At 70.2% G+C, this 55415-nt stretch carries 57 protein-coding genes and 6 pseudogenes (2 of these 63 running past the window's edge); 36 read left to right on the forward strand and 27 right to left on the reverse strand.

Annotation, left to right across the window (positions count from 1 at the left end):
• On the reverse strand, positions 1-596 hold the 5' portion of the coding sequence (gene sigJ / locus KGS77_RS02260) for an RNA polymerase sigma factor SigJ (protein ID WP_242578434.1). It extends 340 nt beyond the left edge of the window; 596 of the gene's 936 nt are visible here — the first part of the coding sequence; it begins with the start codon at positions 594-596; its stop codon lies off the left edge, out of view.
• Positions 597-696: 100 nt separating this feature from the next.
• Here sigJ and KGS77_RS02265 point away from each other — a divergent pair, with 100 nt between their 5' ends.
• Together KGS77_RS02265 and KGS77_RS02270 are read left to right on the forward strand one after the other, a co-directional pair.
• Positions 697-1143: a hypothetical protein gene (locus KGS77_RS02265; protein ID WP_242578435.1), complete on the forward strand. Its 447-nt coding sequence runs from the start codon at positions 697-699 to the stop codon at positions 1141-1143.
• A 99-nt stretch (positions 1144-1242) separates the two neighbouring features.
• Positions 1243-2094, forward strand: a complete 852-nt coding sequence (locus KGS77_RS02270) for a YwqG family protein (RefSeq protein WP_242578436.1) — start codon at positions 1243-1245, stop codon at positions 2092-2094.
• A gap of 196 nt (positions 2095-2290) precedes the next feature.
• Here KGS77_RS02270 and KGS77_RS02275 read toward each other — a convergent pair whose 3' ends face one another.
• From KGS77_RS02275 to KGS77_RS02285, 3 genes are read right to left on the reverse strand one after another with little or no spacing between them, the layout of a single operon-like run.
• Positions 2291-2965, reverse strand: coding sequence for a hypothetical protein (locus tag KGS77_RS02275; RefSeq protein ID WP_242578437.1), 675 nt, complete (start codon positions 2963-2965; stop codon positions 2291-2293).
• The gene (locus tag KGS77_RS02280) at positions 2962-3918 is read right to left on the reverse strand and encodes a hypothetical protein (protein ID WP_242578438.1); all 957 of its coding nucleotides are present in this window, start codon (positions 3916-3918) and stop codon (positions 2962-2964) included. The genes KGS77_RS02275 and KGS77_RS02280 overlap by 4 nt, the downstream gene beginning before the upstream one ends.
• The gene (locus KGS77_RS02285; protein ID WP_242578439.1) at positions 3918-4229 is read right to left on the reverse strand and encodes a hypothetical protein; all 312 of its coding nucleotides are present in this window, start codon (positions 4227-4229) and stop codon (positions 3918-3920) included. Before KGS77_RS02285 ends, KGS77_RS02280 begins: the two co-directional genes overlap by 1 nt.
• A gap of 284 nt (positions 4230-4513) precedes the next feature.
• Here KGS77_RS02285 and KGS77_RS02290 point away from each other — a divergent pair, with 284 nt between their 5' ends.
• From KGS77_RS02290 to KGS77_RS02300, 3 genes and pseudogenes are all read left to right on the forward strand, one after another.
• The gene (locus KGS77_RS02290; protein WP_242578440.1) at positions 4514-5116 is read left to right on the forward strand and encodes a sigma-70 family RNA polymerase sigma factor; all 603 of its coding nucleotides are present in this window, start codon (positions 4514-4516) and stop codon (positions 5114-5116) included.
• On the forward strand, positions 5113-6285 hold the full coding sequence (locus tag KGS77_RS02295) for a maleylpyruvate isomerase family mycothiol-dependent enzyme (protein WP_242578441.1): 1173 nt from the start codon (positions 5113-5115) through the stop codon (positions 6283-6285). Before KGS77_RS02290 ends, KGS77_RS02295 begins: the two co-directional genes overlap by 4 nt.
• A gap of 351 nt (positions 6286-6636) precedes the next feature.
• Positions 6637-7509 (forward strand): annotated as a pseudogene (locus KGS77_RS02300) (MFS transporter); the annotation flags it as partial.
• A gap of 51 nt (positions 7510-7560) precedes the next feature.
• Here KGS77_RS02300 and KGS77_RS02305 read toward each other — a convergent pair.
• Entirely contained in the window at positions 7561-8097 is a 537-nt protein-coding gene (locus KGS77_RS02305) for an SUKH-4 family immunity protein (protein ID WP_242578442.1), read from the reverse strand.
• A gap of 217 nt (positions 8098-8314) precedes the next feature.
• On the opposite strand from KGS77_RS02305, the gene KGS77_RS02310 reads away from it, so the two are divergent.
• From KGS77_RS02310 to KGS77_RS02370, 13 genes are all read left to right on the forward strand, one after another.
• Entirely contained in the window at positions 8315-8509 is a 195-nt protein-coding gene (locus KGS77_RS02310) for a hypothetical protein (protein ID WP_242578443.1), read from the forward strand.
• A gap of 124 nt (positions 8510-8633) precedes the next feature.
• Positions 8634-9233, forward strand: a complete 600-nt coding sequence (locus tag KGS77_RS02315; RefSeq protein ID WP_242578444.1) for a carbohydrate-binding module family 14 protein — start codon at positions 8634-8636, stop codon at positions 9231-9233.
• A gap of 432 nt (positions 9234-9665) precedes the next feature.
• Positions 9666-9815, forward strand: a complete 150-nt coding sequence (locus KGS77_RS02320; RefSeq protein WP_242578445.1) for a keywimysin-related RiPP — start codon at positions 9666-9668, stop codon at positions 9813-9815.
• A gap of 171 nt (positions 9816-9986) precedes the next feature.
• Complete coding sequence (locus KGS77_RS02325; RefSeq protein ID WP_242578446.1) at positions 9987-10436, forward strand: hypothetical protein; 450 nt, start codon at positions 9987-9989, stop codon at positions 10434-10436.
• Positions 10397-11857, forward strand: a complete 1461-nt coding sequence (locus tag KGS77_RS02330) for an asparagine synthase-related protein (protein ID WP_242578447.1) — start codon at positions 10397-10399, stop codon at positions 11855-11857. The genes KGS77_RS02325 and KGS77_RS02330 overlap by 40 nt, the downstream gene beginning before the upstream one ends.
• A gap of 44 nt (positions 11858-11901) precedes the next feature.
• Positions 11902-12159 (forward strand): lasso peptide biosynthesis PqqD family chaperone, encoded by a 258-nt coding sequence (locus KGS77_RS02335; RefSeq protein ID WP_242578448.1) that lies wholly within the window; start codon positions 11902-11904, stop codon positions 12157-12159.
• On the forward strand, positions 12156-12632 hold the full coding sequence (locus tag KGS77_RS02340; RefSeq protein ID WP_242578449.1) for a lasso peptide biosynthesis B2 protein: 477 nt from the start codon (positions 12156-12158) through the stop codon (positions 12630-12632). Before KGS77_RS02335 ends, KGS77_RS02340 begins: the two co-directional genes overlap by 4 nt.
• 81 nt (positions 12633-12713) lie before the next feature.
• Positions 12714-12941, forward strand: a complete 228-nt coding sequence (locus KGS77_RS02345; RefSeq protein WP_242578450.1) for a hypothetical protein — start codon at positions 12714-12716, stop codon at positions 12939-12941.
• A gap of 196 nt (positions 12942-13137) precedes the next feature.
• Entirely contained in the window at positions 13138-13320 is a 183-nt protein-coding gene (locus tag KGS77_RS02350; protein WP_242578451.1) for a hypothetical protein, read from the forward strand.
• Between the two features lie 340 nt (positions 13321-13660).
• On the forward strand, positions 13661-14257 hold the full coding sequence (locus KGS77_RS02355; protein ID WP_242578452.1) for a methylated-DNA--[protein]-cysteine S-methyltransferase: 597 nt from the start codon (positions 13661-13663) through the stop codon (positions 14255-14257).
• Complete coding sequence (locus KGS77_RS02360) at positions 14254-15057, forward strand: 2OG-Fe(II) oxygenase (protein WP_242578453.1); 804 nt, start codon at positions 14254-14256, stop codon at positions 15055-15057. The genes KGS77_RS02355 and KGS77_RS02360 overlap by 4 nt, the downstream gene beginning before the upstream one ends.
• 258 nt (positions 15058-15315) lie before the next feature.
• Positions 15316-15984 carry an alpha-ketoglutarate-dependent dioxygenase AlkB gene (locus tag KGS77_RS02365; protein WP_347404425.1) on the forward strand — a complete coding sequence of 223 codons (669 nt, stop codon included), beginning with the start codon at positions 15316-15318 and terminating at the stop codon, positions 15982-15984.
• Between the two features lie 90 nt (positions 15985-16074).
• Positions 16075-16293 carry a DUF2277 domain-containing protein gene (locus KGS77_RS02370; protein ID WP_242578455.1) on the forward strand — a complete coding sequence of 73 codons (219 nt, stop codon included), beginning with the start codon at positions 16075-16077 and terminating at the stop codon, positions 16291-16293.
• A gap of 76 nt (positions 16294-16369) precedes the next feature.
• On the opposite strand, the pseudogene KGS77_RS02375 reads toward KGS77_RS02370, so the two are convergent.
• A pseudogene (locus tag KGS77_RS02375) lies at positions 16370-17232 on the reverse strand (endonuclease/exonuclease/phosphatase family protein).
• 179 nt (positions 17233-17411) lie between these two features.
• Positions 17412-18028 (reverse strand): annotated as a pseudogene (locus KGS77_RS02380) (flavin reductase family protein).
• A gap of 387 nt (positions 18029-18415) precedes the next feature.
• Here KGS77_RS02380 and KGS77_RS02385 point away from each other — a divergent pair.
• Together KGS77_RS02385 and KGS77_RS02390 are read left to right on the forward strand one after the other, a co-directional pair.
• Positions 18416-18838 carry a hypothetical protein gene (locus KGS77_RS02385; RefSeq protein ID WP_242578456.1) on the forward strand — a complete coding sequence of 141 codons (423 nt, stop codon included), beginning with the start codon at positions 18416-18418 and terminating at the stop codon, positions 18836-18838.
• Complete coding sequence (locus KGS77_RS02390) at positions 18835-18990, forward strand: hypothetical protein (protein WP_242578457.1); 156 nt, start codon at positions 18835-18837, stop codon at positions 18988-18990. The genes KGS77_RS02385 and KGS77_RS02390 overlap by 4 nt, the downstream gene beginning before the upstream one ends.
• 76 nt (positions 18991-19066) lie before the next feature.
• On the opposite strand, the gene KGS77_RS02395 is transcribed toward KGS77_RS02390, so the two are convergent.
• Positions 19067-19645 carry a restriction endonuclease gene (locus tag KGS77_RS02395; protein ID WP_242578458.1) on the reverse strand — a complete coding sequence of 193 codons (579 nt, stop codon included), beginning with the start codon at positions 19643-19645 and terminating at the stop codon, positions 19067-19069.
• A gap of 410 nt (positions 19646-20055) precedes the next feature.
• Between KGS77_RS02395 and KGS77_RS02400 the strand changes: the two genes are divergently transcribed.
• Positions 20056-20550 (forward strand): glutathione peroxidase, encoded by a 495-nt coding sequence (locus KGS77_RS02400; protein ID WP_242578459.1) that lies wholly within the window; start codon positions 20056-20058, stop codon positions 20548-20550.
• 114 nt (positions 20551-20664) lie between these two features.
• On the opposite strand, the gene KGS77_RS02405 is transcribed toward KGS77_RS02400, so the two are convergent.
• Positions 20665-21060 carry an STAS domain-containing protein gene (locus tag KGS77_RS02405; RefSeq protein ID WP_242578460.1) on the reverse strand — a complete coding sequence of 132 codons (396 nt, stop codon included), beginning with the start codon at positions 21058-21060 and terminating at the stop codon, positions 20665-20667.
• Between the two features lie 730 nt (positions 21061-21790).
• On the opposite strand from KGS77_RS02405, the gene KGS77_RS02410 reads away from it, so the two are divergent.
• Complete coding sequence (locus KGS77_RS02410; RefSeq protein ID WP_242578461.1) at positions 21791-23146, forward strand: NAD(P)/FAD-dependent oxidoreductase; 1356 nt, start codon at positions 21791-21793, stop codon at positions 23144-23146.
• Between the two features lie 110 nt (positions 23147-23256).
• Here KGS77_RS02410 and KGS77_RS02415 read toward each other — a convergent pair.
• Positions 23257-23994: pseudogene (locus KGS77_RS02415) on the reverse strand (ATP-grasp domain-containing protein); the annotation flags it as partial.
• A gap of 221 nt (positions 23995-24215) precedes the next feature.
• Here KGS77_RS02415 and KGS77_RS02420 point away from each other — a divergent pair.
• From KGS77_RS02420 to lnt, 3 genes are all read left to right on the forward strand, one after another.
• A complete protein-coding gene (locus tag KGS77_RS02420) occupies positions 24216-26189 on the forward strand; it encodes an ABC transporter ATP-binding protein (protein ID WP_242587253.1) in 1974 nt (657 codons plus the stop codon).
• Positions 26190-26269: 80 nt separating this feature from the next.
• On the forward strand, positions 26270-26752 hold the full coding sequence (locus KGS77_RS02425; RefSeq protein ID WP_242578462.1) for a nuclear transport factor 2 family protein: 483 nt from the start codon (positions 26270-26272) through the stop codon (positions 26750-26752).
• Between the two features lie 170 nt (positions 26753-26922).
• The gene (gene lnt, locus KGS77_RS02430; RefSeq protein WP_242587254.1) at positions 26923-28515 is read left to right on the forward strand and encodes an apolipoprotein N-acyltransferase; all 1593 of its coding nucleotides are present in this window, start codon (positions 26923-26925) and stop codon (positions 28513-28515) included.
• Here the strand turns inward: lnt and KGS77_RS02435 are convergent.
• From KGS77_RS02435 to KGS77_RS02445, 3 genes are all read right to left on the reverse strand, one after another.
• Complete coding sequence (locus KGS77_RS02435; RefSeq protein WP_242578463.1) at positions 28493-28642, reverse strand: hypothetical protein; 150 nt, start codon at positions 28640-28642, stop codon at positions 28493-28495. The genes lnt and KGS77_RS02435 overlap by 23 nt on opposite strands.
• 164 nt (positions 28643-28806) lie before the next feature.
• Positions 28807-29727 (reverse strand): Gfo/Idh/MocA family oxidoreductase, encoded by a 921-nt coding sequence (locus tag KGS77_RS02440; RefSeq protein ID WP_242578464.1) that lies wholly within the window; start codon positions 29725-29727, stop codon positions 28807-28809.
• Positions 29724-31055 (reverse strand): FAD-dependent monooxygenase, encoded by a 1332-nt coding sequence (locus KGS77_RS02445; protein WP_242578465.1) that lies wholly within the window; start codon positions 31053-31055, stop codon positions 29724-29726. The genes KGS77_RS02440 and KGS77_RS02445 overlap by 4 nt, the downstream gene beginning before the upstream one ends.
• Positions 31056-31180: 125 nt before the next feature.
• Here KGS77_RS02445 and KGS77_RS02450 point away from each other — a divergent pair, with 125 nt between their 5' ends.
• From KGS77_RS02450 to KGS77_RS02460, 3 genes are all read left to right on the forward strand, one after another.
• The gene (locus tag KGS77_RS02450; protein WP_242578466.1) at positions 31181-31768 is read left to right on the forward strand and encodes a TetR/AcrR family transcriptional regulator; all 588 of its coding nucleotides are present in this window, start codon (positions 31181-31183) and stop codon (positions 31766-31768) included.
• A 232-nt stretch (positions 31769-32000) separates the two neighbouring features.
• Positions 32001-32459: a DinB family protein gene (locus KGS77_RS02455; protein WP_242587255.1), complete on the forward strand. Its 459-nt coding sequence runs from the start codon at positions 32001-32003 to the stop codon at positions 32457-32459.
• A gap of 176 nt (positions 32460-32635) precedes the next feature.
• Positions 32636-33154, forward strand: coding sequence for a hypothetical protein (locus KGS77_RS02460; RefSeq protein ID WP_242578467.1), 519 nt, complete (start codon positions 32636-32638; stop codon positions 33152-33154).
• Between the two features lie 10 nt (positions 33155-33164).
• Here the strand turns inward: KGS77_RS02460 and KGS77_RS02465 are convergent, their stop codons facing one another.
• The 11 genes and pseudogenes from KGS77_RS02465 to KGS77_RS02515 form a co-directional block, all read right to left on the reverse strand.
• On the reverse strand, positions 33165-33854 hold the full coding sequence (locus KGS77_RS02465; RefSeq protein WP_242578468.1) for a hypothetical protein: 690 nt from the start codon (positions 33852-33854) through the stop codon (positions 33165-33167).
• A gap of 235 nt (positions 33855-34089) precedes the next feature.
• Positions 34090-34767 (reverse strand): uracil-DNA glycosylase, encoded by a 678-nt coding sequence (locus KGS77_RS02470; protein WP_242578469.1) that lies wholly within the window; start codon positions 34765-34767, stop codon positions 34090-34092.
• Positions 34768-34937: 170 nt separating this feature from the next.
• Positions 34938-35735 (reverse strand): SDR family oxidoreductase, encoded by a 798-nt coding sequence (locus tag KGS77_RS02475; RefSeq protein WP_242578470.1) that lies wholly within the window; start codon positions 35733-35735, stop codon positions 34938-34940.
• 27 nt (positions 35736-35762) lie between these two features.
• Positions 35763-36542: a 3-oxoacyl-ACP reductase FabG gene (gene fabG / locus KGS77_RS02480; RefSeq protein WP_242578471.1), complete on the reverse strand. Its 780-nt coding sequence runs from the start codon at positions 36540-36542 to the stop codon at positions 35763-35765.
• A 284-nt stretch (positions 36543-36826) separates the two neighbouring features.
• Positions 36827-37222, reverse strand: a complete 396-nt coding sequence (locus KGS77_RS02485) for a DUF3037 domain-containing protein (RefSeq protein ID WP_242578472.1) — start codon at positions 37220-37222, stop codon at positions 36827-36829.
• On the reverse strand, positions 37219-38043 hold the full coding sequence (locus KGS77_RS02490) for a HipA family kinase (RefSeq protein ID WP_242578473.1): 825 nt from the start codon (positions 38041-38043) through the stop codon (positions 37219-37221). Before KGS77_RS02490 ends, KGS77_RS02485 begins: the two co-directional genes overlap by 4 nt.
• Positions 38044-38121: 78 nt before the next feature.
• Positions 38122-38387, reverse strand: a pseudogene (locus KGS77_RS02495) (site-specific integrase); the annotation flags it as partial.
• A gap of 208 nt (positions 38388-38595) precedes the next feature.
• Positions 38596-39129 (reverse strand): hypothetical protein, encoded by a 534-nt coding sequence (locus KGS77_RS02500; protein ID WP_242578474.1) that lies wholly within the window; start codon positions 39127-39129, stop codon positions 38596-38598.
• A 330-nt stretch (positions 39130-39459) separates the two neighbouring features.
• Positions 39460-39879: pseudogene (locus KGS77_RS02505) on the reverse strand (transposase family protein); the annotation flags it as partial.
• 131 nt (positions 39880-40010) lie between these two features.
• A complete protein-coding gene (locus KGS77_RS02510) occupies positions 40011-40784 on the reverse strand; it encodes a hypothetical protein (RefSeq protein ID WP_242578475.1) in 774 nt (257 codons plus the stop codon).
• 286 nt (positions 40785-41070) lie between these two features.
• A complete protein-coding gene (locus tag KGS77_RS02515) occupies positions 41071-42216 on the reverse strand; it encodes an acyltransferase (RefSeq protein WP_242578476.1) in 1146 nt (381 codons plus the stop codon).
• A gap of 889 nt (positions 42217-43105) precedes the next feature.
• Between KGS77_RS02515 and KGS77_RS02520 the strand changes: the two genes are divergently transcribed.
• From KGS77_RS02520 to KGS77_RS02545, 6 genes are all read left to right on the forward strand, one after another.
• Entirely contained in the window at positions 43106-45025 is a 1920-nt protein-coding gene (locus tag KGS77_RS02520; protein WP_242578477.1) for a PQQ-binding-like beta-propeller repeat protein, read from the forward strand.
• The gene (locus KGS77_RS02525; protein ID WP_242578478.1) at positions 45022-46344 is read left to right on the forward strand and encodes an MFS transporter; all 1323 of its coding nucleotides are present in this window, start codon (positions 45022-45024) and stop codon (positions 46342-46344) included. Before KGS77_RS02520 ends, KGS77_RS02525 begins: the two co-directional genes overlap by 4 nt.
• On the forward strand, positions 46341-47099 hold the full coding sequence (gene ribA / locus KGS77_RS02530) for a GTP cyclohydrolase II (RefSeq protein ID WP_242578479.1): 759 nt from the start codon (positions 46341-46343) through the stop codon (positions 47097-47099). The genes KGS77_RS02525 and ribA overlap by 4 nt, the downstream gene beginning before the upstream one ends.
• A 247-nt stretch (positions 47100-47346) precedes the next feature.
• The gene (locus tag KGS77_RS02535; RefSeq protein ID WP_242578480.1) at positions 47347-49062 is read left to right on the forward strand and encodes a WD40 repeat domain-containing protein; all 1716 of its coding nucleotides are present in this window, start codon (positions 47347-47349) and stop codon (positions 49060-49062) included.
• A complete protein-coding gene (locus tag KGS77_RS02540) occupies positions 49059-49913 on the forward strand; it encodes a flavin reductase family protein (protein ID WP_242578481.1) in 855 nt (284 codons plus the stop codon). The genes KGS77_RS02535 and KGS77_RS02540 overlap by 4 nt, the downstream gene beginning before the upstream one ends.
• 95 nt (positions 49914-50008) lie before the next feature.
• Positions 50009-50953 (forward strand): SUMF1/EgtB/PvdO family nonheme iron enzyme, encoded by a 945-nt coding sequence (locus KGS77_RS02545; RefSeq protein ID WP_242578482.1) that lies wholly within the window; start codon positions 50009-50011, stop codon positions 50951-50953.
• A gap of 6 nt (positions 50954-50959) precedes the next feature.
• Here KGS77_RS02545 and KGS77_RS02550 read toward each other — a convergent pair whose 3' ends face one another.
• The 3 genes from KGS77_RS02550 to KGS77_RS02560 all read right to left on the reverse strand — a co-directional run bounded on the left by KGS77_RS02550 (position 50960) and on the right by KGS77_RS02560 (position 53323).
• Complete coding sequence (locus tag KGS77_RS02550; RefSeq protein WP_242578483.1) at positions 50960-51685, reverse strand: hypothetical protein; 726 nt, start codon at positions 51683-51685, stop codon at positions 50960-50962.
• Between the two features lie 157 nt (positions 51686-51842).
• Positions 51843-52994 (reverse strand): WXG100 family type VII secretion target, encoded by a 1152-nt coding sequence (locus KGS77_RS02555; RefSeq protein WP_242578484.1) that lies wholly within the window; start codon positions 52992-52994, stop codon positions 51843-51845.
• Positions 52991-53323, reverse strand: coding sequence for a hypothetical protein (locus KGS77_RS02560; protein ID WP_242578485.1), 333 nt, complete (start codon positions 53321-53323; stop codon positions 52991-52993). Before KGS77_RS02560 ends, KGS77_RS02555 begins: the two co-directional genes overlap by 4 nt.
• Positions 53324-53551: 228 nt before the next feature.
• Between KGS77_RS02560 and KGS77_RS02565 the strand changes: the two genes are divergently transcribed.
• Both KGS77_RS02565 and KGS77_RS02570 read left to right on the forward strand, forming a co-directional pair.
• Complete coding sequence (locus KGS77_RS02565) at positions 53552-54433, forward strand: LysR substrate-binding domain-containing protein (protein WP_242578486.1); 882 nt, start codon at positions 53552-53554, stop codon at positions 54431-54433.
• 111 nt (positions 54434-54544) lie between these two features.
• On the forward strand, positions 54545-55415 hold the 5' portion of the coding sequence (locus tag KGS77_RS02570) for a tartrate dehydrogenase (RefSeq protein WP_242587256.1). The gene runs 185 nt beyond the window's last position; only the first 871 of its 1056 coding nucleotides appear in the window; the start codon lies at positions 54545-54547; its stop codon lies off the right edge, out of view.

Genomic DNA, 55415 nt, shown 5'->3' on the forward strand with positions numbered 1-55415 from the left:
CTCACCACGTCGGCCCGGCCGGTCGCCGGCACCGGAGCGCGCGCGACGTCCACCCGCCGCCGGGCGGAGGCCGCCAGTTGTTTGCAGGCCGCAGGGGTCCGGCCGAGGACGCCGGCGATCTCGGCGAACGGGTACCGGAAGACGTCATGCAGGATGAACGCCACCCGCTCGGCGGGCGTCATCGACTCCAGGACGACGAGGAAGGCCGTGGCCACCGACTCGTCAAGGACGATCTGGTCGGCGGGGTCCGGGGGGCCGGTGGGGGCGGTGCCGCCCGTGTGGTCCCCATAGCCCCCGTGGTCCCACTCGGTACGGTCGGGCAGCGGCTCGGGCAGCCATGCGCCGACATAGCGTTCACGGCGGGCCCGCGCCGAGCCGAGCAGGTCCAGGCAGATGCGGCTGGTCACCGTCGTCAGCCAGGCGCCGGGGGACAGGATCTCCGCCCGTCGGCTTCGCGGCAGCCCGTACCAGCGTGCGTAGGCTTCCTGTACGGCGTCCTCGGCCTCGGTCACCGAACCGAGCAACCGGTACGCGACGTTGATCAGTTGGCGTCGCTCGCCGGCTACCTCGTCCGCGCCGGCCCCCACACTCCCCATGCTTCCGGCCGCCCCTCGCCTTACCTTTCGCGGGCCCGTGTCGTCGGGCTGGTGAGACCTTATCGATCTGCTGCCCGAGGGCGGAAAAGGGGACCGTGACATGGCCACTGAGTCGACGGTGACGGCAAGGGCGCGGGCGAACGTACCGCGCGGCTCCACGCTCTTGCAGGTCGCGATCGGGTTGCAGACCCTGACCATCTTCCTTCAGGCGGTCTCCGCCGGACTGCTGCTGGCCTCGTCCTACGGGGAGACGCTGCACAGCGTGGGAGCCCGTGTGACGTACGGGGCGTCGATGCTGTACGTGCTCGCGGCGGTGCTGGCGTGGAAGCCGGGCGGCGGCTCGCCCCGGCCCATCTGGCATGCGTCCGGTTTCCTCGTACTGGCCTCGGCGCAGGTCGTGCTCGGCATCGCCCACGTCCCTTCGGTCCACCTCCCCCTGGGTGTCTTGATGTTCGGCCTGAGTGTGCTGGCACTGGCCCGGACCGTTGCTTCCACGCGTAGCCGGCACATCAGCGCACCAGCACATGAGCCCGGCGTCCGCGGGTAACCGTGCGGCACAGCGTGAGCACGGAGGGCCGGCCGGTGCGGGCGGTCCGGCCCATGCCCCGGGCGGCCCGTTGTCAGTGGTCCCGTGCATGATCGACCCATGACACAGAACACCGTCGATGCGCTGCACGCGCTCGCCCGCGAACATCTGCCCGCCGAGATCGCCGAGCGGTGGACCGGACTGCTACGGCCGGGTCTGGGCCTGGTGAACGCCGGGGACTCGGAATCGGACACGGTCGTCGGCCGGCTCGGCGGTCAGCCCGAGCTGCCCGCGTACGAGCAGTGGCCGGTGTGGGAGGGACACGGTCCGCTGTCCTTCATCGCTTCCCTGGACTGCGCCGCGCTCCCTTCCGCCGCCCTCGACATCCCCTTGCCGACGGAGGGCACCCTGGCCTTCTTCTACTTCGACGGGCAGTTGGACGACGGTGAGGCATTGGTCTTGCCCGATGACCCCGACAGTTGGGCGGGGGCGCGTGTACTGTACGTGCCCTCCGGCGTCCCCCTGGTGGAGCGGGCGGCGCCTGCGGGTATCGAGCCCTACCCGGAGATACGGCTGGCAGCCCATGTGGAGACCACGGCCCCCTACCTCTGGCATCCGGTGGTCGACCGGGAGTTCGCGGCGTTGCCCGACGATCATCCGCTGTGGAGCGATGACTTCCAGGAGGCCCTTTGGGACCTCCCGGGCGCCGGACACCGCGTAGGAGGCCACGCCGACCCGGTGCAGGACGATGTGGAGTCCGAGGTCGCCTGGGGCATCCTGGGCAGTCCGCCGAGCGGCGATCCGCGTATCCGTGAGGAGGCGCTGCGCTGGGTGCTGCTCGCCCAGTTCGACTCGGACGACGACGCCGGCATGATGTGGGGCGACTGCGGCACCCTGTACTGGCTCATGCGCCCCGAGGACCTGGCCGCACGCCGCTTCGACCGGGCGAAGTTCACCTGGCAGTGCGGCTGAGGCCGGTCGGGGTGTACCTGACCGGGAAGCCTCTGGTTGCGGGACCGGAGTCTCGCGAAGCGAGCTCTGACGAGCGCTTATGAGCTAGCCGGGTGCCCAGTCAGGGAGGCGGATGGCCAGGAAACCGGACGTTCCGGGCGTCGGACGTTCTGGGCGTCGGACGTTCCGGGTATCGGACGCTCAGCGAACCGGACGCTCAGGGAATCGGGTCGGTGTGCCGCAGTCGGTGCGGGAACGCCTCCACCAGCGTGCCCCAGCGGCCGAGAGGGAAGAACACCGTCACCCACGACCCGTCGGCGAAGCCGATCTCGTGCGTGCCGTGCCGTACGTCCTTGCGGTCCCGCAGCCAGGTGATGTCCTGGCGGGCGACGGCGTAGGCGTGCTCGACGGCGCCGGCCACCTTCTTGCGGTCGTGGGAGAGCTGGACGCGTATCACATGCATTTCGGTTCCGGTGAGCAGCAGCACCGACAGGTACTTCTCCTCGGTGCGCGGGCGCAGGGCCGCCGCCAGCCGCCCGGCCGCGCTCGGCCAGCCGCCGTACCACTGCGCGCTGCGGTCCTCGTTCCGCCGGTCCCAGGCGTCCATGGCCGCGTTGAAGGGGTTGAGCCGGTCCAGCACCAGATCGATACGGTTCACACCGTTGAACACCCGGTCGCCGACCGTGGGCCGTATGCCGAAGGCGTCCACCCGGTACGGTTTCGGCGGCTCCGGTACCCGTTCGCCCGGCTCGACGGTGTGCCCGTCCACCACCACCTCGCCGGGTGGCAGCAGCGCCGCCGCCCGCGCCTTGGCCTCGCGCAGGACCGCGTGCCGGTCGGGCGGCCTCACCCACTCCTTGAGACCCGACCAGAACGCTTCACCGATTGTCACCCGAACGCCTCCCGGACAGTCTTCCTGGCCTGGTCGGGGTTCTGCCCCATACGCTCGTCGAAGCTCCGCGACGGCGGGCGCTTGCCGTATTCGTACGCCTCCTCCGCGAGCCCGGGGCCGTTCTCCATGATCGAGCCGGTCACGGCGCCGCCCGGATCGGCACCGACTATCCCCTTGGCCAGCTTCTTGCCCTGCCTCCACGCCAGATACTGAGCGATATCGGTCATCTCGGGCCGCTGACCGCCCCGCACGCTCTCGAAGATCCGCCCCCTCGCGCCCTTCCACTCCTTGATCTGCGCGCGGTCCAGTCCGCGCAAGTAGCGGCGCAGCCGGGAGAGTTTGGCCAGGGCCTGGGTCCGGCGGGCGAGGTCGGCGAGCTTGTCGGCCAGCCTCGCCGCGATACGGGTCGCCTTGGCCGCCCGGTACGCCACGTTCGCCGCGCCCGCCAGCGGACCGATCGCCGCCGCCGCGCCCGCCGTCAGCAGCGAGAGGATCGCCGTGGTCGCGGCGGCGGCGATCACCGACTCGACGATCTCGACGAGCAGGTCCAGCATCGCCTGCTCGGCGATGGCGCAGGCCGCTCCGGCCATCTCCAGCAGCTCGGCGACGGTGTCCATGTCGTCGGCCTCGCCGAGCAGTGCCTGCTCGAAGTCGGTCATGGTCTTGCTGAAGCCTTCCGCGGCCTCGCTCTCCCACACCCGCTGGACGGACTTGCGCTCGGCGACCAGGTCCTCGACGACGCCCCGCAGGTCACGGGCCGCGCTTCGCCACTCCTCGGCCGTCTGCTCCAGCTTCTCGCTGTCGCCGGTGACCCAGTCGAACCAGTCGTCGACGCCGAACTGCTTGAGGACGCCCTTGATGACCTCGTCGAGGGTGGCCGCGAGGGGATTGCTCCAGTCCAGGACGTAATTGATGCGGTCCAGCGCACTGCCCGCGGCCTGTCCGGCACCCATCAGGCACCGCCCTTGAAGCCGCGCGCCGTGTCCTCTTCGTTGGCGTCGTAGTTGTCCGCGGACCCGCGTACGGCGTCGGCGATGGAGCGCAGCATCTCCGCGCTGTCCTCCAGGTCCGTACCCGACTGCTCCTTCTGGTCGATGTAGTCGGAGCGCAGATTGTTGGCCTCCGGCAACTGCCCGAAGACGCCGTCCGACAGATCCAGTGCGGCCGTACGACTGCGGATCTTCGCGATCCGGTCGGCCGCGCTTTCGGCGGCACGCGCGTACGCACGCAGCGCGTCGCTCTGAACGTTGGTGCCCTGACTCATGAGACCCCCGTTGCCATTCCTTTGCGAAATCATGACACACGATGCACCGGCGTACGTCAATGGAATCCCTGCACAGCAGGGGCTGTTGCCCCTTTTTGGCCGATGTGGAAGCAGCGGGCACAGCCGGCACCCTCGTACGTCAGAACGTCAGTGGCACCGTGGGTGACCGGGAGGATCGCGATCAGCGTGGTTCGTCGACATGTTGACCGGCCGGACGGGCGACGGCGTCGGACGGTGCCGGCCCAGGCGGTCCCGGAGCCCCGCTCTTACGGGATACTGCCCCTATGGCCGCCCGTGAGGCGCGGCCCGAGGACGTGCCGCAGGAGTCCGACGCCGGAAGCACCGAGGACCGGTTCGAGATCCAGGCCCGTCTGCTGGCCGCCGACGAGCAAGCGTTCCGCACGGTGTACGAGCAGTACGCGCCGCTGGTACGGGCCGTCGCGGCCCGGGTCACCCGGGACCACTGCGCCGTCGAGGACGTCGTCCAAGTGGTCTTCTCCCAACTATGGGAACGCCCGCTGTCCTTCGACCCCGCGCGCGGTTCGCTGCGGACATGGTGTGCGGTGGCCGCCCACCACCGGGCGGTCGACTGGCTGCGCAGGGAGCGGAAGCACCGTAAACCCAGCCCCCCGGACGACGGGCCCGCGCACCGGGACGAGACGGCCGACACAGTGATCGGAGGGCTGCTGACACTGCGGGTCAGGTCCGCGGTCGCCCAACTCCCGGACACCTTGCGCGTTCCGCTGCTGCTGGCCTACTACGGAGGACGGACCTACCGGCAGGTGGCCACCGAACTCGGCATTCCCGAAGGTACGGCCAAGTCGCGGCTGCGAACGGCCCTGCGCGCGCTGGCCAAAGAACTCGCGGAAGAAGGGGTTGAGCCATGAGCGAGGACGGCTTGGGCCCCGCCACGCCCGAGGGGCACGCACGGGCCCGGACGCTGCTGGCGGCGTGGGTGCTGCATGCCTGCTCCCCTACGGAGACGGCTGCCGTGACGACGCATCTACGGGCGTGCGAACAATGCACGGCGGAGGTACGGACGTTGGCCTCCGCCGTCGCGGAACTGGCCGGAGCGGAGCCGGCCGACGTCGGCATGACGGGAGTGCGACCAGCCGGACCGCAATCGGCCGAAGGACAATCGGCCGAAGCGCAATCGGCCGGCGCCGAACGTCGCAACACCGGAGCCCCCGCCGGCCCGGACTCCGAGACGTACCGGCGAACGGCCGCCGGCTCCTTCGCGCGCCGGCCGCCCGTGCCGCGCGAGCTGCCCGCGTACGTACGGCCCTATGCGGCGCAAGCGGCCACCCTGGACGCCGTACTGCGCGAACTGACCCCGGACGAATGGCGGCTTGAGACCGTCGAGGGCTGGAGCGTCGCCCAGTTGGTCGCGCACCTCGCGGCGACGGACGGCCTGCTGACCGAAGAGACCGGCGGCGAGGTGACCGGACCGGTACCGGTCGTACGCGGGGAAGGCGTCGCCATGCGCACCCGCACTTACACTTCCTGGGCCGCCGACGTGCCCCCCGGCGCCGTACACACCGCCTGGCGCACCCAGAGCGAAGCGCTGCGCTCAGCCCTGACGCATGACGGCCCGGGCCCCGGCCATCACCTCCTGACCCTAGGGGGCGGCGGCCTGCCGCTGCCGGTGGCCGACCATGCCGTCGGGCGGGCGTTCGAGACCTGGGTGCACACCCGGGACATCGGCCTGCGCACCGGACACCGGCTGCCGCCACCCACCCGCGCATCCCTCACCGCCATCGCCGACCTCGGCGTCCGCCTGCTGCCGCTCGCCCTACGGGCCCGGGGAACGCCGCTCGGCGACCGCGTACTGCGCGTGGAGCTGACCGGCCCGGGCGGCGGCACCTGGCTGCTGGAGGACTCCGGCCCCGCCACCGGCCGGCCGGACGCCGGATTCACCCTCGACACCCTGGAGTTCTGCCTCCTGGCCGGAGGCCGCCGCACCCCCGCTCACATCAGCGCCCACACCCACCTGACCGGCGATCATTCCCTGGCCCGGTCCGCCCTCGCCGCCGCCCCCACCTTCTCCGGCCCGTAACTCCACCGTTTTTCTGCCGCCGGTCTCTCGCCGTACGCGGCCATCGAGCCGCCTTCGCGAGCCGCGCCCTGTTCGCGACGGACTTCTGTCCCCGGCTTCGGGCACGTGGCCTTGCCCGAAGGCGAAGGCCGACCGTGTCGAAGACAGCCAGGCCGACGAACCGCGCGCTTGGCCCGGACCGGGAGCGGATGAGGAGAACCCGCAAGGAAACCGCGTTGCCGCGCTGTCCGCGTGGCGGGAATGCGACAGCACCCGTAGAGCGCGAGGATGCCGTCGCAGACCTGCCAGCCGGCCGGGGCTGGTGCCTGATGAGCTGATCGCGGAATGACTGTTCACGACAGGACGGAATTCATGTCCGCAACCACCAGCGCATCGGTCGACGGTGCGATTCCATCGGCTCGGCCTCCGCTGAAAGGCTGGCCGGCCGTGGTATCCGTGATGCTGGGGATCTTCGCCATCGTCACGACCGAGATCCTGCCCATCGGCCTACTGACCTCGATCGGCTCCGATTTCACCGTCTCGGACAGTGTGGCCGGACTGATGATGACGATGCCGGGAATTCTCGCGGCCATATCCGCTCCCCTGATCACCGTGGCCACGGCCCGCGTCGGCCGTCGCCTGATGCTGTGTGTCTTCATGCTCCTGCTGGCCCTGGCGAATTTGCTGGCCGCGGCGGCGTCCAGCTACTGGCTCGTGCTGGTTTCCAGGGTCGTGGTGGGAGTCACCATCGGCGGATTCTGGTCGATCGGGAGCGGGATCGCCGAGCGGTTGGTGCCGCCGGGTTCCGTCGGAAAGGCAACTGCCGTGATTTTCTCAGCCGTTCCGTTGGGCTCCGTTCTCGGGGTACCCGTCGGCACCTTCATCGGGGAGCCGGCCGGGTGGCGTACGGCATTCGTCGTCCTGGGCGCGCTGGCGATGGGGGTGCTGGCCTTGCTGCTGGGCAGCATGCCCCCGTTGTCTCCTGTTCAAGCCACCCGGCTGAGCGTCCTGAGAGGCATGCTGCGTGGCACCGACACCCGCTTCGCGCTGCTGCTGACGTTCCTGGCCGTGCTGGCTCACTTCGGAACCTATACCTATGTAACGCCGTTCCTGGAACAGGTCGCCCACGTCGGGGAGGGCCGTATCACCGGAGTTCTGCTGGTGTACGGAGCCGCAGGCATCCTCGGCAACTTCTTGGGCGGTGCTCGCGTGGCAACGTATCCGCGGACCGTCTTCGGGCTGGCGGCCCACTTAGCCGGGACCCGGCGGGATGAAAGCGGTCCGTTCTGAGGGGCGTCACGGTATCTCGGGCTCGACGATGTACTCCAGCACGTCGTGCCACCGCGAGTCGCTGAATTCCAGTGCCTTCGGGTCGACCTCTCTCATCTGGGCCTCGATGTGCCGCGCCGCTTCCTCCCAGTCCTCCTGTTCCTCATCCCGGTCGGCGTCGTAGTCCGGCTTGCCCTTCTCCAGCAGGTAGAGGAAATGGACGAAGGAGGGGAGGTCCTTGTTGAAGAGGTAGATCTCGGACCTGTCGTCGGGAAGGCAATAGACCGCTCCCGTGACGACGTCCAGTGCGAGGTCGTCATAGGGAATCATGCCGAAGACCACCCAGTTTCCCGCTTCTTCGGGGAGGTTCGTCCAGCGGATCCCCAGGTCCTTGTAGCATTCACCGAGTTTCTTGAGGCATCCGGGAGATCCGTCGGGCAGGTCGAACCAGGGGTTGTCGCGAAAAGGGATACCCACCTGGCGCAGGAAGTCCACGCTCTGTTCGTGTGCGATATCTGTCAGTTCTTCCGCCGGGAAGGTGATGAGTTCGTTTGGGCTGAACACGGTTTCCAGCGTTGCCCGGTCGATGGGGTTCGTCATGTGGGGGGCCTGTTCTTTCGTACGTCGACGTTCTGCGTGAGATGAACGATTCCGGTGGCGAAACAGTTCCGCGCGGGACCCGTGGGCCGGTCTCGGGGCGGTGCCTCCTCAGCAGACGTTGAGCAGGTGTTCATCGCCGCGTTTCAGGATGGGGGGACCAACTCGTGATTGAGGATGTGACATGAGCGCAGTTCGTGAGCATCTCCGTGCTCCTCATCTGTCGTTGCCCCGCCAACTGCCCGCGGGCAGCGCGCGGTCGCTGCCGATGCTGGACGCGGTGGTGGAGGTGTTGCGCGCCGCCGGAGAGGACGTGCATGTGGTGTACGCGGCGCACGGCGACGTGTTCAAGGTCGTACCGCGGCAGGAGGCCGACTGACGGCCGGTGGCGGGAACGAGCGGTCGGGATTCGGACGGAACGCGCCAAGTGGTGTAGGAGTGGCGCGCACGGAAGGCGTTGTCCGCGATGCTCATAACCTCGTCGACGGAAGGAACTCCTTCTGATGAAGACCGTGTTGCTCCGTTCAGCCGCGGCGTTCGTCGCCGCACTCGCTCTCCTTCTCACCGGATCCGCAGGGTCGCTCGCGGCGTCCGCCGCCCCCGCCGCACCGTCCGCCCCCGCCGATACGGTCTACGGCTGTCCTGCCTCGGGGGTGCGCTACCTCCCGTACCCGGACGACGCCCACAAGGTTGTGTACTGCGAGGCCGGCTACGCATATGTCACCACTTGTCCGGCGGACCTGATCTGGAACATCCGCTACGAGGCCTGTGACATCCCCTCCGACGCGCACAAGTACGCCACGTCGCTGGCCACCGGCACCGCACACCTGGTCCTCGCCCCGCTCCAGGTCAAGGGGCTCAACGCGCGGCTGACCTGGCGCGACGGCCGTCCGCTGGGCGGCGCCACGCTCACCTTCAGCACGACGACCGGTACGGCGCTGTGCACGGCCCGCACCGACCGCAACGGCTGGACCTCCTGCGACTCCGCACCCGGGCTCAACGTCCCGGTGGACACCCTGCGGGCCGGGTACCAGGTCACGTACAAGGGCATCGTGACCTTGGGCGCCTCGCAGGCGAGGGGCGCGGTCAGCACCACCTCCTGACATCTGCCTGCCGCCGGCGACCGGTCAGCCGGGATCGGTCCGGCCCGGGGCACGCCGTACGCATATCGGCGTACGGCGTGCCCCATTGTCATGCAGCAGAAGGAGCGACGGAACGGCGGAATAGCGACATGGCGGGGCGTCCGGGTTGCGGCCGGCCCCAACTTAACTGCCATCGACGCGATCTGACTGACCGTCAAGCGAAATGCCGCATTCCACTACGCCCCCGGATTCGGTCCTGAAAGGTCTTGATCTTCGCGATCGACCGTGGTTACTGTTTGGTTGGACGCCAGGGAATTTTTTCACGGTGACGGAATTCCGCGCTGTTTCTGCCGGCTACCGGCGGAGCAGTGTTTCCATTCCGTCTGAATTTCCCGTGCACAGAATTCGCTGCGTCTCGTAATTTCCATGTCAGGAGACGGAGGTGAATGCAGGATGAAGAACGACGAGCGCGTGGAGGACCGCGAACTCCAGGTCTACGAGGCCCCGGAGATGTTCGAGGTCGGCTCCTTCCAGGAGGACACCGGCTACATCGGCCGCAAGAAGACCGAGCCCATCGCCCAGATCCCTCGGAGCTTCTGGTAAATCGCGTCCGATGTGCACAGGTACTGACGTGCCGACGCACTGACGTGCTGACGTGCCGAGTCCGGTGAGGAGGAAGAAATGGTCGGTCCCGGGAAGCAATATTTCGTGGTTCTGCCGGACCACGAAACCGCGGCCACGGCCGCCGACCGGCTTCCGCCGGACAATGTTCGGATGCTGACGCACCGGTCCGGCCGGCCCTGGGTGGCCGGCCGGCTGGCCGACGGCCGCATCAGGTGCGCCGAGCACGGGGACACCCGGCTCGCCGTCATCGGCCAGTGCGCGGCGACGCCCGCCGAACTGGCGTCGGCAGCCGCGCGGATCACCGACGTGGCCCAGCTCGACGCGCTGGGCACGGCCTGGGCCGGCAGTTTCCACCTCATCGCCTCGGTCGGCGGCCGGCTGCGCGTCCAGGGCAGCGCCTCCGGACTGCGCCGGGTCTTCCACGGCCTGTTCGGCGGGGTGGTGATCGCCGCGGACCGGGCCGATGTGCTGGCCTCGTTGCTCGATGCCCCGCTGGACCGCTCGGCGCTGGCGCTGCGCCTGCTCGGTGACGTACCGCATCCGCTGGGCGACCGGCCACTGTGGAAAAACGTCACAGCAGTGCCCCGGGCTCGCGTCTGACGCTCTCCCCCGACGGGCGGCAGCACACGGTGAAGCGCTGGTGGCAGCCCCCGGAGCCGGTGCTGTCGCTGGAGGCGGGGGCGCGGGCGCTACGGCAGGCGCTGGAGGACGCCGTACGCGTACGGACCAGCGGCCCCGAACCGATCAGTACGGACCTGTCCGGTGGCCTGGACTCCACCACCCTGACCGCGCTGGCCGTACAGGACCGTGCCTCGCTGACCGCCTTCACCATGGAGAACGACGACGCGGCCGACGACGACGCCCACTGGGCCAAGATCGCCGCGGCCCATCTGCCGCACCTCGACCACGTCCTGTTCCCGGGCCATGAACTCCCCGGCTTCTACGAGGGGCTGACGGGCCTGGACGACGTACCCGACGAGCCGTCCATCGCGCTGCTGAGCGCTCCCCGGCTGCGGGCCGGCCGGGACCGGGCGACCGCCCACGGCTCGCGTCTGCATCTGGACGGCTTCGGGGGCGACCAGCTCCTGACGGGTCATCCGGCGCACTACCACGACCTGCTGCGCAGCCGTCCGCTGCTCGCGCTGCGGCGGCTGCGCACCCAGCACCTGCTCACCGGTACCGGCCACCCTGCCGGCAGTTCCGTACGGACCTTGCTCGACGGTGGTTCCTACCGCCGCTGGTTCACGGCCGGGACCGAGGCACTGGCCGGCGGCCGGCCCCGCCGCCCGCGCAACCCCCTCTTCGACTGGGGCGATGCCCTGCGCCTTCCCCCGTGGCTCACACCGGAGGCCGTCGGCCTGGTCACCGATGCCCTGCGGGAGGCGGCCCGGGCGGCACAGCCGCTCGCGCCCACCCGGGGCCGGCACAGCGATCTGCTGGCGGTCCAGGACGCCGGGCGCATGATCCGCCAGTTCCACCAGTTGGTGGAGGGGGCAGTGGGGACGACTGCTGGGGGGCCGGTCGGGAGGACGGCTGGAAGGACGGACGGGGGAAGGGAGTTCACGCCGGCTTCCCCGTTCCTCGACGATCGGGTCGCCGACGCCTGCCTGTCCGTACGGCCCGAAGAACGGGTGACCCCCTGGGAGTTCAAGCCGCTGATCAAAGCGGCCATGGCGGACGTCCTGCCGGGCGAGTTGCTGCGACGGCGGACCAAGGGGGACGGCTCGACGATCGCGGCCGAGGGCTTCGAACGGAGCCGGCGGGAGCTCGCCGAGCTGTGGGAGAACTCCCGGCTGGCCGAGCTGGGACTGATCGACCCGGCGCCGCTGCGCGAGCTGTTCCGCCGTCCGTACACCGCCCGGCTCCACGACGGGGCGATGCCGGTGACGCTCGGCTGTGAGCTGTGGGCGCGGGCCGCTGTACCGGCGGGACCGGCTGCTTCGGCCGGTTCGGCGGGTTTCACCGGCTCGGCGGGGGCCACCGGCTCGGCTGCTCCGGTGGCCGGTGGCGCCCGCGCCTGAAGAGGACGAAGAGGACGAGGACGGGCACGATGAGGACGGGAACCATGACGTTGAAACTGCGCGCCGATGTGTCGACGGCCGACACCGAGTACGGAACGGTCCTGCTGGACGGCTCCACCGGCCGCTACTGGCAGCTCAACGCCACCGCGAGCCTGGCCCTGCGGACCCTCCTGGAGGGCGGGACGGCCGAGGAGGCGGCCCGGCGGCTGACGACCGGTTACGACGTCGAGGAGTCACGTGCCCGCGCCGACGTGGAAAAGCTGCTGGCCGGACTGCTCGCCGCCAAGGTGGCGGAGGCGTGAGCACGGTCGTACCGCATCGCGCGGACCTGCGGCTCACGCCCGGACGGCGGCTGCTCACCGCGCTCGCGGTGTATGCCGCCCGCCGTCTGGCACGCAAGCCGCCGGCTCATATACGCACCGTACTGACCCGGTTGCGCAAGGGTGCCCGCCCCGCCACCTACGCCGAGGCGCAGACCGCCCGCGAGGCCGTACTCGCGGTGAGCCTGCGGTGTGCGGGCCCGGAAGGCTGCCTGCCCCGCTCGTTGGCGACCGTGCTGCTGTGCCGGGCGGGCGGCACCTGGCCGGCCTGGGTGGTGGGGGTACGGGCCCGTCCGCCGTTCGGGGCGCATGCCTGGGTGGAGGCCGAGGGGCGGATGGTCGACGAAGAGGCGGGACCGGAGTACTTCCGTGCGCTGTTCACGGTCCCGGCGGCAAGGTCCGCAGGAGCGGAGCAGAACCTCGGAAAAACGAGCGGAACCTCGAAGCAGCAGTGAGAACAACCGACAAGTAGAGACCGTTGGCGGGAAGTGGGGGTCACAAGGTGCGATGTTGTACGTCCCGTCGCACCCTGGGGCATGGCAGCGAGTCCGCCCGTGATCGTCCATCCGCCCACCCCGTCCGGCGGGCGCCGCGTCACCCTGCGCGGGCGGTTCGCCGGGCTGGCGCACGGCCGGGGCGATGTCGCCGAGTTCCTCCGCCGGGCCGGTCTGGCGCCGGACTCCGAGGACATCGACCTGGACGATCCCGAGCTGATCGAGTGGCGCGGTGGTGACCTCGACACATGGCCGGAGCCGCAGGGGTGAACCCCCGTAAGACGATCGCCGGAGGCGGAGAGTGTGTGACTGAACACACTGCGCCAACGAGGTTACCCGGGAGGTAACGGAACACGACTGGTCAGGAGGCCGCGTCCGGCCGTGTCGCGACGGAGGGGCGCGCGGGCCGCGGCCGTGCTCCGCTTCGCGGGGTGCGTTGTCAGTGGCTCCCTCTAGCATGTCTCCCATGTCCCCAACTCCCCCTGGCTGTGCCGGCACGTCGCTTCGCGCCGCCGAGGCGAACGAGGCGATACGACAGTTCGTACGCGCCCGCCGCGGGCATGTCTGGACTGCGGAGGACCGGTCGCGGTACCGGCAGTTGCTGGAGACGTGGCTGGTGGCCGTCCACGGGTCGGTCAGCGGGGCCTGAACGGCGAGCGGTCACGGACACCGCCGCCCCGCCACCGTACGGCGCCATCCGCGCACGTCACCACCTCCTCACACCATCAACATCACTCCCCCTCCTCGCATCATCTCCCATCTCCACGTCCCCGCAACGATTCCGCGCATCATCTCCGGACATCGTCTCCGCGGGTCATCTCCACGTCCGATTTCCGCCAGCACTCATGCCCGGCCCGGCGCACAGTAGTAAGCGCGGCCCACGAGAATCGGAGGGGACCGACTGCGCCTCGCTCGTGCCTCTCCGGCTTCCCGCCGGCCTGTCCGGCCCGCCGCGCCTCACTGAACGCGATACGAAAGCACCCCACCTCATGGCTCTCCATACGACCGCCCCCGCCACCGCCTTCCCTCCCACCCCTCCCAGCACTGTCACCGCCACCGCCACCGCCACCGCCACTGCCGCGGGAAGCAGCACGCTCTACGCGTCGATCGGCAGTCCGCTCGGTGAACTGCTCCTGGTCGGCGAGGAGAGCCCGACCGCGCGCGGCGGCATCGCCCTGGCCTCGCTCTCCATGTCCGGCCAGAAGGGAGCCGCGATCGTGCAGGACGGATGGCGGCGCGCCCCCGAGGCGTTCGCCGAGATCGCCGAGCAGCTAGCGGCGTACTTCGACGGAGCGCGCACCCATTTCGACATCGACCGCGTCATCGGCCGGGGCACCGCGTTCCAGCAGCGGGTCTGGGACGCGCTGGAGACCATTCCGTACGGCACCACCACCAGCTACGGCGCGCTGGCCGAGGCAGCGGGCATCTCCCGTGCCGCGGTCCGCGCCCTGGGTACGGCGATCGGTGCCAATCCGCTGCTGATCGTACGGCCCTGCCACCGCGTCATCGGCGCGAACGGCACCCTGACCGGCTATGCGGGCGGGCTGGAGCGCAAGCGGCGGCTGCTCGACCTGGAGCAGGCATGACCACCCGTGTCCCGTCGGCGGTGGACAGCGCGGACAGGCCGGGCCGTCCCGCCTGGACAGACGATCCAGGTGGGACGGACGAGCCAGGTGGGACGGACGGGACGGACCGGCTGGGCCGGGCCGACTGGCCGTCCCTGACCGATGAGCTCAACGCGTACGGCTGTGCGCTCACCCCGCGCTTGCTGAGTACCCGGGAATGCCGGGAGATCGCGGAGCTGTACGACGAGGCGGAACGGTTCCGCGCAACCGTGGACATGGCCCGGCACCGCTTCGGTTCCGGGCAGTACCGTTACTTCAACCGTCCGTACCCGGAGCCCGTCCAGCGACTGCGCGAGGCGTTCTATCCGCGCCTGCTGCCGATCGCCCGCGACTGGGCGGAGAAACTGCGCAGGCCGGCGCCCTGGCCGGACACGCTGGAGGAGTGGCTGGCGATGTGCCACCGGGCCGACCAGGCCAGGTCGACGGCGATCCTGCTCCGCTACGAGGAGGGGGACTGGAACGCCCTCCACCGCGATCTGTACGGCGATCTGGTCTTCCCGCTCCAGGTCGTCATCGGGCTCGACGAACCGGGCACCGACTACACGGGAGGCGAGTTCCTGCTGGTGGAGCAGCGTCCTCGTGCCCAGTCGCGAGGCACCGCGACCGTTCTCCGGCAGGGGCACGGGTTGATCTTCACCACCCGTGACCGGCCGGTCCGTTCCACGCGCGGCTGGTCCACCGGGCCGGTGCGGCACGGCGTCAGTACGGTCCGCTCGGGCCGCCGCCATGCGCTGGGCCTGGTCTTCCACGACGCCGCCTGACAGCTCCCCGCCCGCTCTCGTCTCCGTCCGCCGCGGCACTCACCATGAGAAGTAACGACTTCGCAAGCATCGAGAAGGGATGAAACCGGCCGAATGACCGCATCGCCGCAGCCCGGAGCGCACAGACCGTCCCGGCGGCCCATGCCGCCCGGAGATCTCACACTGCCCGGCTTCGGCCCCCCTTCCGATTCCAATCCTTCCGATTCCGGCCCTTGCGATTCCGCATTCTCATCCGCCTGCGGCCCCGCGGCGGACGCGGTGTACGATCACGGCTCCCCCTCCCGACCCCGCACGAGCCCCGCGCCGGGCGCGGTGCACGTCCCCGCCTGGCTGACCTTGGAGCAGCAGCGGGAACTGGTCACCGCCTGCCGGGACTGGGCGCGCGGTCCGGTGCCGATCCGGCACACCAAACTGCCGCGCGGCGGGGTGATGTCCGTACAGACGGTGTGCATCGGCTGGCACTGGCAGCCGTACGCGTACACCCGTACCGCCGATGACGTCAACGGCGCCCGCGTCGCCGAATTCCCGGACTGGATGGTGGAGTTGGGGCGCCGGGCGCTGGTCGACGCGTACGGGGAGGAGAGCGCCGGTGACGGCTACACACCGGATACGGCACTGATCAACTTCTATGACGGGGACGGGCGGTCCAAACTCGGCATGCACCAGGACAAGGAGGAGCGGTCCGACGCGCCGGTCGTCTCGCTCAGCATCGGTGACACCTGCGTCTTCCGCTTCGGGAACACCGAAACCCGCACCCAGCCCTATACGGACATCGAACTGGCCTCCGGTGACCTGTTCGTCTTCGGTGGACCGTCCCGGTGGGCGTATCACGGGGTGCCGAAGACGTACCCGGGCACCGGTGACCCTGCCACCGGCCTGGCCCGCGGCCGTCTGAACATCACCATGCGGGTGACAGGTCTCCCGTAACCGCCGGCTACGGCCGCCTGCCACCCATTCCTCCCGCTCCCCCCTTCCCTCCCCCGTGCCGGCGCCGGGCCGAGGACGCACACTGGTCCCATGTGCCGAAGCATCAAGACACTCCGTCCGCCCGCCACCCCGGAAGTGACCGACGAGGACATCCGCGCAGCGGCGCTGCAGTACGTCCGTAAGGTCTCCGGCTTCCGTGCGCCGGCCACCCACAACCGCGAGGTGTTCGAGCACGCCGTGGACGCGGTGGCCGCCGCGACCCAGGACCTGCTCGCGGGCCTGCGCGTCCGCGGCAGCTCAGCTCACTGATCCCGGCTCCGGCCCGGGCCTCGGCCTCGGGCCGGAGCTCAGGCTCTGCCTCGGCCTCGCGTAGGTTGCCGGCGTCTCACAACTCCACCAGCGCCTGCACCGGCAGGTGATCGCTGGGGAACTGTCCGTCCCGCGAGAAGGTGTTGATGTCCGCACGGCGGATACGGACGGAGGGCGAGGTGAGGATCCAGTCGATCCGGTCGCCGTCCGGTACCAGCGGCCGGTAGCCGTGAAATGTCGCGTACGCGGAGCCACGCGCCTCGGCACCGTCCCAACTGTCCAGCAGCGCTCCACCGTCGAGCATGGCGGTGTAGACGGGGTTCTTGTGCGCGGGGACGTTGAAGTCCCCGGTGACGATGCGCGGCAGCGCCGGGTCCAGCGCACGCAGGCGGTCGGTGATCAGTGCCGCCGACCGTTCACGGGCGTACTGGTGGGCATGGTCGAGATGGGTGTTCAGTACGGAGAACTCGGCCTCCGTCCGCAGATCCCGGAAGCGCACCCACGTGACCATGCGGATGACGGTGTTGCCCCAGGTCGCCGAACCGATCAGATACGGGCTGTCGGACAGCCAGAAGTGGTCGTACTCGATCGGCTCCAATCTGCGGACGTCATAGAAGACCGCCACGAACTCGTCGCGGCTGCCCCCGGCCCGCCCCGTTCCCAGCCAGGCGTAGTCGTCACCGAGGTCCTCTGCCATCTCGCGGAGCTGGCCGTACAGCCCTCCTGCGTACCGAGAAGGTGCGGAGCGGCGGCCCGCAGCAGTGCGCGCATGACGGGCCGGCGCTCCGGCCACGAATGGGGCCCTACGTCCGAGGCGTAGCGCACGTTGAAGCTCATGACCCGCAGACCGGGGCCCGCCGCGCGGGCAGGGGAGGAGGCAGGGGCGGAGCTGGGGCCGGCATCGGCGTCGGCGCCGGTGCCGGTGGTGCCAGGGGCGATTCGCTCCCCGAACTCGGGATCGTGACCGATACCAGCCATGCCGACTCCGATCTATCCGGGACCTTTCCAGGACCTTTCCGGGACCTTTCCGACACTTCTCGTGGATTTCCCCGGCGACCCACCGCCTTTGCCCCCCTCCCCCTTCCCTTGCTCCTGCCCTCTCCCCTGCGTCTAAGCCGTCACTCGGCCGCCGCTGGCCCCTGCCAGTCGGCGAACCGGATACGGGACAGCTCCCGTACGTCCCCGATCGTCCCCATTCGTCCTTGCCCAGCCGCGAGAGCGGCCGAAGCTTCGTGATCTCGGGGTGTCCGTCGACCATCACCTCTTCCGAAACAGCCGCATGCACCACCCGTCCGAAGACCACGGTGGAATCACCGAGCAGCAATGTGCTGTGCAGCTCGCATTCGAACGCCACCGGCGACGCCGCGACCCGCGGCGGCTTGACGCGCAGGCTCGGTTCACTGTCGATACCGGCCCGCTCGAACTCGTTCACCCCACGCGGGAAGTCGACGGCGGTGTCATTGATCTGCCGGAAATGCCGCTCGTCCGCCAGGTTGACCACGAACTGCCCGGTTTCCTCGACATTGCGCAGCGAATCCTTACGGCCCACCGCCGTGAACTGAACGATGGGCGGAGCGACACAGGAAATGGTGAAGAACGAGTGCGGGGCGAGGTTGGGCACGCCGTCCCGGTCGATCGTCGAAACCCAGGCAATGGGCCGCGGAACCACCGTCGCGGTCAGCAGCCGATAGAAATCGTTACGGGAAACGGCAGCGGGATCGAAGTCAATACGCATGAGGAGCAGTATCCCCTGCGTACGGACTCGTCCCGCCCCTGGTCCGGACCTTGGGCGCGGCGCCGCGCCTCGTTCGGGAACCGCTTGGCCAAGCATGAGCCTGAAGCATCAGCCTGCTACCGCTCCTTCCTCCCTCACCGCCCCTCCCCGCCACCCCCATCCGGTATCTCTTGGCTGTTCCCCGCTACCGGGTCATCGCTGTGTGGGAGGGTGCCAGCGTCTGGGACCGATACCGGGAGGGCCACAGTGGACCGTGAGCGTGAGGAACGCCGAAATACGGATCGCCGAAGTACGGATCGCCGAAGTACGGATCCCCAACATGGGGAACGCGAGCAGCACGGAAGCAAGGCACCGCACGAGGGGCCGTACGCGGCCGACCGGCCGGGTATGTGCCCTCCGCTCCAGGGACACATCGACCGCGCCACGGAATTCGCGCCCGAGGACGAGGAACGGCAGCGCCAGGATTTCCTGGCCGGCACGGTGCCCGCGGCCGGCGCCGGTATCGCCGTACCCGGGGACGGGCCGGGCGGACCACTGGACGCGCTGTTCATGATCTTCGTCCACGAGGACCAGCGCACCTTCGGCCCGGCTCCCCAGCTCAAGGAGGCATTCGCCCTGCTGGACCGGTACGGGGCGGTGGGCCTCCACGACCAGTTGTCGGTGGGCACCGGCTGGGCCGGGATGGGCGGCAGGGACCCGCTGGTCAAGCTCAAGCTGCAGTTCCACGACGCGTTGTCCGGGTCGACCGGCATCGTACTGGCGGCCCACCGGAACGCCACGGGTGGCGGCATGTCGTCGGCGGCGGCATGATCGCCCTCACCTCCCTGGAACGGATGGACCGGGCGACGTCCCGCCCCGGTGCGACCTTCGCGGACGCGCTGGAGGTGTCCATCCTGTTGGAGGTCGGCACCTCGCCGGTCCTGGAGCGCATGATCGACATCTACGACTGGCCCAGGCCCTGACCTTGCTCACCCCTGGGCAGCCGTCCCGAACCCGCGTCAGTCAGTCATTCGGCCAGTCGGTCAGTCGGTCAGTCGGTCAGTTGAAGGTGACCGAACGCCGAGGCGGCGGGAGGCGGTCGAGTATCTCCCACAGCGGCCGGGAGCCGCCCGCCCACTCCACCAGAACCGCACGGTCGACCAAATGGATCCCGTGCCGGTGCCCCCACGGTATCGCCTTGGACGAGAAGCGGCCGTTGGTGACGACCACGGCGACATCCGCCCGGTGCACCGGCTTGGCCGTCCCGTTGACCTGTTGCAGCACCCCCGTCCCCACGGCCTGCCCGCGCAGCCCGTCCCGACGGTGCTTGCACTGCACGGCCCAGACCCGGCCCAACGGGTCCGTGGCCTTCACGTCGCACGCGTCGTCACCGGCGCCTCCCAGCCGCTCGGCCCGGCACCCGTCGCGGCGCATCAGATCACGTACGGCCGTCTCGAAGTCCCGATGGTCCAGCGCGTCCAGTTGAGCCGGCCGCAGGCGCAGCGCCTGGCGACGGACCCGGTCCCACGCCGCCCGCTGCCGCGCACGGTGGACATACCCCCCGGCCGTCAGCGCGGCCAGCACCCCGACCAGCGCCAGGACCCATAAGTGGGCAAGCAGCCACTGTGTCAGCAGCACGCCCCCGACGGCAGCGGCACTCCCGACGCCCACCACGGTATTCCGCCGCTGCCGCGCCTTGCTGCGACGCCGGACGGGCACGCGGCTCACCAGGCACCTCCCCGCACGGCGCTGTTCACAACGGCCGGCCCACCCTCACACATCCCGACCCGCCTGACCCGTACGACCACGACCATCCGCCTCAACCCCCCTCGCGTTCGAGCCCGTTGGCTTCCTCACACCCACCAGCACAGCACACGCCACTGACAACGGCCCCTCCCGAGCACCCACGCCTGGAGCGGCACCAGTTGCCGCGGGCGGCGGCCGGCCGTACCGCGTGAGGAGGATCAAGGAAGACCCGTTCGCCGTGTGGTGTTGTGGTCGTCGATGGGCCGCCGCGAGCGCGGGGCCTGGATTGAGGGGTATGAGTGATGAGTGCGGATCTGTACGGGATTCCGTTGCGGACGCTGGCCGGGGAGCCGGTATCGCTGGCCGACTACCGGGGGCGGGCGCTGCTGGTCGTCAATGTGGCGTCCAAGTGCGGGCTGACGCCGCAGTACGCGGGGCTGGAGCGGCTTCAGGAGCGCTTCGGGGCACGGGGGCTGAGTGTGCTGGGCTTCCCCTGCAACCAGTTCGCGGGGCAGGAGCCGGGTACGGCCGAGGAGATCAGTACGTTCTGCTCCACGACGTACGGCGTCAGCTTCCCGTTGTTCGAGAAGACGGAGGTCAACGGGCCGGACCGGCATCCGTTGTACGCGGAGTTGACCCGCGCGCAGGATGCCGAGGGCGAGTCCGGGGACGTTCAGTGGAACTTCGAGAAGTTCCTGGTGAACGGGCAGGGCGAGGTCGTGGGGCGTTTCCGGCCGCGGGTGGAGCCGGAGAGCGAGGAAGTGGTGCGGGCCGTCGAGGCGGTGCTGCCGGGCTGAAGCCGCCGGGGTGGAACGGGTGATGCGGCACTCGGCGGAGCGTGATGTGCCGGGTGCCGCATCGGCTGTGGGGATGAGGTGAGGGAGGGAAAGATGTGGGCGGGTGGGCGGGAGTCAGGCGATGACCGAGTTGTCGGAGTTGGTGGTGGCGGCGGTCCGGGGGATTGCGGAGGGAGGGGGGTCGCACAGGTCGAAGCAATGGGTCATTCCGGTCAGCCGCAGCAGGCGCTGGGTGCTGGGGCTCGCGGCGACGCCCGCCAGGCGCAGCCGGCCGTCCCTGGCAGCGATGCGCTGCCGTGCCCGGCACAGCAGGGACAGGCCGCCGCAGTCGATGAAGGTCACCTCGCTCATGTCCAGTACGAGGTCGGGACGGCGTACGTTGGTGAGTTCGTCGATGCGCTGCGAGAGTGTCGTCGTGGCGAAGATGTCGAGTTCTCCGCTCAGTTCCAGTACGACGCCGAAGCTCGTCGGCCGTACCCGGCTCCCGAATGTCCGCCCTTCGTCCAGCATGGCGTCCCCACCTCCGTACCCGTGCGTATTCGGCCGCGCGCAGGCGGTGGCGGGATGCGAGAGGTGAAGGGCCCACCCGGCGCGGAACCGTGCGGGAACGACCACCGTCGGCGCCGGGCATGCGCGCAGTTCCAGCCTCCGGCGGGGTCTCGGTCGGCGGCTGCGTCAAGCATGTCTACGGTTGCGCCCAACCGTGTCTAGTACTTGTCTACGGTTTACCCGCTGGCCGCGCGGCTCAGTCCGCGCGCGGCGTACGTATGGAGGTTGGCTCAATTCAGTACTGTCCTGGGCCGACTGTCATGGACGGCCGTGGCTCGTTATGGACTGCGGTGGCTGGTCATGGTCGGCCAGGGGCCGCGTCGTCGCCCAGGGCGCAGAGGAACGACGGGCCCGGGCGGGGCCGGAGCGCCGGTGATCACCCCTGGTCACCAGGGAGAGGAGTAGGGGGCAGCGGCTCCGCCTTTACCGGTGGCCGCGCCGGTCCGCTCTCGTGGCTCCGGAGGATACGTCGCCACAGGAGGTGCCGGGCGGTTTCTCACCCGGTCGCAGGAACCCGTGGCGGGCGCGGTGGCGACGGGTGCGGACGCGTGCCAGCGTGGCTGGAGGGTGGTGATCTGGTTCGGACCGTTTTCGGAAGGGGGGAAACGCCGGACGACACCCGACCGACCGACCAGCCGACCACCGGCCGATCGCATTGCCGACAGCGGCCGACAGAGGCGAGGACCCTCTCATGGAAAGACCCAGAGTCCTGATCGTGGGCGGCGGCTTCGCCGGTGTGGAGTGCGCGCGGGCCCTGGAACACGGCCTGCCGGCCCGGGAAGCCGAGATCACGCTTGTCACGCCCAACAACTACCAGCTCTACCTGCCGCTGCTCCCCCATGTCGCCGCCGGAGTGCTCACCCCGCAGTCGATCGCCCCCTCGCTGCGCCGCATCCTGCGCCGTACCCGCATCGTGCCGGGCGGGGTGATCGGCATCGACGCCGCCTCCAAGGTCTGTGTCGTACGGCTGATCACCGGCGAGACCACCGACGTCCACTACGACCGCCTGGTGCTGACGCCCGGCAGCGTCACCCGTTCCTTCGACATCCCCGGGCTGAGCGAGCACGCACGCGGCATGAAGACCCTCGCCGAGGCCGCCTACGTACGTGACCACGTCATCTCGCAGCTCGACATCGCCGCGGCCTCCTCGGACGCGGCGGAGCGCGCCGCCCGGCTGCAGTTCGTGGTCGTGGGCGGCGGATACGCGGGTACCGAGACCGTCGCCTACCTCCAGCGGCTCACCAACGCGGCGGCCAAGCGCTACCCGCGCCTGGACCCCGCCCAGATCAAGTGGCACCTGATCGACATCGCGCCGAAGCTGATGCCCGAACTCGGCGACCGGCTCGGCGGCAAGGCCATGGCCCTGTTGCGCAGGCGCGGCACGGACGTCTCACTGGGGGTGTCCGTCGCCGAGGTCACCGCGGACACCGTGCGCTTCACGGACGACCGGCTGCTGCCCTGCCACACCCTGATCTGGACGGCGGGTGTCGCCGCCAGCCCGCTGATCGGCACGCTGGGCGCCGAGACCGTACGCGGCCGGCTGGCCGTCGCCTCGAACCTGACCGTGCCGGGGATGCCGGAGGTGCTGGCCTGCGGTGACGCGGCGGCCGTGCCGGACCTCACCAAGGAGGCGGGCGCCGTGTGCCCGCCCACGGCGCAGCACGCGCAGCGCCAGGGCAAGCACGCCGCGCGGAACATCATCGCCGGGCTGCGCAACGCTCCGCTGACCCCCTACCGGCACAAGGACCTCGGCCTGGTCGTGGACCTCGGCGGCACGGACGCGGTGTCCAAGCCGGTGGGGATCGAGCTGTCGAGCCTGCCGGCGCAGATCGTGGCGCGCGGCTACCACCTCATGGCCCTGCGCACCGGCACCGCCCGGTTCCGTACGACCGCGAACTGGTGCATCAACGCCACGGCGGGCGACGATTTCGTACGGATCGGGTTCCTGGCGCGGCAGCCCGCGACGCTGCGGGACTTCGAGCGGACCGATGTCTACCTCACGCCGGAGGACGTGCACAAGCGGCTGGCGGCACGGCAGACGGGGTGAGCCGGCGCCGATGAGGCCGGCAGCAGGTCAGGTGGGGCGTACGGCAGGTCAGGTGGGGCGTACGGCAGGCCGGGGGGAGCGTGCGGCAGGCCGGGGGAGCGTGCGGCGGGCCGGATGAAGGGCCGGTCGTCCGGCGCCACCTCGGCGAGCGGACCGGCGGCGCGCAGCACGGTATCCAGCGCCAGGTCCGGATCGGCCGCGTAAGCGCCGCTCGCCCAGGCCGCGTTGGCCTCGATGACCGCCCAGTGCCCGTCGGTCCGGCCGATGTCCACGACGATCGCGGACGGCAGGGTGGTGCCGGCGCGGGCGAGCAGCTCGGCGCCGAAGGAGGCCGCGTCCGGCGTGAGCGGCCCCAGGCGAAGGCTGCCGCCGTCGGCGTAGCGGCTGCCCGTACGGACCTCGCCGTCGAGCAGGTAGAGCCGGTATTCGACGTCGAAGGTCACCACGTCGGCGGCCAGGACCAGCGTGTCCGGGTCGACCGCGTCCGGCCCGGGCAGCCGCGAACCGTCGGCGTAGACCCGCGCCGCGATGCTCTTGTCGTTGGGCGACTTGACGAAGACGGGGCGGCGCAGGGCGTACGCGTCCCGGATGGGCATCGTCCGTATCTCACGCCGTACGAGGTCGTGCGGCAGCTTCGCCAGCCAGTCCGCGGGGGCTTCCAGCGGGGCGATGCCGAGCGCGGGGGCGACGGCGTCGGCGAAGGAGGGGCCCGCGTGGAGGTGGGTGGCGCGCAGTCCTCGCGGTACCTCGAAGGTCGGCAGTTGGACGCGGGGGATGCCGCGCCGGCCGGCGGCTTCGCCCAGGGTGGCGGCGGAGGCGGTGAGGCGGGGCGGGAGGAGGAGGGTCATGGCGGTCATGGTGGGGTCAGTCTTCCGTACCGGTCCGCCGCACAGATCCGCCGGGCCCGCCCGTGCTTCAGGGAATGCCTTGACCTCGACCTTGGTTGAGGTCATAGCTTCCTCCATGTCGCCGGTCATCCCCGGCCCGCGATCCCGATCCCGGTCTGATCCCGATCCGATCCGATCCCGATCCGATCCCCGTGATGGCCACGACGCGCTGGAGAACCACGATGGACATGGAAGTCACCGCCTGGCACTCGCTGCACAGCACCCTCAACGCCCAGCGGGACCGGCGTCCGCTCTCCCGCCGCACCCTGCGCCGTATTCTGGCCTTCGCCCGTCCGCACCGCCGCCTGCTGGCCCTCTTCCTGGTGCTGAGCACCGTCACGGCGATGCTGGCGGTGGCGACCCCGCTGTTCGCGGGGCGTGTCGTGGACGCGATCGTCAAGGGCGAGGCGGCCGGCACCGTACTGGGGCTCTCCGGCCTGATCGCCGTCATCGCGGTGGTCGAGGCGGGGCTCGGCCTGCTCACCCGCTGGCTGTCGGCGAGCATCGGCGAGGGCCTGATCCTGGATCTGCGCACCACCGTGTACGACCACGTGCAGCGGATGCCCGTCGCCTTCTTCACCCGGACCCGCACCGGGGCCCTGGTCAGCAGGCTGAACAACGACGTGATCGGCGCCCAGCGGGCCTTCAGCGACACCCTGTCGGGGGTGGTCAGCAACATCGTCACGCTGCTCCTGACGCTCGGGGTGATGCTGAGCCTGTCGTGGCAGATCACCCTGATCGCCCTGGTCCTGCTGCCGGTGTTCGTGCTGCCCGCGCGCCGGGTCGGCCGCCGGCTGGCGGGTCTGCGGCGGGAGGGCGCGGATCACAACGCGGCGATGGGTACGCAGATGACCGAGCGGTTCTCCGCGCCGGGGGCCACCCTCGTCAAGCTCTTCGGGCGCCCGGACCGCGAGTCCGCGGAGTTCGCGGCGCGGGCCCGGCGCGTACGGGACATCGGGGTGCGCTCGGCCATGGTCCAGACCTACTTCGTCACCGCCCTCACCCTGGTCTCGGCCCTGGCACTGGCCGTCGTCTACGGCCTCGGCGGCTACCTCGCGCTGCACGGCCGGCTCGACGCCGGCGCGATCGTCTCCCTCGCCCTCCTGCTGACCCGCCTGTACGCGCCGCTGACCGCGCTGTCCGGCGCCCATGTCGAGGTGATGAGCGCGCTGGTCAGCTTCGAGCGGGTCTTCGAAGTGCTGGACCTCAAGCCGCTGATCGCCGAGAAGCCGGACGCCCGCCCGGTGCCCAAGGGCCCGGTGTCGGTGGAGTTCGACTCCGTACGCTTCGGCTACCCGTCCGCCGACAAGGTCTCCCTGGCGTCGCTGGAGGAGGTCGCCACCTTGGACACCCGCGGCGGTGACGAGGTCCTGCACGGCATCTCCTTCCGCGCCGAGCCGGGGCAGATGGTGGCGCTGGTCGGTTCCTCGGGCGCCGGCAAGTCGACGATCGCCCAGCTCCTGCCGCGGCTGTACGACCCGGACGCCGGCGCCGTACGCCTGGCGGGGGTGGACGTACGCGATCTGACCGCGGCCTCGCTCCGCGACGCCCTCGGCATGGTCACCCAGGACGGCCACCTCTTCCACGACTCCATCCGCGAGAACCTGCTGCTGGCCAAGCCGGAGGCGACCGAGGAGGAGCTGTGGGACGCGCTGCGGCGCTCCCGCCTGGACGGGCTGATCGCCTCGCTCCCCGACGGCCTGGACACCGTCGTCGGCGAACGCGGCTACCGGCTGTCGGGCGGCGAACGGCAGCGGCTGACGATCGCCCGGCTGCTGCTGGCCCAGCCCCGGGTGGTGATCCTGGACGAGGCCACCGCTCATCTGGACAACACCTCGGAGGCGGCGGTGCAGGAGGCGCTGACCGAGGCGCTGGAGGGGCGTACGGCGGTGGTCATCGCCCACCGGCTCTCGACCGTACGGGCCGCCGACCTGATCCTCGTCGTGGAGGAGGGGCGGATCGTGGAGCGCGGCACGCACGAGTCGCTGCTCGCGGCGGGCGGGCGGTACGAGGAGCTGTACCGTACCCAGTTCGCTCAGGCGCGGACCTCTGCGGAGCGGGCCGCGGAGCAGGCGGTGGATCAGGTGGCCGGGCAGGTGGCGGGGCGCACCGAACAGGCCGGGCGGGCCGAGGACGCCGAGCAGCGGGTCGCCTGAAAGCCGCCTGGAACCGGGCGCGAATCGCCGGGAAGTCCCCGCCTCTTGGCGGGGACCTCTTCATGCCGAAAACTGAGGTGATGACCCAGCGCGCGGAACACTCGACCGTCATGGACCGCCTGGCCATCGACGACCTGGTCACCGGCTACGCGATCGCCGTGGACGACGGGGACTGGACTGCCTACCGGGCCCTGTTCGCCCCGGACGGCCGTGCCGACTATCGCACCGCGGGAGGCATCGAGGGCGATGTCGAGGAGATCGCGACCTGGCTGGCCCAGATGATGCGCCGCTTCCCCGTCCGGCAGCATCTCATCGTCAACCGTCGTATCACCCTCGCACAGCGGGACGGCGCGCCCGGCGACACGGCCACGGTCCAGGCGGACTACCTCAACCCGATGCGGCTGGCGGACCCGGACACCGGCCCGGCCGACGGGCCGACCGCACCCAACTTCACCTGCGCGGGACGCTATGCCTTCACCGCCCGGCGCGGCGCCGGCGGCTGGCTGCTCAGCGAAGTGGTCGTCCACGAGAAGTGGCACAAGATGCTGTCCGGTACGGCGTGAGCCACGGACGACGGGAGGCGGAGAGGGAGGCGACGCCGGCACCCGCACCGGCACCCGAACCGCCGCCGGTGCGGGCAGCGGCTGCATCGGCAGCGCCTCCCCGGAGGGGTAGCGCCTGGCTCGCCTCCCCCTGGCTCGCCTCTCCTTGGACGCGCGCCGTCGCCCTGCTCGTGGCCGGGGCGCTGCCCGCGGCGGCCTTCCCCGCTCCCGCCCTGTGGTGGCTGGCGTACGTCGCCCTCGTCCCGTGGATCCTGCTGCTGCGCTCGGCCCCTACGAACCGGCGGGCCGCCCTGGAAGGCTGGCTCGGCGGCACCGGTTTCATACTGGCGGTGCACCACTGGCTGCTGCCCAGCCTGCACGTCTTCACCCTCGTACTGGCCGCGCTGCTGGGCCTGTTGTGGGCTCCCTGGGGGCTTCTCGTACGGTCCTTGCTGGGCGGTACGGGAGGTGGCTCGCGCGAGGACGCGGGTCGGAGGTCGGGAAGGGGCACGAGCAGGGGCGCGGGCCAGAGCGCGGGCAGAGACGCGGCCCGGGGCACGGCCGGTGCGGCACGCTGCGCCGCGGCCCTGGTCCTGGTGCCGTCCGGCTGGCTGCTGGCCGAACTGGTCCGGTCCTGGGAGTTCCTGGGCGGCCCTTGGGGTCTCCTGGGCGCCAGCCAGTGGCAGGTGCCGCCGGCCCTGCGGCTGGCCTCGATCGGCGGGGTGTGGCTGCTGACGCTGCTGATCGTCGCGGTGAACACCGCGCTGGCGCTGCTGATCGCGGTGCCGGCGGCGCGGCTGCCCGCGGTGGCCGCGGTGACGGTGTGCGCCTTCGCCGGCTGCGCGGCGTGGTGGTGGGCGCCCCTGCCGCGGCCGGCCGGCACCGTACGTGTCGCGGTCGTCCAGCCGGGCGACATCGCCGGCCCGGCACCGCGTCTGGCGCGCAGCGAGCAGTTGACCCGCTCCCTGGCGGGCCGGGGGGTGCGCCTGGTGGTGTGGGGTGAGAGCAGTGTGGACCGCGACCTGACGGCCAGTCCGGGCACGGCCGCCCGCCTCGCGGCGCTCTCCCGCACGGTCGGCGCACAACTGCTGGTGAACGTGGACGCGCGGCGCCCGGGACGGCCGGGCATCTACAAGAGTTCCGTACTGATCGGTCCGCACGGGCCCACCGGCGACCGCTACGACAAGATGCGGCTGGTGCCCTTCGGCGAGTACGTCCCGGCCCGCTCCCTGCTGGGGTGGGCCACCCACGTCGGCAAAGCGGCCGAGGAGAACCGCATGCGGGGCAGCCGGCAGGTGCTGATGCCGGTGTCCTCGGCGGGCGGTCTGCGCGTGGGGCCGCTGGTCTGTTTCGAGTCGGCCTTCCCCGACATGAGCCGCCGGCTCGCGGGGGACGGCGCCCGACTGCTGGTCGCGCAGTCCTCGACCTCGACCTTCCAGGAGAGCTGGGCGCCCGCGCAGCACGCCTCGCTCGCCGCGCTGCGTGCCGCCGAGACCTGGCGTCCGATGGTCCACGCCACACTGACGGGCGTGAGCGCGGTGTACGGCCCCAGGGGCGAGCCGGTGGGCGGCCGGCTGGGTACGGACCGCAGCGCCGCCGCCGTGTACGACGTACCGCTCGCGCGTGGCACCAGCCCGTACGTACGGATCGGCGACTGGCCGCTGTACGGGGCCCTGGCGGCGCTCGCCGTCGGCTGCGCGGTGCCGGTGGTGCGCAGGGCCGGGCGGACGGCTCGGGCACGAGCCGCCGCCCGGTCCGGTGTCACCAGCCGGGAGGGAAGTTGACATGGGTGACCAGGCTCTGCGGCATGTCGTCATCCGGGCCGTCGGCCTGGGCGGCGGTCGAACCCAGGACGACCGCGGCCAGGGCGGTCAGGGCTGTCAGGGCGATGAGGGCGGTTCTGGCACGCATGGTGCGCTACTCCTTGGGGTGAGCCGGGCAGGTACGTACCACCGAAGCTGCCACCAACCCCGCCACCCGCAAACCCGCCCGGCTCCACCCGGGTGACCTGCGGGCTGACGCGGTGTCAGCCGCCGTGCGCCCGCCGGGGCCCTGCTCGGCGGGCGCGGCGCGGGTCAGGAGACCGTCGCGAGCGCCTGCGTGGCGAGCGCCTCGGTGACGACCCGTTCGCACAGCTCGTGCGTGCGCAGCGCGTCCGTGGCCGTCAGCAGCGTGCCGGACCGTACGGAGTCCAGGAAGGCCAGCGCGACCTGCTCGATGCCGCGCTGGCGGGAGACCGGCTCCCAGTCCCCGCGGCGCCGGATGCTCGGCCGCTCCTGATGGTCGATGACCTCGGCCAGGTTGACGACCTGCCGCTTGGCGTCACCGCCGGAGACGTCGAGGATCTCCTCGCAGGACCCGCTGAGGCGGTTCATGGTCCCGATGGCCGTGAAGCCGTCACCGGAGAGCTGGAGCACGACGTGGTGCATCAGCCCGTCACGGATCCGGGCGCGTACGTCGATGTGCTCGATGTCGCCGGGGACCAGGAAGCGCAGCGTGTCGACGACGTGGATGAAGTCGTCCAGGACCAGCGTGCGCGGGTCCTCGGGGAGACCGGTCCGGTTCTTCTGCATCAGGATCAGGTCGCGCGGGTGGTCCAGGCACGACGCGTAGCCGGGCGCGTGGCGGCGGTTGAAGCCGACGGCCAGGCTGACCCCGCGCTCCTCGGCCAGCCCTACGATCCGCTCCGAGTCGGCGAAGTCGTACGCGATCGGCTTGTCCACATACGTCGGCACGCCGGCCTCGATCAGCCGGGTCACGATCTCGGGGTGGACGCTGGTCGGCGCGTGCACGAAGGCCGCGTCCAGGCCGGCCGCCAGCAGCGAGTCGAGGTCGGCGTGGCGCTGCGCGGCGGGCAGGTGGTAGGCGTCGGCGACCCGCTCCAAGGTGGCCGGGGTGCGGGTCTGGAGGTGGAGCTGCACGCCCGGCTGAGCTCCGAGCACCGGCAGATATGCCTTCCGGGCGATGTCGCCGAGTCCGATGCAGCCGACCTTCACTGGTTCTCCCTGGAGTGCGCGGTGATCTGTGTCCCCCGAGTGCCGGAAGCATACGCGCCGGGCGGCGGGCACCAGTCCGCGATGCCGTCCAGGGCACGCAGTCCGAGGTCCGGTGCGCGGCGGGCGGCCAGGGCCAGACCGGCGGCACGCAGGAGGTGGGCGGGGAGGGAGGACCAGGTGGTGGCGCGGCTGACGCGTGCCGAGCGGCGTACCACCTCTGTGGTGCGCGGTCGGCGTTCTCGGGTGTAGCGGGCCAGGGCGGCGGTCAGGGTGGGCGGGTTGCCGGATCCGTACGACTGGTCAGGGCCGTTCGGGCTGCCGGTGGCGAGGCCGACCAGATGGGCGAGGACGACCGCGTCCTCGATGGCCTGGCAGCCGCCCTGTCCGAGGCTGGGGGTCATCGGGTGTACGGCGTCCCCGAGCAGCGCCACGCGTCCGTGGTGGAACGCCGGTACGGGGCGGGTCCCCGAGTACACGTCGTTGCGCAGGATGGCGGCCGGGTCGGTGGCGCGCAGGATGGCGGGGACGGGGTGGTGCCAGGTGCCGAAGCGGCGCAGGAGCTCGGCGCGTTCGTCGTCGGGGGCGCTGCCGCCGGACGGGACGGCGGCCTGGGCGTACGCGTAGACCCGGCCGTCGGACAGGGGGATGGTGCCCCACAGGCCGCCGCGTCCCCAGGTCTCGTGTGCCGCGCACGTGCGGTCCGGGGCCGGGACGACCATGCGCCAGGTGGTGACTCCGGCGTACCGGGGCTCGGGGTGGGTGGGGAAGAGGAGGCGGCGGGTGGCGGAGTGGATGCCGTCGGCGGCCACGACGAGGTCCGCGGTGAGATGGTCGCCGTGGCCGGACGGGTGGGGGCGGCCGTGGCGGTCGGTGAGGTGGACGCGGGCCGGCCGGTCGGGGCGCGCGGGGTCGCCCGGATCGGCCAGACGGGCCGTCACCCCGGTCCGTACCGCTCCCGTCGGCAGGCGGGAGGCGAGCAGGTTGACGACATCGGCACGGTGCTGGATGACCACCGGGCCGCCGAAGCGCCGTACGGCCGCGGTGTCGGTCGTACGGGACAACCGGTGACCGCCGGGGAGCCGGAGGTCCCACGTGGCGCGCCGGACGGCCACGGACCGTACGGCGTCGCCCACATCGATGGTGTCCAGGGCGCGCTGGGCGTTGGGGGCCAGGGCGATGCCGGCTCCGACGGGCTCCAGGGAGGCGGCTCTTTCCAGGACGGTGACGGACCACCCTCGCCGGTGCAGAGCGGCGGCGGCGGTCAGCCCGCCGATCCCGCCTCCGATGACGATCGCGGTGCGCGCCGGATGCTCTGCGCGGTCTTCCATGGCCCCTCCCGGACTTCGCGGATCCTCGGAACGACAACCACAGCCGGTAACTACAGTCGTAGTTCCGAGGGAGAGGCTACTACAGGCTCCACTACAGGTGTAGTCGGCGGGATAGGCTCACGTGTATGACCACTCGCAGCCCCTCGCGCCGGGAACTCGTCGCCGACACCGCACTGGCCCTGCTCGCCGAGCGCGGCCTGCGCGGGCTGACCCATCGGGCCGTCGACGAGGCCGCGGGACTGCCGCAGGGGTCGACGTCCAACCTCGCCCGTACCCGCGCCGCGCTCCTGGAGACCGCGGTACGGCGGCTCGCCGAGCGGGAGTCGGCCGTACTGACTCCGCGTGAGATGCCGCGGACGGCCGCCGGCGGCGCGGCGGCTCTCGCCGACGTGATCTCCCTCGTCCTGCACCGCTACCTCTCCCGGCACCGCCACTTGGCCGTCGCCCGGTACGAGCTGGCGCTGGAGGCCACCCGGCGCCCTGAGCTGCGCGCGGTCTACGACCAGGCCGGCCGGGCCTTCCGCCGGCCGGTCATGGAGCTGCTGACGGCCGCCGGGTCGGCCGAACCCGAGCGGCACGCGATGAGCCTGATCGCGTGGTGCGACGGCGTGCTCTTCTCGTGCACCGCCGGACAGTTCCACGCCGGTCCGCCCAGCCGTCATGACCTGCGCATCGGGTGCGCGGAACTGCTCGCCGGGATGCTGGGCGGATAATCACTGGTCCGTACGGGAACTGCCCGCCATGCTGTCCGCCATGACGACTTCCGACGCCCCGGCCGGCGCCGCTTCCCGCACCACTCCCGACACCGGTGCGCACGCCACTCCCGGCGCCGGTGCGCACGCCACGTCCGGTAACGCTGCCGACGCTTCCTCTGCCGACGCTTCTTCTGCCGCCGGCTCCACATCCGCACGGACCGTGCCGCCCGGCATCGCCGACGAGCGGACCATGCTGGAGCGCTGGCTCGACTTCCACCGCGCCACGCTGGAGGAGAAATGCGCCGGCCTGGACGACGAGCGGCTGCGGACGGCGGCCGTCGAGCCCTCCGAACTGACGCTTCTCGGACTGCTCCGGCACATGGCGGAGGTCGAGCGCCACTGGTTCCGGCGGGTGCTGACCGGCGAGGACACGCAGTGGATCTACTGCGACGAGGACGACGAGGACCGCGACTGGCACCCCACCGACCAGGACACGTACGAGGAAGCACTCGCCACCTGGCGCGCGGAAGTGGAGGACGCCCGGCGCAGGGCCCGCGGCCGGGCGCCGGATGACGTGGCGCAGGGCCGCTACCGGGGAAACGCCTGCAACCTGCGCTGGATCTACGTCCATATGATCGAGGAGTACGCACGGCACAACGGCCACGCCGACTTCCTGCGGGAACGCATCGACGGCAGCACCGGCGTGTGAGAGCCACGCCGGAGTCCTGCTGAGACTCCGGCTCCGTCCCCTCGCCCACGGCCCGTCGGCGTCTGCCTCCGCCGCCTCCTTCGGCCGCCTCCTTCGGCCCCTGCGTCCACTCGGAGGTCTGCGATCACCCTTGCGGGGAATACCCAAGCCTTCACGCACCCACCAGAGTTGCGCGAATGCATCGCATTATCACAACGGGACTTCTCGTCCTGCTGACGGCCTCGGCGGCCACCGGGTGCGTCGTCGTCCCCCCTCGCCCGGCGGTGGTCGGCCCGGCACGGCCGCTGCCGCCCGTACCGCCCGCGGGTGCCTCCGACCCCCTTCCGGTCGCGCCGCCCTCGTACGAACAACTGGTCACGACCCGCCCGGCGCCCACGGGACACGACGAGCCGCGGAAGGCGGACCCGTGGCGCGGGGCTCCCACGGCGCCGGTGGTTCACCCGGCGAGCCGCGCGAACCCGCCCCGCCTGCTCCGCCCGGTCCGCCCGGCCCACGGCCTTCGCGGCAGGCACAGGGCACACAAGGGACACCGGGCGGCGCTCCCGCCCCACCGGGCCGTCCCCCGATCCCCGTACGTCACAGTGCGCCCGGCGCTTCCGGCGCACCGGGATCTGTGCGCGCTGGCCCGGTCCTACGCACGCCAGCAGTGGAACGCCGACACCGGCCGGGCCTGCCGCCGGCTCTACGGGAAGTGACCGGACAGCTCTACGGGAAGTGACCGGCGGCGCCGTCGATGCGCAGCTCCAGCCGTTCGATGGCGTCCCTGAGCCCTTGGCCGTACGCGTCGTCGGCGAGCGCGTCCACCGCCCGCCGGGCCCGGCCGAGCTGGGCCCGGGCCTCCCGGTGCCGGTCCAGCCCGGCGTAGTCGGCCGCCAGACTCAGATGCAAGGACGGGAAGAACGCCCTGAGCGCCGTGGCCGGACACCCCCGGGCCGGACCCGGAGCCGGCTTCGCCCCCGCGCCGCCGTCGGCGGAATGCCCGGCGGCGCAGGCCCCGGAAGCGGCAACCCCGGCCGCGGAGTCCCCGTCCCCGGCCGCGTTCCGGTCCCCGGGCGGGAGATGCCCGGCCGGAAGGGACCCGGCCGCGGGTTCCCCGGCAGGAGCTCCACCGACGGCGGAGGCCGCGGCGTCCCCGTACCAGGTGAAGCGCTCGGCCGCCTCCAGGGCCCGGAGGTCCCACGCCAGCTCGTCCGCCGGGTCGTCCTGGGTGTCGGCCAGGTAATGCGCGAGGGCGCAGCGGTGGAAGGGATTACCCCGCGAGCCGACCTCCTCCCACAGGTCCGAGAGACGGTTGCGTGCCTCCTCCCGGTCGCCGCCGTGGTGCAGCATGATCGCCTGGCCGATACGGGTCAGGACGACGTCCTCGGACGCCTCCTCACACTGACTCTTCGCCACCGCACTCTCCCGCACTCGTCCCTGGGCACCACACCTTTCCCCGACGCTAACCGCCACGGCTTCCCCCCGCTCGGTGTGCGCGACGCGCGGAAGACGCCGTACCGCGCGGGCGACGTACCGCCACGGCGGCGCATGGCCAAGGACGCCTTGCCACGACGGCCGCGGAGGCGGCACCGCGCACGGAGACGACCCGCCGCGCCGGGCGCATCGCCCGGGCCGGCGCCGGCCCGCCGGCTCAGCCCAGGTCGGGAATGCGCCAGTCGATCGGGGTGTGCCCCTGCGCGGCGACCGCCTCGTTTATCTGGGTGAAGGGGCGGGACCCGAAGAACTTCTTCGCGGACAGCGGCGAGGGGTGGGCCCCCTGCACCACGGCGTGCCGCTCCTCGTCGATCAGCGGCAGCTTCTTCTTGGCGTAGTTCCCCCACAGGACGAACACCGCCGGGTCCGGCCGGGAAGCCACCGCCCGGATCACCGCATCCGTGAACTTCTCCCACCCCTTGCCCTTGTGGGAGTTGGCCTCGCCCGCCCGGACCGTGAGCACCGCGTTGAGCAGCAGTACGCCCTGCCGGGCCCACGGCATCAGATAGCCGTTGTCCGGGACCGGGTGGCCCAGCTCCTCCTTCATCTCCTTGTAGATGTTGCGCAGCGACGGCGGCGTCTTGACACCGGGCCGCACCGAGAAGCACAGGCCGTGCCCCTGGCCCTCGCCGTGGTACGGGTCCTGGCCGAGGATGAGCACCTTGACCTGGTCGTAGGGCGTCGCGTCGAGCGCCGCGAAGACCTCCTCCCGGGGCGGGTAGACCGGGCCCTTCGCCCTCTCCTGCTCGACGAACTCGGTCAGCTCCTTGAAGTAGGGCTTCTCCAACTCCTCGCCGAGTACGCCGCGCCAGGACTCGGGCAGCATGTCGGTCATCACAGGGCAACCTCCGGTGTCGTTCCGTTCTCCACGACGAGAACCTACCGGCGACCACTGACAACGCCGCCCGCGGGCCACCCCGCGCCCGCCCCGGGACGTACTTCTCCGCGCACTACCCGGCACGGTCCGCGCGTTTCCCGGCACTCTCCGCGCACTTACCCGCCGCGTCAGACGCCGGCGTTCAGGAACAGCCCGCCGTCGACGACCAGCGTCTGACCGGTGATCCAGCCCGCCGCGTCGGACAGCAGGAAGGCCGCGGCTCCCCCGATGTCCTCCGGAACGCCCAGGCGGCCCATGGGATAGCCCGCGGCGGCCTCCTCCTCGCGGTTCTCGTACAGGGCGGCGGCGAACCTGGTCTTCACCACCGCCGGGGCGATGGAGTTGACCCGTACCAGAGGCGCGAACTCGTGGGCGAGCTGGAGCGACAGATTGACCATCGCGGCCTTGCTCATGCCGTACGCGCCGACGAACGGCGAGGCGCCGATGCCCGCGACGGAGGCGATGTTGACGATCGCGCCGCCGTGGTCCTTCTGCCAGGCGTGCCAGACGCGCTGGGCGAAACCCAGCGCCGAGAGGACATTGGTCTCGTACACCTTGCGGGCGACCCCGAGGTCGAGGTCGGCGATCGGGCCGAACACCGGGTTCGTACCGGCGTTGTTGACGAGGTAGTCCAGCCGCCCGAACTCCTCCATCGCGCGCTCGACGGCGGTGGCCCGGTGGGTCTCGTCGTGCGCCTTGCCGGCGACGTAGACCGCCCGGTCCGCGCCGAGCTTCCCGACGGCTTCCTTGAGGGCGTCCTCGTTGCGGCCGGTGATGCACACCCGGTCGCCGCGGGCGACGAGCGCCCGGGCGATGCCGTATCCGATACCCCGGCTGGCGCCGGTGACCAGCGCGGTCCTGCCGGAGAGCGCGGGGAGCCCGGAAGGTTCGGGCGACTCGGGAAGCTCGCTGTTGTACGCAGTCATATGACGGCTCCTGAATGCGGTGGGCGGTCAGTTGAGGGGGCCGCCGGCCACGTACAGGACCTGACCGGAGACGAAGCCGGCCGCGTCGCCGGTGAAGAAGGCGATGGCGTTGGCGATGTCCTCGGGCCGGCCGACGCGCTGCACCGGGATCTGGGTGGCCGCCGCGGCCTGGAACTCCTCGAAGCCCATGCCGACGCGCTCGGCGGTGGCGGCGGTCATGTCGGTGGCGATGAAGCCGGGGGCGACCGCGTTGGCGGTGACGCCGAACTTGCCCAGTTCCTTGGCGAGGGTCTTGGTGAAGCCCTGGAGACCGGCCTTGGCCGCGGAGTAGTTGACCTGCCCGCGGTTGCCGAGCGCCGAGCTGGAGGAGAGGTTGACGATCCGGCCGAACCGCGCGTCGACCATGTGCTTCTGGCAGGCGCGCGACATCAGGAACGCGCCCCGCAGATGCACGTTCATGACGGTGTCCCAGTCGTCGTCGCTCATCTTGAACAGCAGGTTGTCGCGGAGCACGCCCGCGTTGTTGACCAGGACGGTCGGCGCTCCGAGGTCCGCCGCCACCCGTGCGACGGCCGCCTCCACCTGCGCCGAGTCCGAGACGTCGCACCCGACGGCGATCGCCCGGCCGCCCACCGCGGTGATCTTCTCGACGGTGTCTGCGCAGGCCGCCTCGTCCAGGTCGAGGACGGCGACGGCACGGCCCTCGGCGGCCAGGCGTACGGCGGTGGCCGCGCCGATGCCCCGGGCCGCGCCCGTCACGATGGCCACGCGCTGTTCGGGCCGCTGGGGCTGCTCGGTGGTGGACATGCGGGGTTCTCCTCACCCTCGAAACCTCGACAAGCGGGCCGCCGTACCCGAAACAGGCCGTATCCGAAACAGGCCGTGCCTGGAACAGGCAGGTGAGCAACCGCTTAGTAGCTTCAGCAGGGCTGACGCTAGAAGCCCGGCCACCCGCTGTCAACGCCCTGGTGACGCGGCAGTACCGCGCCTCCGGGAAGTCATCACCGCACCGGCAGGTCCAAGTCACCACACCGGCAGGCCCGCCGGTCAGCCCACGAGCAGGTCCGGGTCACCGCACCAGCGGGCCCGGGTCACCGCACGAGCAGATCCAGCAGCCGTTCGGCCTCTCCGCCCGGGTCCGAGGTCAGCCCGGTGTGCACCGGTCCCGGCTGGACGATCGTGCTGCGCGGCGCGATCAGCCACCGGAAGCGCCGCCCCGCGTCGTCCCCGGCCGCCTGTCCGGCCCGCTCGCCGCCCACGCAGATACCTTCGACGGCGCTCAGCGCGGCCCGTACGCCTTCGATGTCGGCCGACGGGTCCAGCGCGCGCAGCCGGTTCTCGTCCAGATGTGTCCGGGCCTGGACGAAGCGCCGGGCGTGGCAGTACACGACCACCCCCGCGTTGATCATTTCCCCCCGTTCGACGCGCGGTACGACCCGCAGCAGCGCGTACTCGAACACATCGCGTCCGTTGTGCAGCCCGCTCACTTCACTGCCCTCCGCGGCGGCTTGCCCGCCAGCCACTCCGGCGCCCGGGAGGGCTTGTCCTCGGTACGTTCCCCCAGAACGATGTGCTCGTCGACCGTCGCGGCGCGCGCGAGCAGCGTGCTCACATAGGCGCGGCGCAGCTCGTCCGGGGAGTCAAAACCCGGCTCGTCCACCAGCCACTCGTCAGGGACCTCGGCCGTGACCTCGGTCAGCAGCTCCTCGGTGATCCGCGGCGCGAACTCGGCCGCTGCCGCCGCCAGGTCCGGGGCGAAGGACGCCAGGACGTGGTCGGAGGCGTTGTAGGGCCTGGTGGCCGCGCTGGCGGCGGCGGGCCAGTTGTGGTGCCAGATCATCGTGGCACCGTGGTCGATCAGCCACAGCTCACCGTGCCACACCAAGAGGTTGGGGTTGCGCCAGGAACGGTCGACGTTGTTGATGAGCGCGTCGAACCACACCACCCGGCCGGCCTCGCGTGAGGACACCTCAAAGGCGAGGGGGTCAAAACCGAGCGACCCGGGAAGGTAGTCCATCCCCAGGTTGAGCCCGCCGCTGGCCTTCAGAAGCTCCTGCACCTCCTGGTCCGGCTCGCTCAGCCCGATGACCGGATCGAGCTGTATACGGACCAGATCCGGCACCCGCAGCCCGAGCCGACGGCCCAGCTCGCCACAGATGACCTCGGCGACCAGGGTCTTGCGGCCCTGCCCGGCACCCGTAAATTTCATGACATACGTGCCCAGGTCATCGGCCTCGACGATGCCGGGGAGCGACCCGCCCTCACGCAAAGGCGTGACGTAACGAGTAGCAGTCACCTCTGGAAGCATTACCCCAGGCCCCGCAGCTCGCTTGCCTTGCAATCCATGATCCACTCCAAAAGAGTACTCCTGGGGAACCGGCCGCGATCAGCCCTGGGGAGAATCTGGGGAGTTTCGACCGGCACGCCGATCCCCTTTCCTCCCGTTCCTCCCGAGCAGCCCGTCGATGGCAGTGCGCCCCTTGCTTCCGGTTTCTTGCTTCCGGCCTCCGGCACGAAGTGAGCATAATAACTGAGCGTGATCGCCGGTGAGCAATGACCGAGCCACCGCGCCGAAGTCACCACGGACTCACCTGCCTCCAGCATCATCGGGGCATAGGTGTGCCGCAGCACACGGAAGCCGTCTTTCGACGCAGTCAGCGACCGCTTCCGCCTGTGGCAGGGCTGCCGAAGCGGGTCGGGGATGCCGCCGCCGTACACCGCAACAGCCTGCCCGTTGCGGTATCCGAGCCCGAACCGGCCTTGTCGCCGCCTCGGGCGGAACAAGAGGGCTTATGTCTTTCACGGCACCGTCACGGTCGCCGCCCTTCGTCTCGGGCTCCGACCGTAACCCGTCGGACGCTCACCGGCCGGTGCGGCGCTGGTAGTAGGCGTATGTCACCAGTCCCAGCAACGGGCCCCAGGCGAGCAACGGCAGATAGCAGGCCGTCAGGACGACTTCTTCGACCTGCGTGTGGCCGGAGGGGAACCCTTCAAAGAAGATGCTGAGGAAGAAGTAGTACACGACGCCCATGGACGCGAGGGCACCCAGCGCGGCCGGGAGCACCGCGGCGAGTGGGCGCACAGTGCGTCCGCCCAGCAGCGGGACCCATCGCGGCAGCACCTCTCCCCAAGGCTGGATCAACCCTAGGGTGAGCAACCCGAGCCCCTCGGAGACCGCGAAGAGCACGATCAGATACAGGTCGAGCCCGGGACCATGCTCCCGTGCCTCAGCGGTGCCGAAGCCCGGGATGGCCAGCATCACGCCCATCCGCCACAGCCCCGACGGCAGAATGACGAACGGCACAGCGTGCGCCGCGATCCGCGCCCAGCGCGGCACGTCCAACGACGAAGACCCGGTAGTGGGAGCGGGTGCGAAGTTCTCTTGCTCAGTCACCGCTTCATGCTTTCCAAGTCCTCCTTCCGGCACATCCATCCAGCGAAGCAGTACCGCTCAGCCGAGCGGCGGAGAAGCATATCCTCAAGAAGGATCAGTTGGCGGCGCGACCTACCGGACACTCCCTGACTCGAACACCTCACGACCGCCCGCCTCTGCCCGGCCTTGCCACAGCCATCCGCGAGGACCGGTCCGCGATCGTGCAGGGCATCACTACACCGTTCAACTCCGGTGTCAACGAACGAGGGTCGGATCACCGACCTGAAGCTTCAGAAATGGATCACGGCCGGCCGCGCGGGAGTCCCGCTGCTCCGCCACCGAGTCGTCGTCCCAGGCGTCGTTGCGGTTGCTGGGCAGCGGCCGGGCGACGGCGACGGCGAGTCGGTGGTCGGCGTCGAGGACGACCTGGCGATTGGTGGAGTATCGGTAGGCCTTGGACTGCTCGGCGATGGTGTGGTCGCGGGCGAGGACCAGGGTGCCGTCGGCGATCAGCACGGTGTCCTTGCGGAACCGCTGGCAAGACTGCGAGGCGAGCGCGGGTCCGAGGTGGTCGGTGATGTGGTCGGCGGCCGACTTGGACACGCCGAACCGCACGGCCAGTTGACGCCGAGGCAGGTTTGTTGCCAGTACGCGGCGACCAGGAGCACGCGGACTTCCAGCAGCAGGCTCCAAAGGCCGGCCCGTGCGCACCGGATCGGCGCCCGCACGCCGCAACGCGGTGATCAGCTTGCTGAACTGCCGTGGGTTCAGACCGGTGAACGGGGCTGTCCAGGACGGACAGGACCGTCCTTAACGGTGAACGGCGGCAGGGGCGGTGGAATGGGCAGCCCAGCCGTTGGGCAGCGGAATTCTCCCCTGGAGAGAAGAGTTCACTGCTTTGTTCAGAAGCGTGGGGCTGCGGTTACCAGGACGAAGCCTTTAGCTGCCGCGCAGAGCGTCCCGGATTGCGTCGAGTGCCTCATCGTACTCGTTGCGCGCATCGTATAGGCCATCGAAGACATCGCTCCACGCGGCTGACTGAGCGGCTTGGGGGTCGGCGAGTCGAGTGAGGTCGCCTCTCTCAAGCCTTGAGCCTCCAAGTAATGCAAGTCAAAGGCGATGCCACCAGATGGGACGCCGTCCGGGTACGCAACGCCAAGCCCTTGACAAACGCCGTAGGCTTCGACTCCCGCCAGAAAGGAAGGAGTCTCCAGATATGTGTCCAACTGGCCCGCAAGTGCCGCATGAACCGGTGCTGTCCGCTTCATGTAGACGGCTGTTTCGGGGGGTGTCCTGCCTTGGAGCCAAGAAGTGACGAGTACCTGGACCATGGTGCTGTAACTCTGCGGCGACAGGGGAAAGTCCCGGCGCGCTGCACGATGAGCTGCCTCGCTCACGAAGCGAACAAATGCCGAATCTTCCGTTGGCGCGTGCGGGTCCGTCTCGGTGGCGATCACATCGGGAACAGCCGCGGCAAGGCTCCACAAGTCGGATCGTGGGACCGATAGGCCCACTGATTCGAGAGCCAATGCCCACGCGTCGATCGGTATTCGGCGTTCTTCCAGGGCCGCCAGGACAGCGATCGATTGAGTAAAGGTTGCTGCTGGGAGGGCATGCCGTGTGGGGATGCGCAGCCATTCTCCTTCCAGGGTGTCGGCTTCAGCAGTGATCTGCACAGTCGCCCCGACTTCCGCGGACAGCAGAGGCTTGACTTCATGTGTGATGCGGAGCGGCTCGGAGGAGGTGAGTGGGGGGCCGGCCCACTGAACATGGTCCAGGTGAATGACGCCTGGCGAAGCGGCCGTCGCCTCTTTGGCCGCGCGCAGCCTCTCGTGTGCGAGCGAATGTACGGCCTCGGCCGACTTCGGACGCGCAGGATACGCAAGATGCGCAAGACGTGTACAAGCCGAGGAGACCACGTCGATCAGTACGACGGACGACGGCCGTCTCCTCTTGCTCCTCTCAGTCCTCGGCGAGCAAGCCGGGTGCGGTGGCCGTGGCGGGAAGGGAACGCGGACGGCCGGTCGTCAGGCGGCGCATGCAAGGCCGTTCGATGAGGGTGTGGAGCAGCCAGGCCGCTGCCAGGGCCACCGGGAAGGCGACGCACGCGACCCAGTAGGCGTTCCCCAGGCCGTCCGCGTAATACAGGAGAGCCGCGATGACCGTGGCATGCTCCAGGTAGAAGGCGTAGGAGAGGTCGCCGAGGAAGACCGCGCCCGGTGTCCGTAGCAGGGACCGTCTGCCTTGTGTGTCCAGCGCCGCTGTCGCCCTGATCAGGAGGGCGACGGGGACCACCGTGGCCGCGGCCGGCAGGAACGGCGCGGGAAGCACCGCCACGCCCAGGAAGAGGGCCGCGCACAGCAGCCCGGCCGATGCGGTGACTCCGACCCGGACGCGGAATCCATTCATGTGCATCCGGGCGAGGACCATCCCCAGCAGGAACTCGGGCAGCCGGCACGGAGGGAACATGTACACGAGCGCCATCTGCGTCATCGACACTTTGCCGGGCAGCGGACCGTGTTCGAGGAGAGGTCCGTCGATGCCCAGCATGCTCAGCGGCACCGCCCAGACCGCCACCGCGGCGATCAGGGCCGCGGCCGGGAGCCCCTTCGTACGGATCCGTGTCACCAGTGGCAGCAGCAACGGAAAGAGCAGGTAGAACAGCAGCTCGCAGGTGAGCGACCAGGCGACGCTGTTGCCCGCCAGCCCGAATCCCGGCAGTGGGATCAGGGTGTGCACCAGAAGGGCGTTGGCCAGGTCGCCCAGGACCGTGGGGTGGACGCCGTGTGTCGGCATTCCGATGCCCCGAACGAGCACCATGATCGTCGCCCAGACGACCAGGTGGTTCGGATAGATCTTGACGATCCGCCGGCGCCAGAAGCCTCGTACGGTGTCCGTCTCGCGCGCCGAAAGAGTCAGCACGAACCCGCTGAGAACGAAGAAGACCGAGACGCAGACCGGACCGAGCAGGAAGAGGACCGGGCTGGGCCAGGTGCCCGTCCGTGCGGCCTCCGAAGTCGCCACGTGGCAGACGAACACGCCGAACGCGGCGACGAACCGCAGACCGGTCAGGGAGGGCAACCGCACGAATGCGGCCGGCGGGGGCATGGCCAGGTTGCTCCTCGTACGTCTGCGGACATCACGGGCCCACTGTCTGAACGCGGCCCCGTCCGCCCGCCCGACCCGCGCGGCGACTCACCCCATCGAGGTGAAGCACAGGACCGAATGGCTGCCTTCGCCGACGCCAGGAACAGCGCTGCGAGTCCATGCCATGGGCGTGTCGCCGGGTCGAGGCGCCGCGTTCGGCATTCGGTAGGACGCTCTCAACTGGCTGCCCCGTTCTCGGGCTGATAGACCGGTAATCGCTTGCAGCGCCCGGCCCTGCCCGGAGGGAGCACGCGTGGCCCGGAAGCCGCTGCGGCACGTCCTGGTGCGCTGCGGGACACGGCCGCTGCGGGACACGGCCATCGGGTGATCCGTCGGCTGTCCCGTTCGCTCGTCGGATGCGGAATGCGCGGCAGTTCGGCGTCGGTCGGTGCCGGGCCGGCCGGCTCACCGCATTGCTCGACGCATGGGTGCCGGCGCGCGGTCGCGCGCCGGATCTGTACGAGCCGGTACCGGCGCCGGCCGACAGCGCTTTGTGTCCTGCCTTCGTACCTCGCCGCACGCGAGACGGCCGTGCCTGTCTCCCTGTGCCCTATGCCTGCTTTCCGCGGCTCCCAGCGGGAAGCGCCCGATGTGCCGCCCATCCGGTGGTACGCCCTGTGACCGTTCGTCCGAGAAAGGATGTGATTCCCATGCGCAAGCCAGTTCGCCGCGACCCGTGGCCCTGGATCAGTTGATCCGCCCAAGGGCGCCGTGCCGACTCGACGGTCGGCGCGCGCTGCCTTCTGATCGGCGGTCGCCGTCTATGGGCGAGGTTTCCTCAATTGCCTTCTCCCATGGTACGGCGACCGCCGTACCCGCCTGCCCCACCTGGAAGGAACGCCGATCCGGCATGAGCCTCACGGAACGCATCACTCGTATCGTCAACCAACCGGGTCGCGGTCTGCTCGCCGCCGACGCGCTCGGCAACGTACATCTGCTGGACACCGGCCTGAAGGTGCTGACCTCGTCCGGGGCCACGTCCCGCGCGCAGGTACCGGCCGGCGACCCCGTCTTCGCCATCACCGTGGCCGGACGGTGGATCATCACCAGAGACAAGCTCGGCACCATTTCCCGCTGGGACGCGACCACGCTGCGGCTGGTCGACAGGCTGGATGCCGCCGCCACCTGTGACCGGGCTCCTTTGATGGACGGCGAGGAGCCGTCGCCCACCATGGTCCGCGGGATCGGCGTGTGGAACGGAAAGGTTTACCTCAGCAACGGCTACTTCCAGCTCGTCGTGCTGGATCTGGACACCTTCGCGGTGGAGCACATCCAGCAGTGGAACCCCCCGTTCTCCCGGCTCGAATGGTTCTGCACCGACGCCCCGGGCGTCCAGGCCGTCTCCGACCGCAACGGCCGGGTCTACATCGGCTCGCTCGACGACCTGGACTTTCCCGTCGTGAGCCAGGTCGACAGCTCCAACATCCACCGCCTGCTCTACGACAGCCGCCACCACCGGTTCTGGGCCACTCTGGACGGCGGTACGGGAGCGGACCGGGCCATCCGTAACGGCGTGGCCACGGTCGGGCTGGACGGACAGGTCCTGGAACGGTCGCTGTTCGCACGCAACGATGTCGAGGCACTGGCATTGTCCCCCGACTTTTCCAAGGCCTATGTCGGCGGGTTCGACGGTGAGCTGCTCATTTTCGACAACACCGCACCGGAGCTGCGTATCGCCAAGCGCGTCACCGGTTTCAGCCATCAGATCTTCGACATCGCCGTCGACGACAACGGCGCCGTCCACGTTCTCAGCCAGGACGGGGAGATCGCCACGTTCGACCCCGACGGCGCCTTTCTCAACCGGCTCGATTACGCGCGGCAGAGCGCTTGGGACATCCGCCCGGTACCGGGTGGGCGCGGACGGTTCGCCGTGGCGACGGACGACGGAGCCGCTTTCGTCGACGTGGTGGAACCGTGCCCGGGCCACCCCGCCCTGCGTCTTTCCGCACACGATACGGACGGGGCGGGCTTCACCCGCCGCATCCTGCCGACCGAGGACGGCTGGTTCGGCATCGCCTGGCCTCGTGAGGTACTGCGGACCGAGGGTGAGCGCCGCGCCTGGACCGTACAGATGCCCGACATCGTCCACACGCTGGCCCTTTCTCCCGACGGCACCCGGCTGCTCGTCGCATGCAACGCCGGCGGCATCGAGCTGGACGCCGAAACCGGACAGGAGACCGGCCGGATCACCGACCTGCCGGCTTCCGCCTGGGTGAGCGGCTATCTCGCGGACGGGCGGAGGTTGCTGGGCAGCCGCAACGGCCTGCTGCGCGCCTATGACGCCGCCGGGGAAGTGACCTGGGAGATCGATCTCGGCGGTTATCCCAAGCGACTCGACGTATTCGGCGACCGGATCCGTGTAACCGGTGCCGGGGGTGTAAAGGAATATCTCGTCGACGAGCAGAAGGCGGACCGTCAGTTCGTCGAGCTCTTCGACAATACCGTGGAGTGTGCCACCCTGATCGACGGCACATTGTGCGCCGTCTCCTACGGTATGCAGCTTGGCGCCTTCGACTACGAGACGGGTGAGCTCGTGGGATTCGCCGAGGATCTGCCCGACTACTCCAAGAGCATCGCTTCCTTCCACGACTCCACCGGTGCGCCTGTCGTCGTCGTCGGCGGCCGTAGCGGCTTTCTGCGCCTGTACCGTCTGGACCGCTCGACACCTCAACAGGTCTTGCATCCCCTGCGCGAGCTGTGGCTGCCGCGGACCCCCGCCTGCGGGGACTTCCAGGTGAAGGTGGAAGCCGACGGCGCGGGCGTCCGATGACCGGTGACGAAGCAGGCGGCGGCGCCTTGGACGCAGCCGGCGCCTGCACCGCCGAGGCCGTGGAACCCTCACCCCTACGTGACCGCAGGTTCCGCATCTTCGCCACCGGGAACGCGCTGAACAACGTGGGTGAGGCCGTTTACGCCACCGTGCTGCCCCTCATGGTCTACGACCTGACCGGATCTCTCGCGGCGATGTCCTTGCTGGCCGCGGCCATCCCGCTGAGCCTGGTCGCCGGACCGTGGCTCGGCTCCGCGGCGGACCGCTGGGGACCGCGGGTCCTCGTGGTACCCGGACTGCTGGTCCAAGCGACGGGCGCCGTCATCATGAACCTCGGTGTGACGGCCGGTCATGCTCCGACATGGTTGCTGTTCGGGTGCGCCTTCCTGATCGCCCTGGGCGGCTCGGCGTACCTGACCGGCTGGGTCACCGGCGTACCGGGCATGTTCCCCGACTGCAAGGTCCGCGCTCGCGGAACGTTGAACAGCATCTTCTTCGCCACCACCGTGGCCGGCCCGCTCCTGATCACGGCAACCCTGCCGTGGATCGGCTACACCGGCCTGCTGTGGCTGAACGCCATGACCTTCGCGGCACCCATCGCCGTATGGGCGATGGGAATCCACCCCCCGCGCAAACAGCCGGTGCCTGCGGCGCGGCCCCGGGCCGGACGCGGCGTACGGGAGGGGTGGCGGGCCATCACCTCGGACCCGCGCATGCTGACCATCACGGTCGTCCATGTCGTACTGGCACTGCTGTGCGGCACCGGCCTGCAGACGCTGCTCGTCTACGACCTGCGGCACTCCTGGCACGTGTCCGGCGCCACGTCCTCGGCAGTGATCCTGGCAGCCAACGCCTGCATGCTGCTGGGCAACCTGCTGGTGGCCCAGCGTGCCACCTTCCGCCCGCACCTGTCACTGACACTCGGCACCGGCCTGCGGGCCCTGACGCTGTTCCTCCTCGTCGCACCGCTGTGGCCCGTCTTCGTAGGGGCCATGGCTCTCGGGGCCCTGGGGCAGGGAGCCGTTCTGAGCACCATGGTGATGATGCGCGTCAAGTACGTCTCTGCAGAGGTACTGGGACGCTCCTCCGGGCTGCTCTCCCTGCTCGCAGGAGGCGCGGCTCTGCTCTCCCCCGTCCTGACCCCTGCCCTCAGTCACGCACTCGGCGTCCGCGGGGCACTCCTCGTACTGGGCCTGCTGTCGCTGAGCACACTGTTCTACCTGCGCCACACCTGGCGGGCCTGGGAAGGCGCCGACCGGGCCGTGCCGACCGGCGCCTGTCCCGCCACCGCGAACGCCACCGCCGGAGGAGGGGCATGACCGGCACAGCACCGAGCAGCCACTCCGCGGCGACGGCCCCCGGCCCGGACACGCAACCGCGTACGCCTCCGGCAGCGCCGGCTCCGCCTGCCCCGCCTGTCCCGCCTGTCCCGCCGACCGCGCCGGCGAAGGAGCAGGGCAGGGTCGACGCATACATCCGCACGGCCGTACCGGTGTCGCTGCGCTGTGGTGAGCGCACCCACCAAGCCACCCTGACCACCTTTCACAACCTCATGGACGCACGTGAGCACCTCGCCGTGCTACTCGGCCGGCCCCGTACGTCCGTCCCCTTGGTGCGGCTGCATTCGGAATGTCTCACCGGTGACGTGTTCGGCTCCGAGCGCTGCGACTGCGGAGCGCAACTGGACGAGTCGCTGGCCCAGATCGCCACGGTCGGCGGGGTGCTGCTGTATCTGCGGCAGGAAGGCCGGGGCATCGGCCTGTACAACAAGCTCGACGCCTACCGTCTACAGGACCGCGGGCTGGACACGTACGCCGCCAACCGGGCGCTGGGCCTGGAGGCCGACGCCCGGGACTACACCGCGGCGGCTCAGATGCTTCTCGCGCTGGGACACCGCGAGATCGATCTGCTCACCAACAACCCCGACAAGAGACACCAACTGGAACGCAACGGCATCAGTGTCCGCTGCATGGTGCCCACCATGGTCCATCTGACGGCACAGAACTCGGCTTACCTCAAGGCGAAGGCGACCATCACCGCACACACGCTTTCGCTGGAAGGACTGCATAAATGATCCGCCGGCAGGTCGGCGACCGGTCCGCACAGCTCGACGACCGGTCCGCACAGATGTGGTTCCGGGACCGGTCCATGAAGTCCGCGCGTACGGGCTGACGCACATCAAGAGCCCGGCCAGGAACGAGGCCGCTCGCCCGGTCGTGACGGCCGCCGTTTTCCTTGCTGCTTTCCTCGTTGCGCCCCGGGCCCGGCCGACGGTCCCCGTGCGGGGAAGCATTCCACCACCCGAGAAAGAGGAATTGCACATGATCCAGCACAGCAGCCCGATCAGCGGCGTCGCGGTCTGGCAGGACCGCTACGTCGTCACGGCTGGGTATGACAATCAGGTCCTGCTGTGGGACCAGCGGACGAAGCGTCCACTGGCCCGTGCCTACCACGACCACCTGGCCAACCAGTGCGCGTTCTCCCCCGACGGCACTTTGCTGGTGACTGCATCGAGCGACTTCTCCGCGCGCTTGTGGTCGGTACCCGATCTGCGCCTGCGGGCAGTGCTCGCGGACCACGACGACGATGTGCAGATGGCCGTCTTCCACCCGGAGAGGGAACTCATCGCCACGGCGTCCTTCGACTACCGGGTCCGCGTCTTCGATTTCTCCGGAGCGCTGATCCAGACCTTCTCGGGCCACACCGACCAGGTCAACTCGGTGGAATGGACGAGCGGAGGCGACGAACTGGTCTCATGCAGCAGCGACGGTACGGTCAGACGCTGGTCGCTGACGACGGCGGGCCTTGTCAGCGAGCTCGATCTGCAAGGAGGCCAGAGTGACACCGTGGCCATCGCCCGCGACGGCACCATCTTCGCAGGCGACGACGACGGCCGGATCATCGTCACGGACGGGGATTCACCTCTGGTGATTCAGGCGCACAAAGCCGGTGTCAAGCGGCTGGCCCTCGACGAGGAGCGCGGGCTGCTGGCCTCGCTCAGCTACGACCGCACCATGCGTTTGTGGGACATCCGCGGCGACCGGCCGGTCGAGGCCGAATGCACCGAGCTGCCCACGGACGTCTGGGCACGCTCGTGCGCCTTCGCGGGCGGCACCACGATCGTCCTCGGCACCTTCGGCAGCACGTACCGCACCTACGATTACGGCGCTCACCGGTGGGAGACGGCCGAGATCCCGACGACCGACGGCATCAACGCGGTCCTGTCGGTGAACGGCGGGACCTTCACGGTGGGGGACGCCGGTGTCGTCCGACGCAACGGCACGCCGCTGGCGCGCATCGGGAGCCTGTGCAACTTCCTCACCCGGACCTCCGGCATGGTACTGACCGGGGGTCAGCTCGGCGTCCTGTACGACGCCGCCACCGGACGCCGGCTCCATGAGCACCACTCGCCGCTCAATTGCGGAGTGCGCTTCGCGCATGCCGGAGTTGAACATGTCCTGATCGGCTCGTACACCGGAGAGGGACTGCTCTTCCGGGTGCCGGAAGCCGGCCGGATCGAGCATGTGCGTGATGTGCCACTGCACACCAACGCCATCAAGGGTGTCGCCGTTTCCGGTGATCTGCTGCTGTCGTTGTGCGCCGACGGCAGCGCCACCTGGCTGGACATCAGCGCACTGCGCACGTGCGGATCCGTCGACCGGTCGCACGAACAGGTCGCCAACGGCTGTGTGGGGCTGGGAGACGGGGATTTCGCCAGCGTGGGACGGGACCGCATCATGCGGCTGTGGACTTCCGACCGGAAAGCCGAGGCCATCCCCACCCCGCACACGCATTCGATCAAGGCCATCGCCGCCGACTCCGGCGGACGGCTGATCGCGACGGGCGGCTACAACGGCATGGTCGCCGTCTACGACCGGGACGGCCGGCAGTGGAGCACTCAGGAGCGCCCCACCACTTCGGGGATCTCCGCACTGGACTACGACGCCGAAGCCGGTGTCTTCCTGGCCTCGTCCTACGACGGCCGGGTCTACGACATCAGCCCGCTTCCCGTCCCGCGCCTGACGGTTGCCGCATGACCGCCACTACGACGACCACCACGGCCACCCCCACGGCCACCCCCACGACCACCACCATCGCCCCGGATCTCGCCGGCGATCTGTGGAAGTCACTGACCAGCACGGTGGGGCTGATCAGTACACGGCATGAACACGGCGTCAACATCATGGCCGCGGAGTGGACGTCCTATGTCAACCGTGAGCCCCTCTACGTCTCCGTTGCCCTGCGGGACACCTGCGAGACGCAGCGGCTGATCCGGGAGGCGCAGGAATTCTCGGTCACTCTGTGCGCCGACACCCAGGCGGCACTGGCCACCTTCGTCGGTAGTTTCTCGCTGCGCGAGGTGGCGAAGAGCGCGGCGCACGGCCTCGTCCTGGGGGAGCCCGCAGCGACGACAACTCCCTGGGTGACGGGTGGCGTGGTGGCACTGGAATGCGTACTGCGGCAGGCGGTCCCGCTTCCTCAGTACACGCTCTTCCTGGGCGAAGCGCTCGCGGCCCACCGGGGCACCGGCCGGACGCCTCTGGTGAAACACGGTGGCCTGCACGAACTGGGGGCGCCGTTGCAGAACACCCGTGTGACGGCCGCCGCACAGTTGCTGCCCGGAGACCCGCCACAGCTACGGATCGCGGCAACCGGCGCCTGCCGCCCCGGCAGTCCGTGGCAGCTCAGCCTCCGGTCCGGGGCGGGCGACGTTCTCTCCCTGGGAGAGCAGTGGCCCGGCACGTACGGAGACCTGCTGGTCGACCTGCCCCTACCCGACCAGGCCGCCCGGTGGCGGCTGCCGGACTGCCGCATCCTCGTCGAGTACGAGGGCTCGGAGCCGGGCACGGCGTTCGTCTCCTGCCCGGCCACCGCACCGGTCGGGTAACGGGGGTACGTCACTTCACGCACATGCCGCGCCCTCCCACCCAGGGCTCACACGGGGCACGGCCTCGCACACGACCACGAGACGGAGCGGGCCTGATGACAGATCTGCACATGAAAGAGGAAGCCGACCTCGAACGGGTCTGCTCCGCGTCCCGACAGCACCTCCTGCTCGGCCGCCGCCCCGAGGAACTCGTGGCGATCGCCGAAGGTCCCAACGCGCCGACGGCCGAACGCGTGACCGCCGGCGCGATGCTGGCCCTGTTCGGCGACCCGCGGACTCCGGCAGTGCCGACGCTGGCCCGTGTACCCGGCGGCCGTGTCGAGATCGGGCTGCCTCCGGCCGCCGTCACCGAGGTCGCAGCGCGCTGGAAGCACGTCGGAGTCCTCGCGGAGTGGATCGAAAAAGAAACGCCCGTCCATTCGGTTGTTCTCCGGACGTTCTGGATCGGAACCTATCCGGTAACCAATTCCCAGTACGTGGAATTCCTTCTGGACAGCCATCACCCCCACCGCCCCAGTACGTGGTATCTGGGGGCGTACCCCTGGGACCGCGCCAACCATCCGGTGTGCGGCGTACGTGCCGAGGACGCCGACGCCTACGCAGCCTGGCTCACCGCGCACACCGGACACCCGTACCGCCTGCCCACCGAGGCGGAATGGGAGCACGCCGCGAAAGGGTTCGCAGGCACCGAATACCCGTGGGGTGACACCTTCGACCCACAGCGGGCCAATACCCGGGAAACCCGCATCCACACCACCACACCGGTCGGGGTCTTTCCGGGCGGCGACTCCCCCTTCGGCATCTCCGACATGGCCGGTAATGTCGAGGAATACACGGCCGACGACTACCAGCCCTATCCCGACGGCCGCCGGGTCGGTGACCATCTCGACCAACTGCTCGGCACATACCGGGTCACCCGCGGCGGCAGCTTCGCCCGTTACGGCGACCTGGCACGGACCCGACGCCGCCACGGGGCACACCCCGGCCCCCTGTATCCCTGCGGTCTCCGTATCGCATCGAGTTCTCCGCCTCCCACATGACCTGCTTCACCGTGGCGTGAGCCGACGCGATCGCGGGCAAGTGCATGAACCGGTGATCGGCCGGCGCCCGGTCACTGTCTCCCGTAGAACGCGTTGACCAGCGACTCCATGCCCTTCTGGAACGAGCAGCACAGCGCGATCCAGGACCCGTCCACGAAGACCAGGTCGTAGCGACCGCGGGGAAGGTCGTGCGCGGCTTGGGGCGGAGTCCGGCGATGTCGGAGCGTGGTACTTCGACGGCGAGTTCCAGCTCGGGGTCGCGAGCCCGCCAGCCGGTGGCGAGGTCGGTGAGCACGAACAGCCGGCGGTCGGTGATCGCCTGGTGCCGGGGTTGCCGCCCGCGTTGGTGACCTGGACGTGGTAGCGCCCGGCCATGCTCGTCCAACCGCCTTCCATGGGCTTGCCGTACATCACGTGCTCGACCGCGTCGTCGACGGCGTCCTCGAAGTTCTCCTGGGCCTCGCTCAGCCCCTCCGCGACGTTCCCGGCGGCGCGGGTCATCCGGTGGTTGGTGAACCGGTTGTCGCTGACCGCGTCGATCGGGCGCGACGCCTTGCCGATGACCTTGTCCAGCGCCCCCCAGATCCGCTTCTCCAGAGCGGATTTCTTGGCCGGCACCCGCATGTGGGCGGGGACGAGCGGCAGGTTCGGATACACGCCGTAGTCCTCGCTGTGCAACAGCACTTCGCCGGGCTGGAGGAACTGCCGGCAGGGAGTCTCGTGGTCGATCACTCAGCCATTCTCCTTGTGTGCGGACGGCGGACGGCCATGGCGGACGGCGTACGCGTATGGCGTATGGCGTATGGAGCCGACGTACGCAGCACGGCGCACGGCCGCCGGGCTCCGCCCATACGCCGTCCTGTTCCGGGGCCTGTCCCGGACCCGGGTCTCAGCCGAAGGGGTTGTCGGGGTCGCGCGGCTGCTGGGCGGACGCCGGGCGGGAGAGCAGGCGGATGTCCTGGCCGGCCGCCGGCTCACGGTAGCGGTCGAGGGGGTCCTGCGCGGCGGGCGACGGGTCGGTGGGTACCCCGGTCCTCGACGGCGGGCTCAGCGGCCCGCTGACGGCCGGCTCGCGGTAGCGGCCGACCGGGTCCTGTGCGACGGGCTGTGACGGATGGAAGTCCGAGGCCGGCGGCAGGTGGACGTCCCCGTGCCGGGACGGCGAGGAGCCGCCGCCGGACTTGGAACCGCCACCGTCGATCATCTCGTCGAGCTTCTCAGCGCCCGCCTGGACGATGGGCGCCACAGCCTGCGTCGGGTCGCCCGAGAAGCCCAGGCCCGCCATGCCGAGTCCGACGGCGCCCTTCATCGGCACCTTGATCGCCTTCAGCGCCTTCTTCGCGGCGAGCGCCTTGAGGAACTTCTCGGCCTCGACCGGGTCCTTGATGTGCTTCCAGGTCCAGGGCTTGAGCTTCTTGACCTTCGACATCTTCTTGGCTTTTTTGAGCAGCTTGATGATGTTGACGAAAGCCTTCAGTTCCTTGGCCAGTTCGGCCAGCACCCTGGCGATGCGGGCCGAGACGAAACTCGCTTCGGCCACGGCGGCAGCGGCGGCGGCAGCGGCCGAGACCCCGGCTGTGACGATCGAGGTGGCCAGTGCCACGGCGAGTTCGATGATCGCCCATTCGATCAGCTCGCGGATCAGCGTCTCGACGACCTGCTCGGCCAGCTTGGCCTGCGCGCCGGCCTGCTCCAGGACGTCCGCGACGGCGTCCATGTCGGCGGCTTCCTGCTCCAGGGCCGCTTCCATCTCGGCCAGGTGTCCCTGGAACGCGTCGGCCGCGTCACCGGTCCACTCGTGGGCGAGGTCCGCACGGTCGCGCCGCTGGTCGGCTATCAGTTCGCGCAGTTCGGAAGCCTGCTCACGCCACAGTGCGGCGGTTTCCTGGAGGCCCTCGTCGTCGCCGGTGACGGCTTCCAGGTGCTCGGCGAGCGGTTCGACGAGCGGACGCATGATCTCGTCCACGACGGAGTCGAATCCGCTCATCCAGTCGTTGACCTTGTTGTACGCGCTGAGCGCCCCCGTTGCCACTCCGCTCATCGAGTGCCCCCGGCGCCACCCTGGACCTGCCGCATCGTGCGAACGGTCTCGTCCTCGTCGGACTGGTAGGCACGCGCGGTCTCGGTGACGCCCTCGCTGATGTTCTCTTCCAGCTTCGCCGCCGACTCCAGGATCTCCAGGGAGTCCTCGCTCTGCTCCGCGTAGGCGCTGTAGAGCTCGTCGGCCTCCGGCAGCTTGCCGAATGCCTGGGCGTTCAGCGAGTGGGAAGCCAGCTTGCTGCGTATCGCCCGCAGCTTCTCCGCGCGCTGGTCAGAGCTCTTGGCGAACTTGTGCAGAGCTTCTTGGGCAGCGGTGAACTGATCCGCCACAGATCTCCCCCGATCCGTCGGTTGTCATGGACACTCGATTGGCATGGCGTAGTCAAAGGACTTCCAAGGTTCGGCCAACCTTACGGTGCCACCGATGCCGGGAGTGACGCGGGTCCACACACCGCGGCACCCCACGGCTCCATACGTCCGCCCCTTCCCCTATGAGCCGGCGACGACCTATGAGCCGACGGCCTATACGGGCCGACGGTCCCATGGAGGATGACGGGCATGGACATCCGGCAACTGGAGTACTTCCTCGCGATCGTGGACCACGGGGGTTTCCACCGGGCGGCCTCGGCCCTGTACCTCTCCCAGCCCTCGCTGTCCCAGGCCGTACGGGCTCTGGAGCGGGACCTTGGCAGCAGCCTGTTCCACCGCATCGGCCGCCGGGCGGTGCTCACCGAGGCGGGGGCGGCGCTGATCGAGCCCGCCCGGGCGGCGGTGCGCAGCCTGGAGACGGCCCGTGCCAGCGTCGCGGCCGTACACGAACTGCGCGCGGGACGGCTGGACCTCGCCTCCATGCCGTCCCAGACGGTCGAGCCGCTGACGACCATGATCCGCGCGTTCAGCGGCCGGTACCCCGGGGTGTCGGTGAACATCCGGGCCGCCTTCACCTCCCGCGAAGTCGTGGAGACGGTGCGCACCGGCGCCGCCGAGCTGGGTCTCCTGGCCACCCCGGGACCGCTGCCCGACAAGGAGGTGGTGTCCTACGCCGTGGGCGAGCAGCGGTTCGTCCTGGTCACCCCGCCCGACGGGCCGTTCCCGGCGGGGCGGCCGGTCGCCGCCGAGGAGCTGGCCGGCGCGCGGCTGATCGTCGGACAGCGGGGCACGGGCATGCGCGCGTACGTCGACGGGCTGCGCGAGCGCGGCGTCGGCTTCACCGTCGCGGCGGAGACCGAGCACCGGGTGGCGATCCTGCCGCTGGTGCTGGCGGGGGTCGGACTCGCCGTGGTCACCGAGTCCTGGCGTACGACGGCCGAGCGGGCCGGCGCGGTGGTCGTGGACATCGAACCGAAGACATCGCTGCGGATCGGGCTGGTCAGCCGCCGTGTACTGTCCCCGGCCGCCCGTGCGTTCGTGACCTGCGCGCTGGCCGCCGTCACGGTCTGATAGGCGCTCCTTACCAGGCAGATCGGCGAAGCGTCTTGGACGCCCGCGTGGCCTGATTGCTGCAATCGGCACATGTCCCCCAACGCAGACCGCACCTACGGGCGGCAGCACATGGTCCGCCACCACATCGCACTGATTCCCGGCGACGGCATCGGAGCCGAGGTGCTGCCGCCCGCCCGGCAGGTGCTGGACGCCGTCGGCGCCCGTCACGGCATCGGCTTCTCGTACACCTCGTACGACTGGTCCTGCGAGCGGTACGTCCGCGAGGGGGCGATGATGCCCGAGGACGGCCTGGACCGGCTGCGCGAGAAGGACGCGATCCTGCTCGGCGCGGTCGGTCATCCAAACGTGCCGGACCATGTCTCCCTGTGGGGACTGCTGATCCCGATTCGCCGTGGTTTGCGCCAGTACGTCAATGTGCGGCCGATCCGGGTCTTCGAGGGGGTCGGCAGTCCCGTACGTGCCGCCGCGGCCGGTGAGGTGGACTTCGTCGTCGTACGGGAGAACGTCGAGGGCGAGTACAGCGAGATCGGCGGGCGGCTGAACCGGGGGTTCCCCGAGGAGATGGCCGTACAGGAGTCCGTGTTCACGCGTGCCGGGGTGACCCGCGTCCTGGACTACGCCTTCGGGCTGGCCGCCGGGCGTGGCGGGCGGCTCACCTCGGCCACCAAGTCCAACGGCATCGTGCACACCCTGCCGTTCTGGGACGAGCTGGTGGCCGAGCGCGGCGCCGCCCATCCGCGGGTCGTCTGGGACCAGGAGCACATCGACGCGCTGGCCGCGAAGTTCGTCCTGGAACCGGCCCGTTTCGACGTGGTCGTCGCCTCCAACCTGTTCGGTGACATCCTCAGCGATCTGGCCGCCGCCGTGGCGGGCTCCATCGGCATCGCGCCGGCCGCCAACCTCAATCCGGAGCGCGAGTTCCCCTCGATGTTCGAGCCGGTCCACGGCTCCGCGCCGGACATCGCGGGCCGTGGCATCG

It is taken from the genome of Streptomyces sp. MST-110588 (assembly GCF_022695595.1).
In the GTDB taxonomy this organism is placed as follows: Bacteria; Actinomycetota; Actinomycetes; order Streptomycetales; family Streptomycetaceae; genus Streptomyces.

Bases quoted from the DNA above. Each gene is read 5' to 3' on its own strand.
- KGS77_RS02265 (WP_242578435.1), top strand. From the start codon at position 697: ATGGCCACTGAGTCGACGGTGACGGCAAGGGCGCGGGCGAACGTACCG.
- KGS77_RS02270 (WP_242578436.1), top strand. From the start codon at position 1,243: ATGACACAGAACACCGTCGATGCGCTGCACGCGCTCGCCCGCGAACAT.
- KGS77_RS02280 (WP_242578438.1), bottom strand. From the start codon at position 3,918: ATGGGTGCCGGACAGGCCGCGGGCAGTGCGCTGGACCGCATCAATTAC.
- KGS77_RS02285 (WP_242578439.1), bottom strand. From the start codon at position 4,229: ATGAGTCAGGGCACCAACGTTCAGAGCGACGCGCTGCGTGCGTACGCG.
- KGS77_RS02290 (WP_242578440.1), top strand. From the start codon at position 4,514: ATGGCCGCCCGTGAGGCGCGGCCCGAGGACGTGCCGCAGGAGTCCGAC.
- KGS77_RS02295 (WP_242578441.1), top strand. From the start codon at position 5,113: ATGAGCGAGGACGGCTTGGGCCCCGCCACGCCCGAGGGGCACGCACGG.
- KGS77_RS02310 (WP_242578443.1), top strand. From the start codon at position 8,315: ATGAGCGCAGTTCGTGAGCATCTCCGTGCTCCTCATCTGTCGTTGCCC.
- KGS77_RS02315 (WP_242578444.1), top strand. From the start codon at position 8,634: ATGAAGACCGTGTTGCTCCGTTCAGCCGCGGCGTTCGTCGCCGCACTC.
- KGS77_RS02320 (WP_242578445.1), top strand. From the start codon at position 9,666: ATGAAGAACGACGAGCGCGTGGAGGACCGCGAACTCCAGGTCTACGAG.
- KGS77_RS02325 (WP_242578446.1), top strand. From the start codon at position 9,987: ATGCTGACGCACCGGTCCGGCCGGCCCTGGGTGGCCGGCCGGCTGGCC.
- KGS77_RS02335 (WP_242578448.1), top strand. From the start codon at position 11,902: ATGACGTTGAAACTGCGCGCCGATGTGTCGACGGCCGACACCGAGTAC.
- KGS77_RS02345 (WP_242578450.1), top strand. From the start codon at position 12,714: ATGGCAGCGAGTCCGCCCGTGATCGTCCATCCGCCCACCCCGTCCGGC.
- KGS77_RS02350 (WP_242578451.1), top strand. From the start codon at position 13,138: ATGTCCCCAACTCCCCCTGGCTGTGCCGGCACGTCGCTTCGCGCCGCC.
- KGS77_RS02355 (WP_242578452.1), top strand. From the start codon at position 13,661: ATGGCTCTCCATACGACCGCCCCCGCCACCGCCTTCCCTCCCACCCCT.
- KGS77_RS02360 (WP_242578453.1), top strand. From the start codon at position 14,254: ATGACCACCCGTGTCCCGTCGGCGGTGGACAGCGCGGACAGGCCGGGC.
- KGS77_RS02370 (WP_242578455.1), top strand. From the start codon at position 16,075: ATGTGCCGAAGCATCAAGACACTCCGTCCGCCCGCCACCCCGGAAGTG.
- KGS77_RS02385 (WP_242578456.1), top strand. From the start codon at position 18,416: ATGTGCCCTCCGCTCCAGGGACACATCGACCGCGCCACGGAATTCGCG.
- KGS77_RS02390 (WP_242578457.1), top strand. From the start codon at position 18,835: ATGATCGCCCTCACCTCCCTGGAACGGATGGACCGGGCGACGTCCCGC.
- KGS77_RS02400 (WP_242578459.1), top strand. From the start codon at position 20,056: ATGAGTGCGGATCTGTACGGGATTCCGTTGCGGACGCTGGCCGGGGAG.
- KGS77_RS02405 (WP_242578460.1), bottom strand. From the start codon at position 21,060: ATGCTGGACGAAGGGCGGACATTCGGGAGCCGGGTACGGCCGACGAGC.
- KGS77_RS02410 (WP_242578461.1), top strand. From the start codon at position 21,791: ATGGAAAGACCCAGAGTCCTGATCGTGGGCGGCGGCTTCGCCGGTGTG.
- KGS77_RS02420 (WP_242587253.1), top strand. From the start codon at position 24,216: ATGGACATGGAAGTCACCGCCTGGCACTCGCTGCACAGCACCCTCAAC.
- KGS77_RS02425 (WP_242578462.1), top strand. From the start codon at position 26,270: ATGACCCAGCGCGCGGAACACTCGACCGTCATGGACCGCCTGGCCATC.
- KGS77_RS02435 (WP_242578463.1), bottom strand. From the start codon at position 28,642: ATGCGTGCCAGAACCGCCCTCATCGCCCTGACAGCCCTGACCGCCCTG.
- KGS77_RS02445 (WP_242578465.1), bottom strand. From the start codon at position 31,055: ATGGAAGACCGCGCAGAGCATCCGGCGCGCACCGCGATCGTCATCGGA.
- KGS77_RS02450 (WP_242578466.1), top strand. From the start codon at position 31,181: ATGACCACTCGCAGCCCCTCGCGCCGGGAACTCGTCGCCGACACCGCA.
- KGS77_RS02455 (WP_242587255.1), top strand. From the start codon at position 32,001: ATGCTGGAGCGCTGGCTCGACTTCCACCGCGCCACGCTGGAGGAGAAA.
- KGS77_RS02460 (WP_242578467.1), top strand. From the start codon at position 32,636: ATGCATCGCATTATCACAACGGGACTTCTCGTCCTGCTGACGGCCTCG.
- KGS77_RS02470 (WP_242578469.1), bottom strand. From the start codon at position 34,767: ATGACCGACATGCTGCCCGAGTCCTGGCGCGGCGTACTCGGCGAGGAG.
- KGS77_RS02475 (WP_242578470.1), bottom strand. From the start codon at position 35,735: ATGACTGCGTACAACAGCGAGCTTCCCGAGTCGCCCGAACCTTCCGGG.
- fabG (WP_242578471.1), bottom strand. From the start codon at position 36,542: ATGTCCACCACCGAGCAGCCCCAGCGGCCCGAACAGCGCGTGGCCATC.
- KGS77_RS02490 (WP_242578473.1), bottom strand. From the start codon at position 38,043: ATGCTTCCAGAGGTGACTGCTACTCGTTACGTCACGCCTTTGCGTGAG.
- KGS77_RS02515 (WP_242578476.1), bottom strand. From the start codon at position 42,216: ATGCCCCCGCCGGCCGCATTCGTGCGGTTGCCCTCCCTGACCGGTCTG.
- KGS77_RS02520 (WP_242578477.1), top strand. From the start codon at position 43,106: ATGAGCCTCACGGAACGCATCACTCGTATCGTCAACCAACCGGGTCGC.
- KGS77_RS02525 (WP_242578478.1), top strand. From the start codon at position 45,022: ATGACCGGTGACGAAGCAGGCGGCGGCGCCTTGGACGCAGCCGGCGCC.
- ribA (WP_242578479.1), top strand. From the start codon at position 46,341: ATGACCGGCACAGCACCGAGCAGCCACTCCGCGGCGACGGCCCCCGGC.
- KGS77_RS02535 (WP_242578480.1), top strand. From the start codon at position 47,347: ATGATCCAGCACAGCAGCCCGATCAGCGGCGTCGCGGTCTGGCAGGAC.
- KGS77_RS02540 (WP_242578481.1), top strand. From the start codon at position 49,059: ATGACCGCCACTACGACGACCACCACGGCCACCCCCACGGCCACCCCC.
- KGS77_RS02545 (WP_242578482.1), top strand. From the start codon at position 50,009: ATGACAGATCTGCACATGAAAGAGGAAGCCGACCTCGAACGGGTCTGC.
- KGS77_RS02555 (WP_242578484.1), bottom strand. From the start codon at position 52,994: ATGAGCGGAGTGGCAACGGGGGCGCTCAGCGCGTACAACAAGGTCAAC.
- KGS77_RS02565 (WP_242578486.1), top strand. From the start codon at position 53,552: ATGGACATCCGGCAACTGGAGTACTTCCTCGCGATCGTGGACCACGGG.